This window comes from Veillonella parvula (assembly GCF_018378075.1).
GTDB lineage: Bacteria > Bacillota > Negativicutes > Veillonellales > Veillonellaceae > Veillonella > Veillonella parvula_K.
The window spans coordinates 57672-115342 of record NZ_JAGZYE010000005.1; the positions used below are offsets into that span (position 1 = coordinate 57672).

Below are 57671 nucleotides of genomic sequence, written 5' to 3' on the forward strand. Positions count from 1 at the left end.
AATTTGATGCGGATTTTAAGCCTTTGAAAATTATCTTCTATGAAAATTATCGTTCTAATTGGACGCTCTTTACGACGGCTTTCAAGACCTTGCAAAATATGTTCCCTGACCTAGTTGGGTCTATTTACACTGAATTGCCTCGTGCCAATAGTGAAAGCAAGGGCAAGCCAGTTCTGATTAAAGGCTGTAAAAATAGCTACCTTGAGGGCCGATATATCTACGAAGCTATCTGTGCCTTGCCAAAGGATGCTAATATCGGCGTTCTTGTGCGGGATAATAAAAAGGCACAGCGGCTAAGTGATTCTTTTGAACGTCTTAACGGCGAACGACCTGAAGAGGAACGCCGTCACTTCATGATTATCGACGAGTTCAAATTCTTTAGACGTCAAGAAATTAAAGATATTATGGCCTACTTCAAATTATTGATGAATCCTAATGACTCTGTCAGTGCGAAGCGTATTATTAAACGCTATGTTGCAGGGATTGGTGACGCTCGTATTGCAGCTATTGAAAGCCCAGAGACGCGGGAAGTGGGTTTAAAATTGACGGACTTTATGGATATGCCTATTTTTGAAGCGGAGCCTTATGCAAAGCTTGTCAGTGGATTAGAACAGCACGAAGTAGTTGTTTATGACGTGGAGAGCACCGGCACAGATACGTCTCAAGATCGCATTATTCAAATTGCAGCTATCCGCATCGATGAAAATGGACAGGTCTTAGAGACCTTTGAACGCTTTATAAACCATGGTGTACCTGTTGGTCAATCCGAAGAGGTACACGGCTTCTCCGATGCGTATTTACAAGAACACGGTGAAGAGCCAGCTATAGTGTTACAAGCCTTTAAGGAATTTTCCAAGAATGCTATTATTGTAGGTCACAATGTAAACTATGATGTGACCATCTTTACGAATGAATTGGCGCGTCATAACTTAGGCAATCCTGAGTTCAAGGCTATTTATGATACCCTCGATATCTACCGTCGTTTCTATCCTAATTTGCCAAATCATAAATTGGGTTTCCTTGCGTCTAAGTTTCCTATACACCATGAACCAACGCACAATGCGATGGACGATATATTAGCCACTGCACAGCTTTTAATTTATGCGGTGAAAGAAAAAATCGTACCGACCACAACGGGTCGCATGGTAGCTATAAATAAATATAAGGCAGCTTTTACGGATATCGCCTCTCAAATGGCGACCTTGCGTAGAAAAGCCTATACGGAGATGCCAACGAAATTATTGGCGTATATCATGAACCAAATGGGGGTTTTAGAATACTATAAATCTCATGGAGAAGCGGCTAAAGTAGAGCATATACGCGATTTGTATCGCATCATGGAAAAACTAGATGCGGCTTATGAAGGGCCTGTAGGTTTGGCTCGATTAAACCAAATCTTACAGATGGCGGCCCTTACGGCGGGCGAGCCTGCACAACAGGTGCGAAACGAAGACCGCATTCCTATCATTACCATTCACCAAGCAAAGGGCAGTGAGTTCGATTATGTATTTTTAGCAGGACTCAACGAAGGTACGTTCCCAAGTCCTTTTGCCCTTGCAGAAGGTCGTGATGATGAAGAAAAGCGCTTGTTCTATGTGGCCATCACTCGACCTAAACAAGAATTGACTATTACCTTTGAACAGACGAATATACGAGGTAGGGCAGTTCAACCAAGTTCGCTACTCAACTATATGCCACGAGATCCTGAACTCGTAGAAAGGAGATACTAATGGCGCGAAAAACACATCGCCCCGATGATATTCTGTGGACCGTGACAGCTGTAGATATAGAAACTGTACTTAGCAAGAAAAATGCAAGACAAAAGCTAATAGGTAATGGTCAAGATATATCAAGTAAAAATCGAGATATATCGAGTAGCAATCAAGACATATCAAGTCGCGATTCTGAGCATATTGGAGAAGTACGCGATATTTCACTTGGTGAAGTGTTAGATACTAGATATCCTCGAAAATCTTTAGTTAAACTTTTTGAAGAGAAATTAATTCATATTAATGGTCATAAGGCTACGCCAAAAGATGCAATCTCTGAAGGCGACGAGATTTGGATTGCTATGGCGAAGGAAAAAATAGATCATGACCCTATCGAAATGGACTTACGCATTCTGTATGAAGATGATGATCTCCTTATTGTGGATAAACCAAGTGGTGTGACTGTAAACTCTAAAGATCAAGTTTCTCTTGCCAATGGTGTGGCGCACTATTTTAAAGAACATGGTATCAAGCGAAAGGTACGTTTCTTGAACCGTCTCGACAGAGATACGACGGGCTGCATTGTGATTGCAAAAAGTGGTTTAGCACAAAGTATTTATCAACAGCAAATGGATGATAATACCTTTGAAAAGTGGTATATGGCGACTGTGGAAGGCATTGTAGAAGCCGATGAAGATTCTTTGGTATTTCCTATGGAACGCAGTGCTGATGGGATTCATTACGAAGTGAATCCTAAGGGAAAAGAGACTCGTACAGATTTTTCCGTCCTATGTAGACATTCTTCGCAGGCTGTGGATAACTCTGTGAATAAGTCTAAAAATTCTGTGGATATAGCAGCAAAAAATGTGGATATAAACTTAGGAGATGTTGATAAAAGTAATCAAAATGTGGACAAAACTGTGTATAAGTCCAATAAATGTGGATATTCTGAGGTTTTAGTTCGTTTGTACACAGGGAAAACACATCAAATTCGAGTAGCTTTCAGCCATATAGGGCACCCTCTTGTAGGAGATACCTTATACGGTGCACAACCTACGGAACAGCCATTTCAATTACGCGCTCAAAAGGTGGTATTTACACACATGCGCACAGGAGAGCGTATTACGGTTATGGCATAATCTGATCTGATTAACTTGTTACGTAATACAAAATACTAGTTTGTTAATAATAGGTTTGTACTATACATTGTGAAGTCACAATACATCAAATACTCTAATTGAGAAATGAGAATTATTGATAACTCAGTAAAATCAATAAGTTTAAAAATATTTTTCAAGAAAAATAATGACAAATGATAATCGATAAGCTATAATAGGATTATAAGTAAATCGATATAGTTCAATTTAAAAACTATAAATCAGAATGTAAGAGGTGTAGTATGATTTTACAAGATAATGGTGCAGCACGTAATCGGGGGATTACGCTTGCCAGTATAAAAGGCATTATAGGTAATGTCGTTCTCGTTATTTTTAAAATGATTGTGGGCTTTGCGTCTAATTCCATCGCCATCATCCTTGATGCGGTAAATAACTTAACAGATGTATTGTCCTCTGTATTAACTATTGTGGGTACGAAATTAGCCGCCAAAGGGGCTGATAAGGAGCATCCATTTGGCCACGGTCGTATAGAATATATGACTACCATGGCTATAGCTTTCATCATTCTCGGTGCAGGTATTGGATCCCTTAAGGAATCTGTGGATAAAATTATCCACCCTGAGGTATCTACATTTGATATTCCAGGTCTTGTTATCATCGCTGTTGCCATCGTTGTGAAAGTAGTGATGGGTCGTTATATCAAGGCACAAGGTGAAAAATATAAATCTGATGCGCTCGTAGCATCTGGTATAGATGCCCTTTTTGATGCGGTGATTACCTTTGCTACATTGGTATCTGCAGGCTTAGTATTTTTCTTTAACTTTGATATTCAAGGTTATGTGGGCGCTGTTATTTCTGTTTTGATTTTAAAAGCGGCGTATGATATTTTACGTGAAATGTATAACCATTTGCTCGGTGTTCGAGCAGATGATAATTTAATCCGTAATATTAAAGAAACTATCGCACAGCATCCGAATGTGGGTGGTGTATATGACTTGGTATTAAATAGCTATGGGCCAGGAGAAACAATTGGTTCCGTTCATATTTCTGTACCAGATACGATGACAATGGCAGAAGTTCACCCATTAACAAAGGGCATTGCGGTTCATCTTTATAAAAAGTTTGGTATCAATATGACTGTTGGTGTATATGCTGAAAACAAACCAAGTGTAGAAGTACTTGAAATTAGAAAAGCTCTTGATCAAGTTATTAGTTTATATACACATGTAGTACAAGTACATGCCTTCTACGTACAAGAAGAAAAGAAGGTTATCTACTACGATATTATCTTTGACTTTGACGAAGAAGATCCACATAGTACATTAGAAAAAATCAAGGCAGAAATGCAAAAACGTTACCCTGATTATACACAATTCGCTATTGTGGATACGGATTTTAGCAACTAATTTAGTAAATTATAATTTGTGTTGATAAATTCTCTAAGGAGAGATAGAATGAAAAAAATTGCTCTTATCGCATTAGCTGTAATGGCGGTTGTTGGTATGTTCGCGGTTCAGCCTGCAGATGCAAAAAAGGTAGAACAAGATCCAGTAGTGGCACCTATTGATATGCCTATGAATGATGAAATTCAACAGGTTAATGGTGTGTCTAAATCAACAAATAAAGAAACACGACGTTTGTCTAATAATTTAGCAGAAGCTACAAAAGTGATGATTAAAAAGAATTGGAAGACCATTTATATTAAAGCTGTTCCTACGGGAGATAAGGATGCTGTACGCTTTTATTACAAAGATAATAGAGGTCAAGTATACAATGGCCAAGTCATTAGAAATACAGGTCTATCCAAGGGTAAATATATGGCCGGTTCTTTACATCAAACAGAGGCCTTGCAAGAATTAGTTAATCACTTGCAACAGAATGGTCAAGAAGTACCATCCTCTATTGATATCATAATCACTCAAGAAGGCTATCGCATTAAGACTATCTTTAATTACAATGAAGATACAAGTAACTTACCAGCATATCTACAACAATATGAACAACAAAACTTCCCGTCAATGAAGTAAAAGAAAAGCTCGTGCATAGCACGAGCTTTTTTGTTAGATTACGTAATCATCGGAATCGTCTTTTTTAGGTTTTTTGTAAAGTTCTTTTACGCCTGCCATTTCGATGAGTTCTTCCCCAAGGGCATCTTCATCGTCCGTGTTAAGCATGGAGTAGAAGGCCCAAAGAATAATAAACCAAATTGGTGTGAACAAGAGGGCAATTCGCGTATCTTCGTTTAAGGCTAGAATGGCTAAAACGAAAACGAAGAACGCGAGGATAACGTAATTCATTACTGGGTATAGAGGCATTTTAAATTTAGACTGTGCCACTACATCAGGATTTTTTTTGCGATATTTGAGATGGCAAATAACCATCATGGCCCAAATAAAGATAAAGCAGAACGTAGAGATTGATGTAATCATAACGAATACTGCTTCAGGCATTACGTAGTTGAGTACAACCGTAATCAATAATACGGCTGCCGAGAAAATCGTTGCTTGGTATGGCACACTGCTGTGAGTCAAGCGGCGCATCGAACTCGGAGCGTGACCGCGTTTTGCCAAGGCATAAATCATACGGCCTGTACTGAAGATACCAGAGTTTGTAGCGGATGCTGCAGAAGTAAGAACAACGAAGTTTACGATTCCTGCAGCGGCTGTAATACCAACGGCGGTAAATACGGCTACAAATGGACTCGCAGCAGGGTTAACGGCAGTCCAAGGGTAAATACTCATGATGATAGCTAAAGAGCCTACATAGAATAAAATAATACGCAATGGGATATTGTTTATGGCCATTGGAATAACCTTTTCAGGATCTTCTGTTTCGCCAGCCGTTAAACCTACGAGTTCTATGCCTGTGAAAGCAAATACAACCATTTGGAATGATAGGATAAAGCCCATCGTTCCATTCGGGAACCATCCTCCGTAATTCCACATATTGCTAAATGCGGCGACACCGGCATCTGTAGTGAAACCAGTAACAATCATGATGATACCGATGATGATAAGAGAGATGATAGCGATCACCTTAATCAAGGCAAACCAGAATTCCATTTCGCCAAAATATTTTACAGCTGTCAAGTTCATTAACAGCAAGGCGACTAGAACAAGTAAGGCTGGTATCCATTGGGGCAGCCACGGTATCCAGTACTGCATGTAGAGGCCTACGGCCGTTAAGTCTGCCATGGCTAGTGAAAGCCAGCAGAACCAGTATGTCCATCCCGTGATAAATGCTGCTCGATCCCCTAAGTAATCTTCTACAAAGTCGATAAAAGAGTGGTGGTTTAGGTTAGATAACAGTAATTCGCCTAGTGCTCTCATAATAAAGAAGCACATAACACCTGTTATTAGGTAGGCGAATATGATGGATGGACCAGCCAAGTGAATGGCGCGACCGGAGCCTAAGAATAGGCCTGTACCAATAGCACCGCCGATGGCGAGCAGCTGTACATGCCGGTTCTTAAGACCCCGTTTTAACTGATGCGTATCAGACATAATAAAGACCTCTTTTCTACAAACTATCTATAAACATAAAAAGCCATGGATAACCATAACTTTCATAATCTATAGAATCTTTAAAACTATTTTTTTATAATACAGTATCTATTCTAAAAAGTCAAATGTATTTTTACAGTAGACAAAAGATGATATGATTTTCTGATAGAGTATATCCTTATATTGATAAAAGCAAAGAATATTCTTTTTTTATGAAGTTTATTGACGAATAATATAAAATAATTTATAATAAGTACACTTATAATAAAAGGAGGATATAAAATGGAATTTAGTTTTAGTTTGAAAATAAAAGCAACAAAAGAAGCTGTGTGGGCGTACTATGCGAATATCGAAAAATGGTATGACTGGGAAGAGGATCTAAAAAATATTACATTAAACGGTAAATTTGAGACCGGTTCATGTGGTACAATGGAGCTTGAAGGTATACCACCTATGGAATATCAACTTACTCTTGTAAAACCTTTTGAAGAGTTTTGGGATAAGACTGAAACTCCATTTGGTGCTATTCTTTTCGGACATCAAATAATTGATAATCATGACGGAAGTGTAAATGTAAAACATACTGTAAGTTTAGAAAGTGAAGATAAGCAACATTTGGAATTTTTAAGTCAAGTTTTTTCGGATGTTCCTCAATCTATATTTATTCTAAAAAATTGTTTAGAAAGATAAGGTGATTGCTGTTTGTTTACATCAAAATATAAAGACAATTCAGAAAAATCAACAGGATTATTGTTCATGAGGGTGTACAATAAATGGCATTTTACTATAAAACAAGCGTTAAAAGAGTTGAACTTAACACATCCTCAATTTGTTGTTTTAGCGTCTCTTTCTTATCTATCACAACATGATAACGAAGTTACACAAGTTATGATTTCAAAACTTTCAGGGATAGATGTTATGACGGTATCTCAAATATTGAGCTTATTGGAAAAACGTGGTTTTGTAGAGCGAAAAGAGCACTCTAGAGATACACGTGCGAAAGCTGTTCTTTTAAATGAAGAGGGCGGTGCAATATTACAAAAGGCAGTCCCATTAGTTGAAGAGATTGATGAAATCTTTTTCGGAAAGCTGAATAGTGATGAGGCTCAATTTAAACATCTTCTTGGCAGATTACATGAAGAGTAAGGTGTATTAATTTTCCGATTCTTGTGGAGGCTATTATGAGACGTCAAGATCGTATGGTTACAAATATAGATGAAATTAAGGGCATTTTAAGTAGCACTCGCATCATTCACTTAGGTATGATGGATGGTGATTATCCTTACGTGGTACCTTTACATTTCGGTTATGAAATTGTAGATGATATACTCTACATCTATGTACATGGCTATCATGAGGGGAAGAAGTTTAATTTGATTAAAGTGAACCCCCATGTATTTATCGAAATTGACGGTAATGATGAGGCCCTCGTATCAGGTGGAGATATTCCTTGTAAATATAGCTCAGTTTATTCTAGTGTGATGGGCCGAGGAGAGGCTACCTACTTAGAGCGTGTTGATGAAAAGGATCATGGTTTACAAGTATTAATGAAGCATCAGACTAGTCGAGAATTTACCTTTACCGATGCTATGGTAAACTCTGTGGGCGTCGTTCAAATTAAAGTTGTAGACTATACCGCAAAGAGACGAAGACAGCTTGAACAAGATATTATTATGCCTCCATTAACTAAATAATAACAAAACATCCTATTGAACTCTATTGTAATATAGCGTTTAGTAGGATGTTTTATTATGTATAACTAGTTAGAATTAAAGCAGCTAATGGCTCATAACTATACTTTCACAATAGGAAAGATAAAAGTTTTATGAAGTAGCTAGGGCAACAGAATCGGCAGCATGTTTTTGATATAAATAAGAAAATATATCATTATATGTGTAAAGTATATATCAATTTTTTATAAAAGGAGAGATCATGAAGAAGCTTCTATTTAAGTCCGTTTTGTCTGCTATGGCTGTAGGATTATTGTGTGCAGGATATGTTTCAGCTGATGTTGTTAATGATTCAATATCTACCGATAATGTTGGTGTTTCCGCTGCCGTTACATTTGATATGCCTAGAGTTCATCCTGATTCAGCAATCAAAGCATTACCAAGAAAGACTTTATTAGAGTGGCCTATGAAAACGCAAGAAGGGGCTCGTAATTGGAAAGGAATAGTAGAAACTGCACAGCAACTGCCGTATGAGGTCAAGGCGCCTAGCTATATACCTTATGGTTATCAGCTCTATACAGCGCGTCAAGATCGAAATGATGTATTAGAGGTTGTATATTACAAAAAAGGTGTGACTATCTATCGGGATGGGAAAAAATATATAGATAGTATTATGGCCTATAGAATGGGATATTCCTTGGATACTGTAAGAGATACACCATATGTTCCATCTGAATACGGCGATCTTGAATGGTCTAAATCAGGTGATTCTAGTGAGGTTTATTATACCGGTAATCCTGAAACGCATATGGTTCGCAGCATTACGTGGGCGAAGGATAATATGGCTTATTCCCTATTCTTCTTAGAACAGGTGAAAGAGGCTGATGCGGAATTCTATAAGGACCATGTGGTACCGTTGAAAAGTATTGATAGCTCTCGTTATGAACTAGTTGGTAACTATCCGATGAAACCGATTAAACCTAAAACTATTGAAGAAATAAAACAGGAACATGTAGTCCTATGAAAGCAAAGACTGGCGTGTTTTATTAAGATTACGTAGCACTATTAAAAGTCAGTGATCTGAGTTAAAAATGTAATAGATAAGTGATTACCTCGGTAATATATACTTATGAAATATCTAAATTTAGAGAGAAGAAATTATGAGATTGAAAATAACAAAATCATTATTAGCCATGGGAATACTAGCTGCTGTGGTAAGTAGCTTTGGAGTACAACCAGTTAGTGCGTTATCCCCTTTAGTGGATGAAAATGGAAATACTGTTACCATCGATACAGTGGAAAAGAATAAAGAGCTAATGAATCGTTATCGGTGGTATGATCAAGTTGATAATGGTGATATAGTACAGCTTAATGTTGACGCAAGTACAAATTATTTTGGATATGATTTACAAATTCCATCTTATATGCCTGAAGACTATGCAGTACGCGATGTAAAGTCAAGGGATCATGACGTATTAGAAATCGTATATACGGAAACGGGCCATGATGGAGAATATGGTCCGAAATTAACTTTCTCTAATACAGATATTGTGTATCGTATGGGGTGGGCTATCGATACCGTAGTAAAGCCTATTTTGGAAAAGACAAAATACAATGCTGATGATGCCGTTAGCTTTACTACCCCTAATGGAATCTCTGTACATACTTTAGGCTCTAGCAACGATTCTGTTCAAATTGCTTATTGGGAAAAAGATAACAAAGTTAATATGCTTTACTTTGCTTCCTCAAGAAACCAAAACTATGTAAGCAAAATTGTAGATTCAGTAGGGTCGTTAAGTAATGTGGCTTCTGATGATACTAGATTACGTGGTGACCGAAATGATAAGCAAAATGTTAAAGGCAATAATGCGCAAAGTGTTAAACAAAATGGAGAACAAGATAGACCTCATTTTGAATCTATTGGACTGCCATTGCGCACACATACGAATTCTGAGTGGCCTATACTTACGAATAAATCCATCGGCTTACCAAGCGGTGTAATGGATGCATCTCGTAAGATGCCGTATGACGTATTTGTACCAAGTTACTTGCCTCTTGGCTATACATACTATGCTACACATTTTTATGATAATGATGTATTAGAAACTGTATAATGGAAGCAAGATAAAGAGTACAAAGAACATAGCGGCCGTTGGGTAAATCATGTTATGGCCTTCCGCATGAGTTACTCTAAGGATACTGTATGGCCTAAAGAATATGTTCCAACGGAATACCATGACGTACAGTGGATTGACTCTACGCCAACAGGTGATGTGCAGTATACAGGTAATTTAGATAAGAGCTTAGTTCGCAGTATTACGTGGAGCAAGGATAACATGGCATATTTCTTGTTCTTTCAAGTGCCTGTGAAAGCATCTGAAGCAGAGTTTTATAAAGAACATGTAGTACCATTAAAAAATATTGATTCAAGTCGTACAGACTTAATCGGTGTAAAAACGATTCGTTAATACTAAACCCTAATAAGACTCTATAGTACGATTCGGTAATGCCATACGACGTTAGCATTTAGTAAAAGAGTACATAATAAAAAGAACCTATTTCCTAGATATTAGAGTAATATCTTTGGAGATAGGTTCTTTTAGTGTATGTAATTTATATATATTTTGCTTTTAGGTATTAGTGATTTTATAGCTATCGAATATAAAGTAGCTTTCACTAATAGCATCATTATGGGTATATGTTAATTAGAAGAATACGTAACGGATGATAACGAGTACCGCCAATACGTACATAATCCAGTTAACTTCTTTTGCACGGCCCGCAATAATTTTGAGTAGAGGGTATGCAATAAGACCTGCAGAGATACCGTTAGCGATGCTATATGTGAACGGCATTAATACGATAACGAGGAATGCAGGGAAGCCTTCTGTCCAATCATCGAAGTCAATATTGCGAATGGCACCTAACATGAGGGCACCTACGATGATAAGAACAGGAGATGTGGCTGCATTTGGAACCAAGGATACCAATGGAGCCAAGAATAAGCAAATTAAGAAAAGTACGCCTGTTGTGACAGCTGTTAAACCTGTACGGCCACCAGCCCCTACACCTGCCGCACTTTCAACGAAAGCCGTAATTGTAGAAGTACCGAGCAATGCACCGGCACTAACACCGATAGCATCTACGGTCATGGCTTTACCAAGACCCGGGAATTTACCAGATTTAGGATCTGCAATTTTCGCCTCTGTAGCAGTACCAATCAAAGTACCCATCGAGTCGAACAATTCTACGAAGGTGAAGGAGAAGATAATCGTAATTAAGCCCATGTGAAGCGCACCAGGAATATCTAATTGCAGGAATGCTGCTTTGGAGAAATCAGGAATAGCCAATACGGTGAAGTTCTCAGGCATTGTGGAAAGGCCTGTCGCATAGGAGATGATTGTTGTTACTAAAACGCCAATCAAGAGGGAACCTTGAATTTTGCGAGCCATCAATAAAGCTGTAAAGATGAGGCTGAATAGTGCTAACAATGTTTCACCACTGTGCAAATTACCAAGCGTTAAGAGTGCCTCAGATGCTGGAGGGACTAAATTACCATGTGTCTGTACAACCTGACCTAAGGAGTTTGGAGACAAACTAATGGAGATGGCCATCAAGCCGGATAACTTCAAACCGATGATAGAAATGAAAAGACCAATACCAACGGTAATGGCAATTTTCATGGAGGCTGGGATACCTTCAACGATCATTTGTCGTATTGATGTCAATGTTAATACGAGGAAAACGAGACCTGAAATGAATACCGCACCTAATGCTGTTTGCCAAGATACGCCCATACCGAGAACTACGGTAAAGGAGTAAAATGCCAAGAGGCCAACCCCTGGAGCGAGAGCAATTGGGTAGTTTACGAATAAACCCATAGCAATCGTCACAAGACCTCCACCTAAGGCTGTGGCAATGAGGACCGCATCCTTATCCATGCCTGCAAGACTAAGAATGTTTGGCGCCAAGAATAGGATGTACGCCATCGTGATAAACGTAGTGATACCTGCTAAAATTTCTGTTTTAACGGTTGTGCCACGCTCACTGAGTTGAAATAATTTATCTAACATTAGATAAAATCCTCCCTATATGAAATTAAAATCATACCTAAATAAAGATATTTCGATATATGTATAGTGTATCATATTTCCCACCATTTTTTGTATGAATTTGTGATATACTATTAATATATTATGAATGATATAGAGGTTAACTTATGAAAATATCTACAAAGGGGCGTTATGCCTTACGGATATTGGCGGATATTGCAGAACACGGGGTAGAAAAAAATGTACCGATTCGTGAGATTGCAGAACGCCAAGGATTTTCCGATAAATATTTAGAGGGGATTGTATCTCGTCTATCCTCTGCGGGCCTTGTTAAAAGTGGACGTGGTAAATATGGAGGATATCGTTTGGTGAAATCTCCGGCTGAATACAATGTATATGAAATTTTATATGCCGCAGAGGACTCCATTGCTCTCGTGTCTTGTTTAGAAGATGATGTAGAACCGTGTCCTATGTTTAATGACTGCTTGACAGCTCCATTGTGGCAGTATTTACAAGATGAGTTCCGACATGTTATGGAACATGTTTCCTTGCAAGATGTAATGGATCATAAATTTCCTACGGAATAATTGATAGTCCGAAAACTTTAGTTTGAATGATCTTTGAGGATTACTACATTGTATACCTATATTTTAGGTATTTTTTATGGAAAGAGTCGCGTTTCGTATGCGGCTCTTCTTTATATATGAAATTAAAATGTAATAACATCTTATGAATAGTAACATAGATTGAAATCTAAGTAGAATCGTAATTTAAATGGAACTGTAATTAAAAGTGATTTATGTGTATATTAGTTTATCTAAACGATTTTATGCGGAAGGGAGGGTACCATGAGTACAAGTGTATATGATGCTCGAGGTGGCATGCGCAACGTGTGGATTATCACAACTAGTATGACGGTGCTAGCCATATGTTATACAATGATAATTCCTTTTTTGCCAATATATTTATTGGAACTCGGTGTTCCAAAGGATGATGTGGCACTTTGGTCTGGTCTCGTCTTTGGTATTACATTCCTAATCGCTGGCATTATGGCGCCGATTTGGGGCAAAATTGCAGATAATAAAGGGAAAAAGCGGATGGCTTTGCGCGCTGGTTTTGCCATTGCTGTCAGTTATGTTCTCATCGGCATGGTAACGGATCAGTATCAATTGTTAATGGGGCGTGCTTTAGTTGGGTTCGCTAATGGTTTCTATCCTGCAGCGATGACCATGGTTTCCCTCAGTGTGGATGAGAAACAGGTGGGCCGTGCCCTCGGCATATTCCAAACAGGTCTAATTTTAGGTAATGTCGTCGGTCCATTTTTGGGCGGTGCCGTTGAAAGTGTTGTAGGTATGCGCCCTGTATTTTATATATCTGGTATAGCCGTATTCATTGCTACTTTAGCGGTATTGTTTCTTGTAAAAGAACCAAAACTAGAAGTTGAAAATACAACTTCTAAGGAGCAGTCCAAACAGCCGGTAAAAGCTACATCCTTGCGAGAAGATTTTAAGTCGGTTCAAGAACAACCTGTATTAGTAAGACTTTTATGGATTTACTTCTTTATGCAATGTGTCATCATGATGCTACAGCCTATTTTGGCGCTTTATGTAGGTGATATGCAAGGCACTATGGAAGGGGCAGCCATCATTTCAGGTACAATCCTCAGTATCGGTGGTTTAGCCGGTTCCTTAACGACCAATATATGGGTGCGCCTCGGTGAGCGTCGTGGGTACTTTAGAACCATTTCCTACTGTATGCTTGGTAGTGGTGTTGTTCTCTTACTTCAAAGCTTACCAGTAGGTATTTGGTGGTTTGGTGTACTACAAGTATTAATTGGTTCTTGTATTGTGGGCATCAACCCATCTTTGAGTGCAGCCGTAACTCTTAATACAGAACCAGGCTTTAGAGGTCGCATGTTTGGTATGACGACGACGGCCCAACAATTCGGTTCTATGGTAGGGCCTGTGTTCGCAAGTATTGTATCTACCTACATTGGGATATCCTATGTATTTAGTATTACAGGTTTGTTATTACTCTATATGGGATTCCAATCACGGAAACTATCCGTACAACATGATAAATATAGTGTGTGAATTAGAGTCTAACAAGCTCCTTACTAATATATATTGGTAAGGAGCTTTTACTTTTTTAGGCTATTTTTATAATACGAGGCTTTCAGATACAGACCGTTTATTGGTAAGAGGTCTTAATCTAGGGTATAAGAAAAAGTGATGTTAATCGTTAATCTAAGAATACTGTTTTAGTGCATAATAGTAGGCTTTCATACGTTTTTAGTGAATAGCAATCCAATATGGGCCGATTGATTGCTTTTACAAAAATATTGGTATATAGTTAGTTTAAGGTAAGTCACTAGTCTCACCGTGTGGGACAGAAAGGAGTTATTATGGTCCGTATCGGTCATACTGTACTCGGAGAAAAGGGTACAAAAATATGCGTGCCTATTGTGGGCACAACAATGAAAGAGATTCTGGATGCCACCGCAGTAGCATGTAATACACCGTGTCACATAGTAGAGCTACGCATTGACTATTTCGAGCGGGCCCACTCCATTGATGCTATTATTGAACTATTAATGCTCATCAAGCCACAACTGAAAGGTCGTGGATTGCTCTTTACATGGCGCACAAAAGGTGAAGGTGGGGAAAGAACGATTTCTACACAAGATTACTTTACAATGCTAGAACGTTTGATTCCTACAGGATTGGTGGATGCTATCGATATTGAGCTGTTTTTTGATCAAGATAGAATGCTTAAAACGATAGAGTTTGCTAAGATTCATGGAATCACTATTATCATGAGCAACCATGATTTCCACTGTACACCGAGTCGTGAAGTCATTGTAAATCGACTTATTCAAATGAAAGAGTTCTTGGCCGATGTGCCAAAGATTGCCGTTATGCCTCACACAACTGGTGATGTATTAACGCTACTTGAAGCAACGGCTGAAGTGAAAGCTTTATATCCTTCGGATCCAATTATTACGATGGCAATGGGAGAACTAGGTGCTGTTACACGCACTGCAGGAGCTCTATTTGGAAATGCCATGACCTTTGCCTCTGCTGGTAAAGCATCGGCACCAGGGCAAATCGATGTACATGCTTTAAAACGAATTCTAGATACCATCGATGTAGATGGCGTATTCGATGAACAACAGCATAAACGGGTAAAAGTGCATTAAAAAAGTCGGCGAGAGCCGACTTTTTTATATGTTTTGTATTTCTTGTAGTATATTCATTTTTGAAGGGCGGATATAAAAAATATATATGTTATTATTAATGACTTTATATAGAAATACAGATGTAAATGCTCTTACTTCTAAAGATGTAGAAGCCCTTACTTATATAGAGGAAACAATCTTATAAATACAGTTATATAAACTCTTACAATAAGTTTGATTCAAAGTCTTCGAGAATAGCCGCCACCGTTTCTGGTGCATTGCGATTATGTTCCACGATGCATTGTGCAAAGCTTTCATACATTGGAGTGCGAGTTTCTTCGAGTTCACGTAAACGTCCTATGCCGCCACTAGATAGAACACGACCTGAAGTAGATAGTTTTTCTACAGGTTGTGTTAATTGGTAAATACGGCCATTTTGGCGCAGGTGTGCATAGTTTTTAGGTACTGTTACGCAGCCGCCACCAGTGGAGATGACAAGGCCTGTTTGAGTGCCTAATTTTGCAATCATTTCTGCCTCTTTTTCACGGAACGTAGCCTCCCCTTGTTCTGTAATATAGGTAGAAACATTGCCAATTTCTTTTTCTAGCTCGTGATCCACATCAAGCCAAGTACGGCCCATCTCTTTACCGATTGCTCTGCCCACTGTTGTTTTCCCAACACCAGGCATACCGATGAGGATGATATTTTCCTTTTCACGGCGCATATCTCGCAAGATTTGTTCTATCTCTTTGGTACCAAAGCTTTCACCTTGAAAATGATTAGCCGCCTCAACACCTTGTGCCACGAGGAAAGGTAGACCATCACAGTACGGAATATCCATCATTTCTGCTTGTAAAAGCAAAACTGTACGGCGCGGATTGTAGATGAGATCTACAACGCCCTCTAATTTAGAAAATTGCATAATATCTATGAGGTTAGCTGGATTATGCGGATACATACCGATAGGCGTGCAGTTAATAATAATCTGTGCTGTTTCATAGTAATTAGGCGCATCAGTATAGAGCGGAGCCGTTTTACGGGATAGATGCGTGATGCTCTTAGCACCTAGGTCTTCAAGAGCTACGTGAACCGTAGCAGAGGAGGCACCATCGCCAAGGATAATACATTCTTTACCGGATACATTTATACCAGCGTGTTCTAGAGTAAATACGAAACCATCGTAATCTGTATTGTAACCATGCCATTTGCCGTCTTTACGAACCATCGTGTTTACACAGCCAATGCGTTCTGCGCGAGGGTCTACTACATCGCAAGCTTCAAGGGCGTTAACCTTGTAAGGGAAGGTAATATTAATACCTTGTAATTCTTGGTCTGCAAAGAACTCTTGCAGTTGGCTCGGTTCTCGTTCAAATAATTCATAATTAGTATTTCCCAAAGCATTGTGGATGCGTGGGGAAAAGCTATGGCCCAACGTACGGCCAAGTAAACCAAATTTCATAGGACCTCCTAGGTCAATATACACAAAATGGCTAATAGGCTGTCACCTATTAGCCATTGGAGTTTTAAAACTATATCCATTGTACTATATATGCCATTAATAAGCACTACCATAAAGGAAAATATCAATTTTCAGGATAATTGCCGAGCAAGCGGAATTTATCTTGCGATGCGTGGAGCTCTGCTAATACGGAAAGTACTTTTGGATCTGCCAAGGATGCTTCTAAATCGAGGTAGAACAAGAATTCAAAGTTATGTCCTACGATCGGACGGGACTCAAGTTTTGTAAGGTTCACACCGATATTAGCAAACTTGGTGAGCAATGTACCAAGCCCGCCTGGAGCATGACTTGCAGTCGTTACTACTGAGATTTTATTGGCTCCTGGGTATACGTGGAAATCCTTACTAATGCAGATAAAGCGCGTATAGTTGTTATCGCTATTTTGGATATTTCTCAACAATGGAGACAAATTATATAGGTCTGCACATTGAGGTGCTGCGATAGCCGCTACTCCAGGGTCATCACTAGCTGCTACGAGCTGTGCAGCTCGAGCCGTATTGTCATAGGAGCGTAATTCTACGCCTTCTAACTTATCTAGGAAGTGACTACATTGGCCCAACGCTTGAGGGTGGGAAATTATGGTATGAATATCTTCTAGTTTTGTGCCTTTTTTCACGAGCAAGTCGTGAGATATCCAGAGGCGCGTGCCGCGAACGATATAACATTTGCGCTCTTCTAAGAGGTCATATACTTCTTTTACGGAACCATTGGAGCTGTTTTCGATAGGCAATACACCGAATTGACATTCACCTGACTCGACGGCATCGAATACGGAACGGAAACCTGTTACATAATGGATTTGGCTAAGAGGTAATAATTTATCACACGCCATTTGAGCATTGCTACCAAATACGCCGGCGCAAGCTACACTGCCCCGTTGAGGTGGTAAAGTAGGGGATTGCTCAATGGCTTTTTTCATTTTTAAAGTAAATTCATTGTCTTGGAATAGTTGTTCGGATTGGTAGGTACGACTTAAGCTAAATAATGCCTCAAAAAAACGGCGTGCATATAGATCGAGGTCTGGACCTGCATCTTTTGTTACCTTGTCGAGGATGTCGCGCTCTCGTTTGGCATCGTAAATGGCCTTATTCATTTCCTTTTTTGCAGCCGCTACGTCCTTAGAGAGTTCCATACGTTCTTTGAAGAGGGCGAGCATTTGGTCGTTTATATCGTTAATCTTAACGCGTACTTCATCTAAGTTCATGGTCAATATCTCCTAAGAAATCAAGAATGACGAGGGCCGTGACGGCTTCGATAACAGGTACTGCACGAAGTGCTACACATGGGTCGTGACGACCTTTGATGGTGAGTAATATGTCCTCTTTTTGTGAAAGCGACACAGAATGTTGTTCCTTATAAATGGACGGAGTAGGCTTAATGCCCACTTGCATAATGAGGGGTAAGCCGTTGGTGATACCGCCTTGAATGCCACCGCTATTATTGGTAGTTGTTGTGATTGTATCGCCGTCCATGGTGAAAGCATCGTTCACCTCGGAGCCAAGGCGAGAACACATGTCGAAGCCACCTCCAAAGGACACACCTTTGATGGCAGGTACGCCAAAGATAACACGAGCTAATCGGTTCTCGATGCCGTCAAAGTTTGGATTGCCAAGACCGATTGGTAATCCCGTAGCCACAACCTCAACGATACCGCCTGTGGAGTCACCGTCCTTTTTGAGTTTCATGACTAAGTTTTCTACTTCAGAACGTTTGTCTGCATCGACCATAGCGATAGGTTCTGTAGCGATTTCAGAAAGTGCTTTCATATCTGGATGAACCATATCGATAGGGGCATCTTGGATTGTACCAACTTGTTTTAAATGACCGTGAATTTCGATACCTTTTTCACGTAGTAGTTGAAGGGCGATGCCACCAGCCACGCAAAGAGGTGCTGTTAGACGCGCTGAGAAGTGGCCGCCACCTCGCATATCTACCTTGTCACCGTAGCGCATGCGAGCCGTAAAGTCTGCGTGCGATGGACGAGGTATGTCGCGCAAATTATTGTAATCGCTAGAGTGCTGAGAGGTATTGCGAATCATAAATGCCAATGGAGATCCACTGAGCATGCCATCTACCATACCTGCTAAGAATTCAGGTATATCGGCTTCTTTACGTTGCGTCTGTAATTGGTTTTGACCTGGCGCACGGCGCTTTAAGAAGGCTTGTAGCTCGTCGATGTCGATGGTATGTCCACAAGGGAGGCCTTCCACGATACCACCGATGGCGTACCCATGAGACGCGCCAAATGTAGCTACTTGTATAGTTTTACCGAAATTAGATGCCATTATGTTTACTCCTACTTATAGTATGTATGACTAGTATTGTTATCTATTGAAACGCATTAGCTATGATTAGGCAGCTATACTGGTTGTGCATTGCCACCTAGCATGTTCCAGTCCTCAAAGAAGTCTGGATAGGATTTTGTGATAGCTTCGCTATCTTTTAATGTCACAGGATTTTCACTGATGAGGGCCATCAATGTGCCTGCCATAACAAGGCGATGGTCGTTAACACAATCACCTTGTCCTCCTTTTAGTATACCACTACCGATGATATAGAGGTCATCACCATCTTCGCGAACCGTACCGCCTAAGTCTCTAACGAGATTAGCAACGGCTTCGAGGCGATCGGATTCTTTCAAGCGTAGGCGCGCACCCTTAACAAAGGAGCTTTCACCATGGATAGAGCAAGCGAGGGCTGCCATAACTGGCAACATATCTGGCATTTGCTCGAGGTCAGCATAGATTGGTTTTTCTGCACGGCCTGTAACGGTTACGTTCATGCCATCCCATACTACATCACAACCGGCATCAATCATAACCTGCATGATGCGGCGGTCAGCTTGCACAGAATTCTTGTTCATACCTGTAATAGTAATAGGTTTGCCTGTCATGCCCGCTGCGACCATCCAAATAGCCGTATTGGACCAATCGCCTTCGATTTGGTAATTACTTTGACCTTTAAAAGTAGCATTAGCCGCTACTGTAAAGGATTCTTGGACGGTGTCAGCAGCAGGTGTATGGTCGACTGTTACGCCGAAGTCTGCCATCGTTGTAGTTGTTAATGTTACATAGTCGCTAGATTGAAGCGGCGTAGTAGATGTGATTGTAGCGCCTCCACATTGTGGCGCAGCTAATAATAATCCAGAGAAAAACTGGCTACTCACATCGCCAACCATACCGAACTCACCGCCTTGTAGACGACCTGTCATAGTGAATGGTGGTTTATCTTGGGAGAATGTTACGCCGTGAGCTTTCATTTCACCGAGCATGGGCTCTAAAGGACGATCTGGTAAACGCCCTTTCGCATCCACATCTACCTCATTACAAATGGACGCTGCCACTGGTAATAAGAGGCGCAATGTAGTACCGGATTCATGGGGAACTATATTGCCCTTTGTTGGCACAGGACCAGGTGTAACAGTGACAACTTTGTTTTCATACACAACGTGTGCGCCTAAGCCTCGCAAGGAGTCAATAGTTGCATTGATGTCTTTAGAGGTGCGGCTCAGTAGTATGGTAGATGGCGAGTTTGCGAGAGTTGCGCAAATCAGCGCACGGTGCGCATGAGCTTTTGCAGGAATGGACGCGATAGTCCCTGTAGGGATGGCGTTCGTTACGGAATGCATATAAATCTCCTTTATATCTCAGTCTAAATAGGTTGCAAGTTCCTCGTGTGTTACCACTTTGAGCTCGCTGTGACCATAGCTAGTAGGTACTACGATTTTAATGGTTGCTCCTTCGCTTTTTTTGTCGTGCTTAGCGGCAGCTAGAATTTCTTCTTTGCTTATCGTTGTTGCGGTTGGCAAATCGTGTGCTTTGATGAGGGCCTTTAATTTCTTTAAAGCTTCCGCATCTAATTCTCCATGTTTGACGGCACCTTGTGCCATGAGCACCATACCAATAGCAACGGCATAACCGTGATGTACCTTGAAATGACTCGCTTTTTCGATGCCGTGACCAAAGGTATGACCGAGGTTTAAGAGGGCACGAACGCCAGACTCGCGTTCGTCTTGTTCCACGATATCCGCTTTTGCTTGAACGCAACGAGCGATGACAGTACTAACACTATCGCGATGTTTAATTAATGGTTTATGTTCTAGTTGGGTTAATAAACCAGGTACGTCGAGGAAGCCGTATTTGATAATTTCGCCGCACCCATTAATCCATTCCATATCAGGTAATGTATTGAGTGTAGCTGGATCGCAGAGGACGAGGATAGGTTGTTTGAAAGCGCCCCATAGGTTTTTCCCGGCTTCGAGGTTAACTGCTGTTTTACCACCTACAGAGGAGTCTACTGCGGCTAATAGGGATGTAGGAACCTGAACATAGTCGATACCACGTAAATAGGTCGCTGCAGCAAATCCTGCCATATCGCCTACAACACCGCCACCAAGGGCGATGAGCAAGTCTTTGCGAGTCAATGATTGGGCCGCCATGTATTCTACTAAATCGATGAGTTGATGTGCATTTTTGGAGCTTTCACCAGCAGGGAAAACATAATCACAAACAGCATAACCCGCATGTTCCATATTAGCTTTCACAGAGTCCAAATAGTGAGGCGCCACGTTGCTATCGCTGACGATGATAACACGGCAATTTGGTTTTAATGGTTTAATATAATCGGTGATGCGTTGTAAAGCGCCTTCCTCGATGACAACATCATACGGTGTAGATGCATTAATATGGATGCGAGTCATAACGGTTCCTTTCTTAAAAGAATAAGCTAGTATCTATTATAACGGATACTAGCTTATTTGTGTGATATGTAAGATTATTTAGTGCATTCTACCAATGCTTGGCGTAACGCATTAATTTCTTTCATAAGGCTAGTGAATTGGTCTGGACGCAATGCTTGCGGACCGTCGCACAATGCTTTGGCTGGATCGTTGTGAACTTCAATCATAAGGCCGTCTGCACCGCCGCCTACGGATGCAAGTGAAAGCGGACGAACCATGCGGCTCATACCTGCTGCGTGGCTAGGGTCCATGATAATTGGCAAGTGAGATAATTCATGCATCATAGGAATTGCTGTTACATCTAAGGTATTGCGAGTCTTAGTTTCGAATGTGCGGATACCGCGCTCGCATAATACAATTTGTTCATTGCCTTCGGACATGATGTACTCAGCAGCCATCAACCATTCTTCGTATGTGGCAGATAAACCACGTTTTAAAAGAACTGGTTTATTTAATTTGCCCACTTCTTTTAAAAGCGTGAAGTTTTGCATGTTACGAGCACCGATTTGAAGCATATCTACATTATCAAAGTATTGTAATTGGGAGATATCCATAACCTCAGAAACGATAGGAAGACCTGTTTCTTTTTTAGCAAGCTCTAATAACTCTAAGCCTTCTGGGCCCATGCCTTGGAAGGAGTATGGGGATGTACGAGGTTTGAAAGCGCCGCCACGAAGGATTGTAGCACCAGCTTCTTTACATGCTTTAGCAGTGGCTAATACTTGTTCAGGTGTTTCCACAGAGCAAGGGCCAGCCATTACTGCGAAGTGGCCACCACCGATAAGTGCACCACCTACGTTGATTACAGAGTCATCTGGATGGAATTTGCGGTTTGCTTTTTTGTATGGCTCTTGAATGCGAGTTACTTTATCTACGAAATCTAGAGACTCGATTTGACGGGCATCAAGAGATGCAGTATCACCGATAAGTCCTAGAATATTGTATCGCGTTCCTTCTACTGGATGGATAACGAATCCTTGAGCCTCTAATTCACCGCGTAAACGGGATACTTCTTCCGCTGCTGCGTTTTGTTTCAATGTAATAATCATGATAATTCCTCCTTGTAACTACAGTGAATAGTAGGGCTGACCATACGGATAGCAAACAAAAAGGGCTACCCGTAATCTAATACGGGTAGCCCTTTTACTATTCTAAGCAACTAATGTTGAATAATCCTTAATTAGCGCATCACAAATAGTTCCTTACCCGTACGTTGGATAAAGAACCAATAAAAGTATTGCTTTGCTGTGAGGCTAATTTGGTTAGTCATCTTTGGTTGCTCCTTTCTAAAATATTGGGTATAGTATAAACCCAAATGATAAAATTATGCAATACCTAAAAATGAATTTCATGGAAGTTTTAAAATATTTTTGATGCGGGAATTAATAGGAACTGAGAAGTTTTGTGGAATTAAGCGTATTTTTGATATAATAAAAATAAGAAGCTTTTATTGCTTATAGGATATTTTGTAATACGCCTAAATCGATTCTTATAAATATGCTTATAATAAGAAAGGGCACCTATGATTATTCAAATCTTAGATTATATAACAGAGGAAATAAAACAAATTCGTGTCGATGTATTTATGAAAGAACAAGGGTTTGAAGACGAATTTGATGAAATCGATGAGACTGCAAAGTTTGTGCTCTTATCCATTGATGGTAAAGCGGCTGGTACGTGTCGGTATTTTCCCAGTGACGTAGTTGGAGATGCACATATTGGGCGCATGGCGGTACGTAAGTTGTATCGTGGACAACATTTAGGTACTAAGATCATGATGGCCGCCGAAAATGTTATTCGTCGTGACGGCTTTAAAACGTGCTCTTTGTCAGCGCAAGTACAGGCCAAACCATTCTATGAATCCCTTGGATATCGTGCTGAAGGGGACGAATACCTTGATGAAGGCTGTCCGCATGTGATGATGCGGAAAGTATTATAAGCCGTTCAATAGTGTTGTATAATAAGAATTGATGGATATATTATTATTGTACATAGTATTTTATAAGTAAATTGATATATCTTTTTGAGAGGTGAGCGTTTATGAAACTAGCAGAAGCATTACAAGAACGATCTGATTTAAATTATAAAATAAGCGATTTAGAGCTTCGCTTAACTCAAAATAGTTTAGTGCAAGAAGGGGAAGTACCGAATGAGAACCCTGAAGAACTTTTGAAAACATTAGAACAATGTGTAAATAGACTTCAAAAATTAATTGCAGATATTAATTTAACAAATTGCAAAACTATTATAGAAGGTCGATCTATTACTGAAATCATTGCCGAAAAAGATTGCGCTGCTTTGCGTCTAACTGCTTATCGAACATTGGCATCTAGCGCAGGTAGTATCAATTTCCGTGCGAGAGGGTCTGAGATTAAGCTAATGCCGACTGTGAATGTGGCAGACATCCAAAAAGAAGTTGATCATATCGCAAAACAAGTCCGTTTATTAGACAATCTATTGCAGTCTGCTAACTGGACAACTGAATTGATTGAAAGCTAATAATAGTTGGTAGTTTGAAACAGGGTGGACACAAAAACTTTTGCTTTTACCAAGCTTATTATGAATACATTCATGGGGCGAATGAAAATCTACGGTGTAGGCCTATTTGCGCACAAATGTATTGATACAATTTACAATGTATAACCATGTGTCAACTGTAAAAACGAGGGTGGCGTTTGGGGACTATATTTCTAGCAACATATACACTGATATGATAGTATTTTGTTTTTTTAGAGATAAATAGGAGAGAGCTGTTTAAACTTGCAGCAATTCCTCATAACTAAGGTTTAAATAATCATGAAAAAAGAGCTGATAGCGTTATAGCTATTAGCTCTTTTCTATTGGCCCGTACGTCCTTAGATATTGTATTTTATAACGTCTATTATTCTAAATCGTCAAAGTCAAATGCCGCTGCTTTTGTATAGTTTGTAACTTTAGCTTCGAAAAAGTCAGTTTTTGTGCTATTCAAGTTGGAGAAGCTTTCAATCCATTCCATTGGATTTTCCTTAATTTCAGGATACAAATGAGGCAAGCCGATTGCTTCTAAGCGGATATTTGCAAGGTATTTGATGTAGCGTTCGATAAGAACGTTGTTAAGACCGAGAATTTTATCGTCAGTGATGTATTGGCCCCAAGCGATTTCGTTCTCTGCACCTTGGCGAATCATGTCCGTAATTTTCGCTTCTAGTTCAGGTGTGAACAAGTCAGGACGTTCACGACGTAACTCGCGAATGATGTTTTGGAATAATACGAGGTGAGTTACTTCATCGCGGTTGATGTATTTGAAGATTGTGGATGTAGCTGTCATCTTACCTTGGCGTGCTAATGTGTAGAAGAAGCTGAAGCCAGAGTAGAAGTAGATGCCTTCTAAGATATAGTTAGCGATGATTGTATGAATAAGGTTTGCTTCGCTAGGATCATCGCTGAAACGTTGGTACGCATCGGCGATGAAGCGGTTACGTTCAAGCAATGTTTTGTCTGTACGCCATTCGTCATAGATTTTGTCACGTGTAATCGGATTTGTTACAGTGTCCAAAATGTAGGAATAACTTTGAGCGTGAATTTCTTCTTGGAATGCTTGGATATTCAATAAGGATGCCACTTCAGATGCTGTAATATAACGGCTCAAATTAGGCAAGTTTTCAGATTGAATGGAATCAAGGAAGTTCAAGAACGCAATGATTTTATCGAAGGCACGACGCTCGTAATCTGTTAAGTATGGGAATTGTTTAACATCTTCGTTCAAGGAAATCTCTTCTGGAATCCAGAAGTTGTTGAGCATTGTACGGTACATTTGATTTGCCCAGTCGTACTTGATACGGTTCCATTCGCGAAGGTTTGTGGTATTACCGCCAATCATGGATTGAGTGCCACGTTCGCCATGTTCGTTAAAGATCAGTTTTTTATCCATAGTAGGACTCCTTTATACAACGATGCGACCTATACGGCTATAGGTCGTCATCAGATTTATAGTGCTGGTGAAAGTATCCTTCTCGAAATCGGTACTCTCTATTTATAGTGAATAGGTTTTGCAAAATATAGCAATTATATTTTCAATATTAGGAGGAGCAGCTAGTGCATTCGTCCATTTCAAGGGATTGATTACGGATATAGTAGATTGTTTTAATCCCTTGTTTGTAGGCTTCTACGTAAAGGTCAAGAATTTCTTTCGCTTTCATTTGAGGCGTAATGTACAAGTTGAAAGATTGTGCTTGGTCAATATGACGTTGACGTACGCCACAAGCTTTGATGGACCATTGTTGGTCGATTGTATGCGCCTCTTTGTAGAGCCAGAATGTTTTGTCGTTCAAATCTGGTGCAGTTTTTGGTGTGAAAGAACCTTTCTTTTCTTCGATGAAGAATTTTTTGAAGATAGGGTCGATACCAGCTGTTGTATTTGCAATGTTAGATGTAGAACCTGTAGGAGCTACGGCCATTAAGTAACCATTGCGGATACCGTATTTTGCAACGTCTGCAGCCAGTTGTTTCCAACGATCAGATGTGTAGCCACGACGAGTGAAATATTCACCAGTTTCCCATTCGGAACCTTTGAACGCAGGGTACGCACCTTTTTCTTTAGCAAGCTCCATAGAAGCTTTAATCGCATAGAATGCGATATTTTCAAATAATTTGTCCGCTACTTCGATGTGCTCATCGGATTCCCATTGGATATCATGATTTACGAGGTAGTGGTGGTAACCAGATGTACCAAGACCGATAGCACGGTATTTATCAGAAGTCATGCGAGACTCTGGTACTGGTGCTTGGTTGATGGAAATAACATTGTCTAACATGCGAATTTGAAGGGCAATGTTTTCTTCCAACTCTTCGTCTGTAATGCGACCGAGGCTGATGGAGTTTAAGTTACATGTAACCATATCACCTGCGTTTGTTTTTGTAGTAATTGTACCGTCTTCGTTGATGATTTCTTCAGCAAGATTAGTGAAGCCAACGTTTTGTGCGATTTCATGACACAAGTTGGATGCGTAAATCATACCTGCATGTTTGTTAGGATTGGCAGCATTTACAGTATCGCGGAAGAAGATAAATGGTGTACCAGTTTCAACAGCGGAGCGCATGATTTTTTTCATCATATCTAATGCTGGTACTTCGATGCCGTGTAAGTTAGGATCTTGTTCACATTCGAGGTAACGTTTTGTGAATTCCTTATTGTCATCAGTATCGTAGTAGTCCTCTAAGGAATAGCCCTTTACAGCCAAGATTTCATGAGGATCGAAGAGGGTGAAGTTTTCACGAGCTAACATACGTTCCATGAAGATGTTTGGAACGGAGATAGCAGGGAAGATATCGTGCGCTTTACGGCGGTCATCACCATTATTTGTACGAAGCTCTACGAATTCGTAGAAGTCTTTATGCCAAATATCAAGTGTTACTGTAGCGCCGCCCTTACGTTTACCCAATTGGTCTACTGCAACTGCAGTATCATTGTACAAGCGGATCCAAGGAATAACGCCACCAGAGGAGTTTTTGAAGCCGCGAATATCGGAGTTCAATGCACGAACTTTACCAAGGTAGATACCAAGAGCACCACCGTGTTTAGATACGCGAGAGAACTTGCTATTTACATCGTAGATAGACCATAAGTTGTCATCTACACCAGAGATAAAGCAAGAGGACAGTTGATGGAATGGTGTGCCCGCATTTGCCAACGTAGGGGTAGCTGTCGTCATTTTTAGTTGGCTCATCAAATCGTAGAATTTCTTAGCATATTTTACTTTGTTTTTCCCTTCTACAAGAGCTAAGTGCATTGCGATAGCCATGAAACGTTCTTGCGGTAATTCAAAGATTTCTTTGTTGAAGCCTTTTACCAAGTAACGGTCAGCCAATAATTTGAGACCTTCATAGTTGAAGAGATAGTCGCGCTTAGGTTTGATATAATCGCCTAATTCTTGCAATTCGTCAGCTGTGTACTCTGTAACGAAGAAGTCTGCGTATTTTTTTTCTTCTACAAGCATGTTGACTAGATTTGGGAAGTTTCCGTAGCCAAATGCTTTGTAACGACGAGTAATAGCGGCTTCTTTATAGAGATCGAACAAGAATAGGCGGGCTGCTACGAACTGCCAATCTTGGTTCATTTTATTAACTTGGTTGCCAAAGCCGTCGTCTTTTTTAGATATAACTTTTTCGATGGCTGTTTGGACTAAAGTTTTTTGAATTTCTTTAGTGGTCATGCCATCAACGAATTGCAACTTCGCATCCATTTCTAATTCTAGTGGATCACAAGAATCTAACCCCAAACATGCGAAGGCTATCATTCGTTTCGTTTTTTCAACGGACAACGGCTCGAAATGGCCATCCCGTTTCTTGATCATAATCTCCATTACTGTTCCCCTTGAGAGCAAAAAGTCATAAAACTGTTAATATAGTCGTATAAGCATATATAAGATTAGAATGAATTATATAAAATATCTTTAAGTTGAGTCTAATCAGAAAAATAAGAAAACTACTATATATGGTAGTTTTCTTATTTGGCTTATACATTATGTTACGATTATAGCGAAAAAAATCTATATATTCAATATTGACATTTGGAAATTTTTTAATATAGTTTTACAAAAAATGTCGATATGGCTGAAGATGCCTTAAATTACTAGCTTTCATAATTAATTATATAATACGCTAAAAATAATTCTTCGTGCGCTGTCTTGATATGCATAGTAGGAGTGGATTAAGAGTTTGTATCCCGTACCTTCTATAATGACTGAATCTGAAGCCGTTTTAGGAACAGTGAGAAATTTTTCATATATATGATGAACCTCGGTCACGCCATTTGGTAGAGATACCTCTAAATCAAGGCCTTCATTGATGAATCTAAAGTTGATAGATTCATAGGATGCTGTTGGTATGTCAGCTGTACTATCAGCAGGCTCACGTACTTCTAATTCGATGTTAGAAATGAATTTATTATATCCTACAAGCGAAATAACATGAGGTTCTTCAACGGCCGTAAAACTGATAAACTGAATATTTCGTTCCTTATATATTTCCGTTGCTCCTGGTTTTGAAGAATCCCCCTGTATAATCGTCCTGCCATAATCTGTAAAATCAGGGTTAAATGTTTCTGTAATAGGCAAGTATACGTGCCATTGACTGTCAATTTTCGTATAGTTTGTAAACTCTCGATGGGATGTGTAACCGATAAAAGGCATTAAAAGGACTGCACCTAGGGCGAGCGCCATAATCGTTGTATGGATCGATGGAGTCAAACGCTTTACAAAGGAGTATACATTATGTGCTAAGAAGATTAGATTGAATGTGGCTACGTAAATCGTATTGAGCCAGAGTACGGGCTCATTTATTACGCGCTTGCCAATCAGGATTAAACACAATATTGTAATCGTAATAAATAAGAAACATAGGATCCTTTGTGTCTTGCTGCTTTCACTAGACCTGAAACTAGCCAAGTAAAATAGATAGAAAATGGCTACATACGGATAATATGTGTAAAGGAATCGCGCATCTTCGCGGAGGCCTAAGAGGATCAATACCAAGTAGATATTAGCTAGAACACCTGTAATGATGGAAGCCTTTGGTAGTATGATTCCAAAAACAACATTATAGAATGTATTTGGTTCTGGTGGTCCATCAGGCTCCTCTTTGTAAGTGCACAGCATGGACATACAGATAAATATATTAATAGCGGCTAATACTTTAAAGATTAAATCATCAAAGGTAAATGGTTTGTTCAGAATGATGAAGAAAAACCATAGAGTCATGATTATGACGACATTGTACAGTGTTGATGTAACAATGGTAATACCAATCCGTTTCAGGCGATTGATGATTTCGCCGATGTAGTATTCTCCAGGCGATGTAAAATACAGAGCAATCATAGAGTACAGCCATAGATATGATATGTTTTCTGTGGCTAGCTCTATGCCTCGTATGTGATGGTACGTTTCATGAATCGTATATAGACCAACGCTGATACCTATGCTTAATAATGTATATACTATGGAGAACTTTCGATCTCGTGTTATATATGATTGTAGTATGACGATGAAGAAATACAGCCCATAGAACCAAAGGTCTATATCGGCAAACCAATCTTGCTCTAGATAAAACGGTGTACATGAAAATACGGCAATTAATGCCAGTAATATAGGTGACTGCGTTGCTAGGTCACGCAGCGAAGACCATAAATGTGTAATTGCAGATTTCATAGATTCTCTCCCTTTATAAAAATAAATGCCCCCCTCTTATCTGTAGTATACATGTTTTCTAGTGAAAGTCCTATGAGGTTTTACAGGCGTCTGAATTTACATTACAATAACATTAAGAGCTAGTATTTATAGAAAAGAGGTCGTTCACATGGAGTTCTCTTATTTTTTACCAGTACATATCCAATTTGGTTGGGATAAGGTCGATAGTGTTGCTGATTTTGTTAAGCCTTATGGCAATAAAGCACTCATCATAACAGGGCGGACAAGTGCCAAAAAATCTGGACTATATGACCGTGTGACGGCTAAACTTGATGCGGCACATATCGAACATGTGTTGTTTGACCAAGTGGATGCAAACCCCTTAACGACGACTGCGTTGGACGGTGCTGCTTTAGCTAAATCTGAAAGCTGTGATATGGTCATTGCCATCGGTGGCGGCTCTATCATGGACTGTGCAAAAGGCATTGCATTTATGGCCGTTAACGATGGTGACATTAACGACTATATATTTAACCGTAAAACCAGTGATAAGGCGTTGCCTCTTATTGTAATTCCCACAACCTGTGGCACCGGCTCCGAAGGTAATGGCTTTGGTGTACTTACTAATCCCAAAACAGGAGACAAGAAATCCTTGCGATGTAACGCCATCGTACCAAAGGTATCCATTGTAGACCCTGCTGTAATGGGTACAATGCCTCCTTATGTATTGGCATCTGTGGGCTTTGATGCACTCTGTCATAATATCGAGGCGTATACCTCTAAAACGGCACAACCTTTTACCGATGCATTAGCTCATTATGCGGTAACCTTATTAGCACAATATCTTGTGCCACTATATAAACATGTGAAAGCAATGGCTGAAGGCAAATCAGCTGTTCTCAACGAAACTCAACTTACAAAAGCTTGGGAGTCCGTTACATTGGCTAGCACAATTGGAGGCATGGTTATTAATACCGCCGGTGTAACACTTGCTCATGGCATGGAACACCCTGCCAGTGGGCTTAAGGATATTACTCACGGTGTAGGCCTTGCCGTTATTGAACCTGTTGCGGTGGAATATACATGGAGTGCAAACCCCGATAAATTTGGTGCCTTAGCTCGTATATTCAACCACGGAGATGGATCCGAACTAGGTGAAGCATTACGCTTGATTGTACATGACCTAGACCTTACTACAAACCTTACAGAACTTGGTTTTACAAAAAAAGACATTCCTTGGCTTGTCGATAACGTGTATGTCGTAGCTACTGGCAATATTGCTAATACAGTGGCTGATGTGAGTCAGGAAGATATAGAAATGTTGTATAAGAAAATGTTCTAAGTATTGTCATGATAGGAGAGAGTTTTGTTTCAAGGATTTTATGGTTTATTAACGGTTATGCTATGCGTGTTGTTTGCAATCGTGGTAGCGCTATTTAACATAGCACCTATTACATACATGGTTTTTGGTATAGCCATAGTATTGAGTGTGTTACTGCAATATGGTCGCTTTAAGAAACAAACCATATCTGAAAGAGCCCATAGCCGACTAGCTTGTGGTTTATTTATTGTCATAACCCTTTGTATATCTTGGCTTGTAGCTGATTGGGTTCAATATGATACTCAAACGACTCGTGATCAAACTGATGGTTTTGAGTTTAGTACGATGGATTGGAAACGTGGTTGGCCTAATAGTGAAGAATTGCCGGAGGGGTTAAAACGACCAGAGAAACTTCCAGAAGGTATTTATAGAGCATCTGCTTTTCGTAGTGATTTAGTATGGGCTAATGCATATCGAGAAAGATATACAGTATTTGAAGGAGACCTTAAAGTAATCTCACAATATGAAGCGATAGCTAAGCAAAATGCAGCTTATACAGCGCAAATTGATGCGGATGGTGTATTGCGTGATTTAGATACTGGGGAGAAAAAGCGCTTTATATCTCACCCAAATAGCTATAACATTATAGAAAGTATAGGAGAAGAACCTTTAAATTTGCCGCAACGGAATTTTATAGAGTGGTTGCGCTTTGCACCTCGAAAAGAAACAAAAACAGTAGTCAAGGATACATATAATTCTACGCGGAATCATAGATTATATGTATTTGTTGATGATGGTAATACAAAGAGACCTCATTTTGTGGAACTTTTGATTAGTGATGATGGGACTCGAGCTGTGTTTTATCAATCTAAGTAACTTGAATAGGTGTTGTTGTGGAGAGTGTATATGCGACAGTGTTTAATGTATTTAAAGAATTTGTTTACTGAGCCTCCATATAGAAAAAGTATATGGTTCTTTATAATTCTTTGGATACTAACATTTTTGTTTTCGGATGAGATATCATATTCTGGGTTATACTATCTGATTTTGTTAGTAGCTACGATTGTGTTATTGCTTGAAAAATGTGGAGTAATCGATAGTGAGAAAGCTATACGAAAAAGATTTTTAACATATTTTTATGTAATCTTTTTCCTGTGTATGCTTCCTACATTAGCTGTTAATTTAGCATTTTCTGCTATAGGGGTATCTCATTATGATACAAAACAGTGGCACTCTACATGGCCCTCATCTAAAGCGGGGTATATTCCGGCTCCATTACAAACACCTAAGTCTTTACCAGAGAGCTTGAAAGTGGTTTCTTCTGCTGAGGTAATTGGATTGGGTGGGAGTTATAGTTGCTTGGTATTAGATGGTGATAAAACTACTATTTCACAGTATGAGGAAACTGTTAAATCCCATGCTTGGTATTCGTTTGTAAATGGTAGGAAAAATGATAGTACCTTTAAAGCACTTAATTCATTTACATATCCAAAGGATAGAAATTTATTAGTTAGTGACGTGAATGAATATTATGAGATTATTACCGTTCAACGACAAAACTGGAAATTATTTCCCTGGGTAATTGATGGTACACAGAGTGTCGGTGATGATCCTAAGGAAGATTATTATTATAGTACTCGGATATCAGCTGAGAAATATATAGTATATGTTGTTTACCATAACTTTGATCATGACCAGCCTAGAGTCATTTACTTTATGTTTAATCCAGAGCAAACGCGAATGATTACTGTAGATATAGATATGTATCATTAGTTTTTATTAGAATGTCTATAAAAATTGAAATAATACTTGAATATATTATAATGTGTTCAAATATTGGAATTGACAATTTTAAATCATATCTCTATAATGTGAATTAAAGAGAGACTCGGATATTCATTATCCCAGCCCTAGGGCTGGGATTTCTTTTTTTAGTCTCTAGTAGTTTAGTTTGTAGAGAGGTGTTATTATGGCAGATCAAAACGACAAGAATGTGGATGCCTTAGCGCAAGAGATTACCTTAAAAAGTCGTGGTCAAGGTAAATTGCGTCAGTTCATTTTATGGATGGGGGCACTCATCATTGGTGCTATCTTAGGATGGCAACATATTCCGGCTTTAAATGAGCTCTTTAACTTTATTGCAGCGGTCTTTACCCGTTTGTTCCAATTTATCGCAATTCCAACCGTATCCTTAGCGGTAATTACAACATTATCCATGCTAGGAGCTAAAAAGGATACAGGCCGTATCTTTGGACACGCCGTAGTATACACATTGCTTACTACAGTTTGTGCAGCAGCTGTAGGACTTGGCTTATTCCTATGGATTGCACCAGGTAATTTACCACTTGATGTAATCGGTGCCGGTGCAGCTCAAGTGCCTGAAAAACTTGGCAATGTTACGTATTATGATCATTTCTTATCTGTTATTCCAAACAATATTTTGCAACCATACTTACAAGCCAATGTATTGTCTGTAATGTTTATTTCTGCTTCCGTTGGTTTAGCCTTTGCGTTCATGCCACGCACAGAAAATCGTGAAGCGGTGTTGAAAGTGTTATTTGGTTTACAAGAGTTATTGTTCACGTTGATTAAAGCATTGCTTTATGTATTGCCAATCGGCATCTTTGCTTTTGCAGGTCAATTATCTGCACAAATCGAAGCAGGCGTCATTGTTGGTGCCTTAGGTAAATATACGGCTGTTGTTATTGGCGGTAACTTGATTCAATTCTTTATCGTAATTCCATTGTTCTTGTTATTCCGCGGTTTGAACCCTGTGGATGTATTCCGCAAAATGTCTCCAGCTGTAGCCGTTGCGTTGTTCACAAAATCTTCTGCAGCAACATTGCCTGTTACATTGGCATCTGCTGAGGATAATTTGAAAGCTCATCCTGCAGTAGCTCGTTTCGTATTGCCAATTTGTACAACTATTAATATGAATGGTTGCGCAGCTTTCATTCTTGTTACATCCTTATTCGTAATGCAAAATGCAGGAATGGAATTAACTATGGGCACAATGGTGGCTTGGTTATTTATTGCTGTTCTCGCTGCGATTGGTAATGCAGGCGTTCCAATGGGTTGTTATTTCTTAACCTTGTCCTTGATGAGTTCCATCGGTGCACCAATTGGTTTGCTTGGTATCATCTTGCCAATCTATACGATTATCGATATGATTGAAACCGCTGAAAACGTATGGTCTGATGCATCTGTATGTGCCATGGTTGACCATGACCTTCAAGGTAAATTGGACGACTTTAGTGGCGACGATATGCCTCAATTCCAAGGTGCTTAATTTCGTAGGTTAGATAAGCTTAAGAAAATACTTAATTATATAACTCAAATAAAAGGTTATCCTGTGAGGGGATAACCTTTTTTATCTGCTAGATTGATTGTAATTATATAATGATAATTTCAACTAAAAATATAGATGCTAAAAGACTAAAATTCAAAACTAAATTATATTTTTAAAAACTAACAATAGTCACATTACTAGATATATAATTTATGCTATACTTTCATATAGAATAATATCGAATTAATAGAAGGCTAGTTGGCACATTAGGTGCGGATTAGAGAATAAAATGAAAGATAAGTCAGTATTACCGATAGAGAAACAATTAAATAAATTTCTCCAACCAAAATGCCTTATCCCAGGTGGTCTTGGTTTATGGGAAATATATTTCCGTAAGATTTGCGCGGCTTGGGGCGAGATTAATGGTGAAATCCGACCACAGCATATCATATTTTCTGCTGATAATGGTTGTAATATGGAAGGTTATGTAGGCTATAACTACGAGGTGACACAAAAGCAATCTCGTAATATGTTACTCGGTGGTTCATCGGCGACACAATTTTGTAACTTTAACAATATTCCTTATGAGGTTGTAGATGTAGGAATTGCCTCAGATGATGGTATTGGTGTGAATCGCAAAGTAGCGAAGGGTACAAAGAATATTTTGAACCATCCTGCCATGGCTGAGGATGAATTTAATAGCGCCTTTCAAGCTGGATATGAACGGATTCAACATTATGTAGAACAAGGAATCAATCTGTTCTCCTTTGGTGAAATGGGGTTAGGGAATACGACAACCTCTGCGTGTGTGCTGTCTGCATTGACGGGGGCTGATCCGACGGAAACCGTGGGCCCTGGTTCCTGGCCAGATAAACCAGATTTGATGAAACGAAAAATTGACTTTGTACGTTCTGTATTAGACAAGCACAAGGCTAGTATTGATTCTGAAAGTGAACCAGACCGAGTTCGTGAAATCGTAGCTCATGTAGGTGGTTTTGATATTGCGGCTATTCTTGGAGCCATGCTAGCTTGTGTAGATTTTGAAAAGCCTTTTGTTATTGACGGCTTTATAACATCTGTGGCAGCTGCTTGTGCAACGCACATAAACGCTCGTATTAAGGACTATGCATTGCCATCGCATTATTCTAAAGAAAAAGGTACGGAAATCGCTTTGGCTGAGGTGGGGATCACTCAAGACATGGTTCCTATTCAAGCACAAATGTCGATGGGAGAAGGCACGGGGGCCATCTTGATGGTTCAAATGCTAAAAACAACGCAGCATATGTTTGTAAATGTGGGCACCTTTGCAGAGCTAATGAAATTATAAGGAAGAAGAATGGAAATAAATAAATACTTTGATATACATTTTGAGCGAGCCGATGATGCAACCATTGCTAAAAGGTTGATAGGTGGGGCTAAGATTAAGGGACCTGCTTTGGTTATCCTGATCCTCTCCATGTTTATTGCCTCTATTGGGTTGAATATGAATAGTACGGCAGTTATTATTGGTGCTATGCTTATATCGCCGTTGATGGGACCTATTCTAGCAACTGGTTTTGGCTTCGCTACGCTTAATTTTACAGTTGTGAAAAGCGCTATTTTAAGATTATCCTTACAGATTACGATTGCTGTTTTGGCATCTACTTTATATTTTTATATTTCCCCCGTTCAGACGGCTACATCTGAACTATTAGCGCGTACAGAACCGAGTATTTTTGATGTATTTATTGCTATATTTGGTGGGTTAGCTGGGATTATTGGGCAAACGCGTAAGACCTTAGATAATGTTATACCAGGGGTTGCGATTGCAACTGCACTTATGCCACCACTATGTACGGCAGGGTATGGCCTTGCTAATGGAAATTGGAACTATTTCTTTGGGGCTGGCTATCTATTCTTTATAAATGCATTCTTTATCTTCTTTGTATCTTTTATTGTTTTAAAGGGTGTATATAGTTTGCCATTCCATAAACAAGCAGAAGAGCTTATTCGTCGTAATCAGCTAATATTTCTTGTGATTGGTCTTATTATGGCTATACCAAGTATTTATGCAGGCTATGATATGACCATCAAGTATTCTGAGTCAAATCATATAGAGCAGTTTATTAAGAATGATATTAATCAAGATGGACGTCGACAAGTGATTGATTATTCATTGGATCGAACGAATAAGCTAGTAGACTTAGTAGTTATAGGAGCTCCTGTGAATTTAGAGGAGCAAGCCCAGTTGGATGACAAGTTACAGAAGGATGAGTACTTGCAGCCTTATACATTACGATTTGTTAATAGCGTAGATGAGAAAAAATCTACTATGGATAAGACGAACTTGAATAAATCTTCAGAGAATCTTGAAACATATAAAAACTTGAGTAATCTGTACCAGCCGACTTATCAACTAGTAAGTGAAACTATAAACACTATGAAAACGACAGAAGCTGAAGCAAAGGCGTTGTTCCCATTTGTAAGTAAAGTGGAAGGCATGCCTTTGATAGATAATTTAGAACAGCCTAAAGCGAGTCGCTATATGGTGATTATCTATACCACGTCCACTGTATCTGATGCAGATTTGGAACGAATAAAAGCTTGGCTAGAGGCTAAATTATCAGCACCTGTAACTATTTCTATCGAGCAAACAACGTCAACTCTATAAGTTGATTTTTTGATTTTGATTAGATTGTTTATTATATAGAGCGACATTTATAACGGTACTAAGTTTGATTTTAGCTATTAGGTATATTACCTAGTAGTACGGGGAATCATCTTAGTACCATTTTTATTTGCTTGGTATAGTTAAACGTTATTATTTTATCCTTGCTATAGATTTTAGTTATAAAGATTAATATATAAAATCTATTATGCAAGTAGGATTTAAATTGCTATACTTACAACATCGAAATTATTAAATAATTAAATGTAGATACATGAATAAGAAAATATAAATTTATTACAATATCTACGTGTGTTGTATACGCGTGAGTCCTCGTCAATAGATGTAGGTGTTCATCGTAGATAGGAGGATTACATGAAAAAATGGTTAGCATTAGCAGCGACGGCCGTATTAGGCGCGTCCTTATTGATTAGTGGTTGTGGCTCTTCCACAAATGACGCAAGTTCCAGTAGTGCTGGTGGTTCTAAAGCAGAGGTGTTAAAGGTAGCAGCGAACCCTGTACCTCATGCTGAAATCTTAAATCAAATTAAGCCTTTATTGGCTAAGGAAGGTGTAGATCTTCAAATCATTGAATTTACGGACTACATCCAACCAAATATGGCGTTGTCCAGTAAAGAAGTAGATGCAAATTTCTTTGCTAACGTGCCTTACCAAAATAACTTCAATAAAGATCATGGTACAAACTTCGTAAGCTTTGCCCCAGTTCACATCGAACCATTGGCCATTTACTCTCAAAAAATCAAAGATTTAAAAGATTTGCCTAATGGAGCAAAAGTAGCGATTCCATCTGATCCAACAAACAGTGCTCGTGCACTTCTCTTGTTACAAAGTGCAGGTCTTGTAACTTTGAAAGACCCAACTGGTTTGACTAACACACCATTTGATGTGACTAGCAACCCTAAAAACATCCAAATTACAGAGTTAGAGGCAGCTCAAATTCCTCGTTCCATTCAAGACTTAGACGCAGCTGTAATTAATGCTAACTATGCATTGCCAGCAGGTCTTAATCCTACAAAAGATGGTTTATTCGTAGAAAAAGCGGATTCTCCATATGCAAATCTTCTTTCCGTAAATCCTGGTGATGAAAACAAACCAGCTATCCAAAAATTAGCTAAAGCATTACAATCTCCAGAAGTTAAGAAGTTCATTGAAGAACATTATAAAGGGGCTATCATCCCAGCGTTCTAATCAATGATTGGAATAACATATATGTATTAAATTTAATACTCTCTTATGACATAACTTTATAGATATGAATAAGACGTACTGTCTTATGAACTAACCCCGAAATTGGAATCAATTTTGGGGTTAGTTTCTTATATATTACATATTGTCTGATGCAATTAATATATTTGATTTGACCTGTTATGTTACAAAAGATACGTTATTTTTCATTGTAAAATGGTATAATATTTTTTACATCCTATTATATATATGACTTTGTAATTCAAATCTTAATATATTTTCTATAACATTTTAGATATAGAAATAACTTAGATTTTAACTGCTGTTGTTGTATAATAAAGATAGGATATTTAAAAATTTAGATATTTTGGTGAAAGTATTATATCCTTATCTATTTTAATTTTTTATTTTAGATGCTTAGTACAGTATATATGTTGTACATATTACATGTGAGACTTTCACAAAAATAAGTATGGTCACTTAGGTGGTCATACAGTCGTTAAAAAGAGAGGTATTTATGCAGCACATGCTACGCATGGGGATTGACGTGGGGTCTACAACGGTTAAAGTTGTATTATTGGACGAACACGATAATTATTTGTATAAAAAGTACATACGCCATTATGCAAACATATTGGACACAGTATATACCTTGTTACAAGAGGCTCAAGTTGGTCATGAAGACGCTTTTGTTCATGTATGTATTACTGGTTCTGGTGGGATGGCTATGGCCGAAAAGGTGCGCATCCCATTCGTACAAGAGGTTATTGCTGAAACGCGAGCTGTGAAAGCCCTCTATCCAGAGACAGACGTTATCATCGAACTTGGTGGTGAAGATGCGAAGGTTACGTATTTAGGTCAAACTGCAGAACATCGTATGAATGGCTCCTGTGCTGGTGGTACGGGCGCTTTTATTGACCAAATGGCGACTTTATTGCAGACAGATGCATCTGGCCTTAACCAATTAGCCATGAATGCTGATACGATTTATCCAATTGCGGCACGCTGTGGCGTATTTGCTAAAACAGACGTACAAGCTTTGTTAAACCAAGGTGCATCTCATGAAAATATTGCAAAATCTGTATTCCAAGCAATTGTAAATCAAACGATTGCTGGCCTTGCATGCGGTCATAAAATCGAAGGTAATGTAGCGTTCCTTGGCGGTCCGTTGACATTCTTGTCTGAATTACGCCAATGCTTCTGTGATACCTTAGAGCTAGATGAAGCGCATCGCATTATCCCTGAAAATGGTGAATTATTCATCGCTTTAGGGGCGGCATTGATGAAAGATGAGTGCCGTGAGATTACGGTTGGTCAATTGACAAAGGAAATCGGTGCACTTATTGGTATTCCTATGGAAGCTACAGACCGTGTGGATCCGCTGTTTAAAAATGAACAAGAATTAGAAGAGTTCCGAGCTCGTCACGCTAAGGCGGTAACGCCAAAGGCGAATATCGAGGATGCTCAAGGTCCTTGTTACCTTGGTATTGATGCTGGCTCTACTACTCTTAAGGTAGTTCTTATCAATAGCAACAAGGAAATTATCTTCTCTCACTATGGTCCTAACCATGGTAAACCGTTAGAAAAATCTCGTGAAATCATCGAGAAAATATATGAATTATTGCCAAAAGGCGCCTATATTGCACACTCTGGCGTAACTGGCTACGGTGAGGCCTTTCTTAAACGCGCCCTCGGCATCGATATTGGTGAAGTAGAAACGATGGCTCACTATCGTGCGGCCCGATTCTTCTGCCCTGATGTATCCTTTATTTTGGATATTGGCGGTCAAGATATGAAATGCTGTAAGGTTCGTGATGGGTACATCGAAGATATCGTGTTGAACGAAGCTTGCTCCTCTGGTTGCGGCTCTTTTATTGATACATTTGCATCTGGTCTACGCATTCCTATCGATCAATTCGCAAAAGAAGGATTATTGGCACCTATGCCAATCGACTTAGGATCTCGTTGTACTGTATTTATGAACTCTAAGGTTAAGCAGGCTCAAAAAGAAGGTGCTACGGTACAAGATATCGCAGCAGGTCTTGCTTATTCTGTAATTAAAAATGCCCTTTATAAGGTTCTTAAGGTGAAAGACCCTAAAGAATTAGGCGATCATATCGTTGTTCAAGGTGGTACGTTCTATAATGAATCTGTTTTGCGTGCCTTTGAGAAATTGATGGGCGTAGAGGTGATTCGCCCTGATGTATCTGGCTTGATGGGTGCATACGGTATGGCTCTTCTTGCAGCGGAAACGGCGGAAGAGTTACAAAAGGGTGAAAGTACATTGCTAGATAGTGAAGGCCTTAATTCTTTACAAGTATCTACGACAATGCGCAATTGTGGTCTTTGCCCAAATAACTGCATGCTTACTATCAATGCTTTCTCCGATGGTCGTACATACGTAACGGGCAACCGTTGTGACCGTGGCGCTGGCGATATGATTCAAGAGAAACGTAAGCCAGTTCCTAACTTGGTAGATGTAAAATTACGTCGTTACTTTGATTACTACTTGAAGAAAAATATTCCCGAGTTTGAAGGTAAAATGCGCGTAGGTATTCCTCGCGTTCTCAACATGTATGAGGATTTTCCATTCTGGTTCACATTCTTCAATAGCTTGGGTTATGAAGTAATCCTTTCAGATTATACGACTAAGGAGCAATACAATAAGGCTATCGATACAATTCCATCCGATACAGCTTGCTATCCTGCAAAAGCTGTACATGGTCATATTCGAGATTTAGCGAATGCACAGGTAGACTTTATTTGGTACCCTTGTATTCAACATGGCCCTAAGGAATTTAGTCGCGACAATAATTACCATTGTCCAATGGTTATTTCCTATCCAGAACTTATCAAAAATAATATGCAAGAGGTATTGGGCGATACTCCATTCCACGCACCATTCTTGCCGTTAGCTGATAAAAAATCCCTTGTTCCGGCCCTTGTGAAAGCATTGGATTTTTTAAACTTAAAGAAGAAGGATATTGCTAAGGCTGTAGACCTCGCTTGGGAAGAGCAGGAAAACTGTAAAGCGTCTTACCGTGAAACGACAAAGAAAACTGTATCTCGCCTCGTAGCAGAACAAATTCCAACAATCGTTTTAGCTGGTCGTCCATACCATTTGGACTCCGGTATCAACCACGGTATTCCAGAATTAATCACATCCCTTGGGATGGCTGTTCTTACGGAAGATGGCGTTGCGCCACTCGGTAATGATATCAAGCATTTACGCGTTGTAGACCAATGGTCGTATCATAGCCGTCTATATCGTGCCGCTGAATTTGTAAGTAGAACTGAAGGATTCCAAATTGTAGAGCTTAACTCCTTTGGTTGTGGCCTTGATTCTATCGTAGCAGATCAGGTAAAAGATATACTTTCAGCAAATCATAAAATCCATACCTTGCTCAAAATCGATGAAGGTACAAACCTTGGAGCCGTGACAATCCGTTTGCGTTCATTGCAATCTGTAATGGAACGTAGCTTGCGTCGTCATCATAATCCTGAGGCGCCGGAAGAGGTAGTGGTAGAGAAATTACCAACTTACGATTACAATCGCGTTGTCTTCACAGAAGAAATGCGTAAGACTTATAAAATTTTGGTGCCACAAATGTCACCATTGCATTTTAGCCTTTTAGAGCCAGTACTCAAAAATGAAGGATATGACTTTGAAATGTTGCCAGCGCCTACGCGTGACGATATCGAAGTGGGTTTAAAATACATTAATAACGATGCATGTTACCCAGCGATTATCGTTGTAGGGCAGCTCATGTCCGCACTATTATCCGGTAAATATGATGTAGATAAGACGGCTGTTATCATCTCTCAAACTGGTGGTGGTTGTCGTGCTACAAACTACATCGGTTACTTACGTAAAGCATTGATTGATGCTGGTATGAAACAAGTACCTATTCTATCTCTTAATGCGAGTGATATGGAACGCCAACCAGGCTTTAAGTTGACAAAAGGTTTCTTACATCGCATGATTCAAGCTGTTGTATACGGTGATGCGCTCATGCAATGTGTTCTTGCCACACGGCCATACGAGACAAATCATGGTTCTACCGATGCATTATGTGATTATTGGATTAAAAAATTACGTGATAATATTACATCTGCCAGTCTTCGACAATATAATAAGTACATCAAAGAAATCATCCATGATTTTGATAACTTACCAATTAATAAAGATGTACAAAAACCTCGTGTTGGTGTCGTAGGGGAAATTTATGTTAAATTCCATCCAAGTGCTAACAATCATATTAATGAGCTTATCGAAAAGGAAGGCGGCGAAGTCGTTACATCTGGCTTGCTAGATTTCTTCTTGTATTGTGCAATGGATAGCACATACCGTGCTAAGCACCTTGATGGTACATGGCTATCTGGCTTCTTTGGTACATTGGCTCGTGAAGCCCTTGAGCTCTACCGCTTGCCATATGCAAAAGCCGTAGCAGCGTCAAAACACTTTGACCCGCTACAACGTATGACAGAAGTAGCAAAAGAAGCAGCCCAATTCATCGGACTTGGTAACCAATGTGGTGAAGGCTGGTTCCTCACAGGAGATATGATTGACCTTATCGAAAAAGGAGCTAAGCAAATTGTATGCTTACAACCATTTGGCTGCTTACCAAACCACGTAACAGGTAAAGGCATGGTGAAAACACTATCCGCTGCCTACCCAGACGTGCGAATCGCAGCTATCGACTACGATCCAGGATCCAGTGCGGTTAACCAAGCAAACCGATTGAAACTACTACTATCGACAATGTTTGAATAAGGGTGCTCTGTTATATTTTCAATGGGGCCCCGTGACAACTACATAACACTAGTATAGAAAAAACACAGCCCTCTCTTGGCTCAGTACGGCGCTACGCTTCGTAAAATCGCTGCAGAGAGGGCTGTGTTCTTTTCTATATACACCTGTATGAAGCGGTCCCATTGAAAATATAACTAGTGCAGTGGGGAGAAGTTGGGATGGAATTTAGTGAATAAGCGATAAGGTCCCTTACATTTTATAATGGGGCCCGAATACAACTGCATATTACTAGTATAGAAAAAATACAGCCCTCTCTTGGCTCAGTACGTCACTACGTTCCGTAAAATCGCTGCAGAGAGGGCTGTATTCTTTTCTATATACGCTAATTATGAAGATGTCCCATTGAAAATATAACTGGATAGAGGAGGGGGAAGAAATGTGGAGATGTGCCTATGGCACATCTCCTTTCTCCTACAATCAGTTGTGTAGGTGGTTTTCGTTATTATGCCTAGGTGTTTGTAGAGTTAAAGAATTAATCTATTTTGAAATATGCTTGTAAAGCCCAACAATGGGACGCCTCTATAGATAATGTTAATATAAATACGATACCCCTTTCCGAAGCGATTTTACGAAGTACTGAGCAAGGAAAGGGGTATCGTATTTATATACTAATATTATTTTGTTGTAGTCGGGCCCCATTGTGGGGCTTATACAAATGTGTAAAAGAGATTAATCTTTTTCTACCAAACCATATAGGCACAATAAGGAAAGCACTGCACATACTAGCATTGTAATCCCCATGGGAATCCCCGTATATTCCCCACCAATACCAACTAATGGAGATACGATTCCTGCAGAGAACATGCTAGCAAAGCCAAGTACTGCAGAGGCACTTCCAGCCATTTTACCGTATTTAGCCATTGCCATAGAGAAAGAGGCAGAGCCAAATAGGGATACTGTACATACGGTAAAGAATAGAATGGCCGTTACAGGAATAAGTGGCCATTCGAAAAGCATAGCTATTAAGAATAGCAAGGAGCCGATTGTTAGTTGCCAGAGGGCAAATGTTAGTAATTGTCGAACTGTGATTACATTACTTAATCTAGCGCTTATGGCACTAGCTAAGATAATACCACAGCTATTGATACCAAAGAGATAGCTAAATTCTTGTGCAGATAGTTGGAAGATGTTTTGGTATACAAAGGATGAACCTGAGATATACGCAAAGAATCCACCAAAAGCAAAGAATTGGATTAGTGTTTGCCCAAGGAATCGCTTATCTTTAATAAGCGTAATGTAGTTCTTTGTAGCAGTTGCAACGCCACCTGTAACGCGTTTTTCTTTAGGTAAGCTTTCACGGAAGAGAAGAGATCCCACTAATAGAATAGCAGAAAATATTGCTAAAATAACGAAGATAACGCGCCATGTAGTGAATAGTAATAATTGACCTCCGATGAGCGGAGCGATTACTGGCGCCAAACCGTTAACCATCATGAGCAATGCAAAGAGTTTAGTCAATTCTTGACCAAATGCAAAATCTCGAGCGATGGCCTTAGCAATTACAACGCCCACAGATCCTGTTAAACCTTGTAGAAAGCGTCCTAGTAAAAGTATTTCAATGCTTGGTGCATAAGCACAGATTATGCTAGAGATAACGCAAAGTAAGTTGCCTGTTATAAGAGGCAACTTGCGGCCCATAGTATCACTAATAGGACCTCCAAATAATTGACCTAATGCAACACCAAAAGTCATCACACCAATGGTCATTTGAATATTTGATGCAGATGTATTTAGTTCACTAGGCATAATTGGTAATGCTGGTAAATATAAATCTGTTGCAAGTGGTGTGATGGCTGTCAACAGACCAAGGAATACTACTAAGATGAAAGAGACCTTAGCAGAATTTTCTTGAGTCATAAAACCCTCCTATACTAAAGTGAGAAAAATAAAAGTCTGCGAATCGCACTTCGCAGACTGCATTTAATTTTTTCTATTTGATACGATGTATTTTACCATGATTGAGAAAAAATATCTATATGAAATATTGAGTTTGCTATATCTCTATTTATAGATTACAATTAGTATATTAATTATATCTAAAAATATCAATGTGTTTATTGGCGATGGGAGAATTATATGAAATATTAACTAAAAGGTTTTGTGTTAGCTGCAATAGTAGTAATCGGGACAGCTACGGTTTCATCTGTAGAAGCAATATCATTAAACCATGTTATATGTAGTATTCTCATATGTGGCAACAAAAAAGAACAGCTCGTGAAGAGCTGTTCTTTTTTTGTTACCAGTTCTTAGAAGAAGAAGTGGTGAATTTCATGGATGAAATGTTGACCGAAGAAGGAGATACAACCATGCATAACGATGAAGATCAAGAAGTATTTGAATGCGCTGTTCATGATAACGCTTGCTTCGATTTCATGTTCTAGTTTATGAGCTTCTTCAGCACTGATTTCTTTGTGGTTTTCTAGGTATGCTTTTAAAGCAGGTCCTACGGCACCAATAGAAATCGCGATGGATTGTGGGGACAACATTTTGCCGATACCAGCTGCACCGGAGTTAACTGCTGCCAACCAGAAGCCAAGGTCTTCGAAGTTTGTAGGATCTAAACCTTGAGCTGCAGCGATTTGAAGTGGACCAAACAATACGTTGGAGTTTGTACCAGAACCAGTTAAGAATGCACCCAACGCACCCACGATAGGAGCGAATAGAGGATACAATGTACCTGTACCAGCAACCATTGCTTTTGCAATGTCTGCAGTCATACCAGAGTAAGTCATCAATTTAGCTGTCATAACAACTGTGATGATTGTAAGGTATGTGAATTTCAAGTTTTTAACTGTGCTACCCAATGTACCGAAGATTTCGCCAGCTTTTGCTTTTTGGATGAAACCACCAACAATACCAGCGATAAAAATCATAATACCAGGAGTTGCAATCCATACGAATGTGTAAGGTTTTGCACCAGCACCTTGATAAATAGGTACAGATGTTTTAATGGACGCAAGAGGACCATTAATTGCAGGGAACAATTTAGAAGTTAATAACAATAATACGAAGATTAAGATGAATGGCATTGCAGCTACAAGGCCTTCGCCACCAGAAACTTTAGGGACTTCGCCAGTTTGTTTAACTGCGTATTTAGGATCATTAGGAGGCATGATTTTTGCACAACCAATGATAACTGCCATGATAACGATGGATGCAGAAATTACGGATAATTCTGGACCCATTACAGCGTTGATTACAGTTTCAGGAACTGCTAATGCTAAACCAGAAAGCAATGTTACAAGGAATACGCCTTTTAACGCTTTAATACCGCCACCAATAATCATAACAACAAAGAATGGAGCGATAAGGTTAAGCAAGAACAATTGTACGGAAATGAATGTACCTAAATGGCTTGGATCAAGGTTTGTTAAGGATGCCAATGTAGTTGTTGGAATCCCGATAGAACCAAATGTTGTTGGTACGGAGTTTGCAACGAGACATGCGATGATAGATTTAAGTGGGTCAAAACCTACGGCAACCATCATAGCTGCAGGAATTGCAACGGCAGTACCGAAGCCAGCCATACCTTCCATGAAGGCACCAAAGCCCCATGCAAGTAGTAATGCAAGTACACGAGTATCAGATGTTACAGAAGAAAGCATGGTTTTAATAGTTTCCATTGCTTTCGTATGTACTACCAAGTTATAAACGAAGATAGCAGCTGTAATAACTAATAGGATTGGCCAGATTGCCAATGCGGCACCTTCAAGGGCACCAGTGACCATAATAAATGGGTCAGCTTGGAATGCTGTAATAGCGATAATGAAAGAACCAATCGCAGCAACACTTGTTGCTTGCCATGCAGGTAATTTCAAGATGGATAACGCTACAATCAACCAAATGATTGGAGATAGCGCTAATAGAACGGTGATAGCACTCATTTCTAAGATCATCCTTTCAAGTAAAACAAAAATATATGCTCAACAGGACGACGTAGTTTAATCAATTTAATTGATGAATAAATCGCTATGATGTTAATTTGTAAAAGTTCAGTTAAAATAAAAGCTTACAATAAAATAACAGATATACTTATCATAAAAATTGATATAGTACATAAAATTTTTTAACCTCATAGCCTATGAGGTTAAAAACATAAGAGAGGGGACATAAACAGTGTTTATGTCCCCTTCTGTACTAACTACAAGTCCTTGTTAGGGCCATTACTAAGTTTAGGTATTAGTAGTTACCTTTGAACATTGTAGCAGGAGCTTCTGGTACATAATCGCCGAAGTAGGATTTGAAGTCTAGACCTAATTCATTGCAAAGGTCTTGAACTTCAAGCATTGTACCGTTAAGTACAGGGATGCCTTCAGCTTTAACTTTTTCAACGGATTCATGTTCTTTTTCGCCATGAGTATAGATACGATCTTGACCTTGAGCTTTAGGTGCTTCACGTAATTCTTGTAAGAATTGGGAGAAGTGTTTTTTGATTTCCGCAGGGTCACCGAAGAATTCAGGGTTGATAGCCATGAAGCCATGACAGATGTTGGATTTACCACCAACCATACATTTGTTGGAAGTACCACCTTGGGACAAGATAGAGGAGAACAACTCAGCAATCATGCCGTTACCATAACCTTTGTGACCGCCAAGAACTTCTGTAGCACCACCTAAAGGAAGGATACCGCCACCTTCATGACGGGAGATGTTGCCCAATACTTCAGCTGCATCAGTGGAAGGAACGCCGTCTTTATTAACAGCCCAGCCATCTGGAGTAGCTTTGCCCATTTTGTTGTACATTTCAAGTTTACCACGAGTTACTACTGTAGTGGAGCAATCGAAGAAGAAGTCAACTGGATCAGCTGGTACAGTCCAAGCGATAGGGTTAGAACCAAGCATAGCTTTACGAGCATATGTAGGAACCATGATTGCTTCGGAGTTTGTACAAGAGAAACCGATTAAGCCTTGGTCGGATGCCATTTTAGCATAGTAACCAGCGATACCGTAGTGGTTGGAGTTACGTACAGATACGATACCAACACCGGATTTTTTAGCTTTTTCGATAGCCATTTCCATAGCTTTATGACCCAATAATTGACCCATGCCGTCATGACCGTCGATAACTGCAGAAATTGGAGTTTCTTTTACGATTTCAGGTTTAGCGTCGATTTTAATCAAGCCATTAGTGATACCTTTATGGTAACGAACCATACGTTGCATACCATGGCTTTGAATACCGAACAAGTCAGAAGTCAAAAGTACGTCTTGGATGATGTCAGCTTCTTTTTCGGAGAAACCAAATTTTTGGAAAGCGTCCATGCTCAATTTTTTTAGTGTTTCATAAGGGAATAACACAGTGTTTTTTGCGTCTGCCATCGTTAAAACCTCTTTTCAGAAAATATGTACCTGATATAGCTACTTCACATTAGATAACCATGAATTCAAAATGATTTCTTGTGAGTTCTATATCCTCTCAAATGACACTGTCAGTATAGCACAGAAACAAGTGAGATTGAATAGTCTTACAGTCTGAACGACATTACTAAATACGCATACGTACCGGTGATTTTTGTCACATAATCTATACGACACTATTAAAATGTCTGATTATACCTAAAACTATATGGTTATGACTTTTAGTAATGATTACATGATTTTTTTGAAGAATTTTGGTATTTTTATAGAACTTATTAGTATATCTGTTTAGGCATTGGACAAGAATGATAATGGATAGATATCGATAAAACTTGAAATGTTTAACTACATATATCAAAATAAATGATGAGGTCATAAATGTAATGTGATAATTGAATGCATTGATATACATAAAATAATCATTTCTAAAACCTTTTTAATTCAGAATATGTGCAAAAGGTTATACTTATACGAGTCATACTATAATATAATATAAATATACATCCTATAGTTTATACAATTTATAAGCGAGGTGCTTATCATGAAAGAATATAAATCTGTATGCCCTTACGATTGTCCTGATGCATGCGGACTCATTGTATCAGTCGATAATAATAAAGTAATATCTGTTCGAGGGGATAGAGCACATGCTTTCACAAGAGGTACACTATGCCCTAAGATGGCACATTATGAAAAAGTAATCCATTCTCCGTTGCGCTTGAAGTACCCTATGAAGCGTGTCGGTAAAAAGGGAATTGGTGAAGCTCAGTACACTCGTATTAGTTGGGATGAAGCCCTTGATGCAATTGTCAATAATTTCAAAGAAACTATTGATACTTATGGCAGTGAAAGTATTTTGCGTTACTCTTATGCAGGAACAATGGGGGTTATTCAGAGTCCTGCAGCAGATTATTTTTTTCGCCGTATTGGTGCTACAGACCAAGATCGAGGTATTTGCTCTCCTGCTAAACAAGCGGGGTTCCGGTCCGTTTATGGTGAAACATTAGGTATTAAACCACAAGAGGCGCAACATAGCGACTGTATCGTCTTGTGGGGGATAAATGCGACAGCTACAGATGTTCATATTTTACACGATGTGAACATAGCAAAAAAGAATGGTGCCCGCGTTTGGATTATCGATACTCATAAAACCTATACTTTTAGCCAAGCTCATGAGCATATTTACGTTAAACCAGGTAGTGATGGAGCGCTAGCATTAGGTATGCTCCATATCATTCATCGTGACGGTTTGGCGGATACAGATTTTATTAAGGAACATGTCCAAGGCTACGATGAGCTGGTAAAAGAGGTGTTGCTTAATTTTACGCCGGAGAAAGCATCTGATATTTGTGGTGTTTCCGTGGATCGTATGACTGAGTTCGCTCATGCATACGCTACATCAAAAGCGCCGTTTATCCGTCTCGGCAGTGGTTTGTCTCGATATGGTAATGGTGCTATGACATGCCGTGCTATTAATGCCTTGCCTGCTGTGGTTGGAGCATGGCAATATCCTGGGGGGGGATTGTTGTCGAGTGCTAGTGGTAGTAAATTTATTGGCAAAGATATGATGCAACAGGCTCATGTTCATGCGCCAGCTAAACGATTGATGCCTATGATTAAACTTGGGGAGATGCTTACAAATCCCGAAAGAGTTGGGGTCCATAGCTTATATGTGTTTTCCTCAAATCCTGCTATTACAGCACCTAATCAAAATGTGGTTCGTAAAGGTTTGATGCGTAATGACTTATTCACAATTGTGCATGAGCGTTTTTTTACGGATACCTGTAAATATGCGGATATTATTTTGCCGGCCACAACATCTGTAGAGCATGATGATATTTATAATTCTTATGGTCATTACACAATTGGTACGGGTTACAAATTGATTGATCCAGTTGGGGAGTCTCGTTCCAATTGGCAAGTTATCGCCGAGTTAGCAAAACGTATGGGGTTGGAGGATGCATTTTTTAACCTTAGTGAAAGAGAGCTTATTGAACAAATTGTGCACACTTCGAGTCGTATATCCAAGAGGGACCAAGAGTTGATTTTAAACGGTGAGCCTGTGGAGATGACGGTACCTGAAAATTATAAGATGGATTTCAAAACACCGTCTGGAAAAATTGAATTATATAATCCGCAAGATGTAGAACCATTAATTCGGTATATGCCTCCATATGGTGACAATGCACCGTTTTGGCTCATAATCGGTAATGATATTCGAATTTTGGACTCTAGTTTCTGCGAACTAGAATTTAATGATCCTGAGTTGATGAAACTTCGTATCCATCCAGAAGATGCCAAAATGTATAACATAAACGATGGGGATGAAGTAGAAATCTATAACGATCGTGGCAGCGTAAAAATTAAAGCATACTACGACGATGAGGTACAGCGAGGTACATTGGTAACACTAGGTGTATGGTGGCAATCTCAATCTAGTGATCCTCACGTGGCAATCAATGCGCTTACCGCAGCTCGTCCTACAGATCAGGGATGGGGTAGCACCTTTTATGATGTACAAGTTCATATAAGAAGTCTTTCGTAGTGAATGAGCAATTAATAGTCTGTAATGATTACTGTAAAATAGGGAACTATCTACTTATTCCTATAGGTAAAAGTTAAAGTTTGTTACTTATGGGAATAACTCTATACGGATATAGAATAGTGAGGATATTTTTCTTGTATACCCGAGTTCCTTTAGATTATAATAGTAATATTATTTTATATGACCTAAAGGGGGTTACATTTATGAATGGTAACGACAATTTGTCGACCCGTGCCTATCTGGCTATAGGTATGATGTTATTTGCTCTATTCTTTGGAGCAGGGAATTTGATTTTTCCAGCGGCTTTAGGGCAACATGCTGGTGATAATGTAGGCTGGGCTTTGCTTGGCTTTGTGTTAACTGGTGTAGGACTTCCACTCTTAGGTGTTGTAGCAATGGGCTATTCTTCCTGTAAAGATGTTGAAGAACTAGCAAGCCGAGTTCATCCAATTTATGGCTTGTTGTATACGATTTCTCTTTACTTGAGCATTGGACCTATGTTTGCTACGCCACGTACTGGTACTGTAGCTTATGAAATTGCCATTAAACCTTTTGCTGATGGCTTGCATATGAATATGGAACCAATTTTCTTGGCCTTATTCTTTGGAATTTCTTTGTGGTTATCTATTAGTCCGCAAAAGCTTGTTAACCGTATTGGCAACATTTTGACACCAGCATTGCTTCTTGTAATTTTATTGCTAATTGTTAAATCCTTTATTACTCCGCTCGGTGGCTATGCGGTGCCACAGCCGTCATATGGTGATGCACCAACGGCTGTATTGCAAGGCTTCTTGGATGGCTACAATACAATGGATGCCTTGGCTTCCGTAGTTTTTGCTATTCTTGTAATCGATTTTGTACGCCTTAGTGGTGCTACATCTCGTGCTGTGATTACAAAAACAGTAATGGAGGTAGGTGCTATTGCGGTAGGCCTTCTTGGGATTGTTTACGTATTTATTGCTAACATTGGTGCCACAAGTGTTGAACGCTTTGGTTTATTCGAAACAGGTGCTCCTGTATTATCCGTAAGTGCTAACTATTTGTTTGGTGAGTTTGGTCAAATCATCTTGGCTATCATCGTTCTGCTAGCTTGTTTGTCTACAAGCATTGGTCTTATCACTTCTTGCGGTACGTATTTCCACAAGCTGACTCCAAAGATTAGCTACAAATTATATGTAGTAATTTTCTCTCTAGCGGCCTTTGGTCTTAGTATGTTTGGTTTGAAAACAATCATCAGTGCAGCTATTCCTGTGTTGATGCTCTTGTATCCGTTGACTATCGTAATCATCTTGTTGGCGCTTCTCCATAATGTGTTCGGGGGCCGTCGCTGCGTATATGTATGGACTGTGGCATTCACAATGATCTCTGCCCTCATGACTGGTCTTGAAACTGCAGGTATTGCACCTACAGCTTTGGAACAGCTCTTTGCTCAATATATTCCATTCCAAAGTGCTGGTATGGGCTGGGTAAGCTTTGCGGTATTAGGCTTTGTTGTGGGTCTTATCCATAAAGGTCTTGCTTCCGATAATAAGTAATAAAGATAAAGGCTCTATGCTTTCATTTTGTGAGAGTATAGAGCCTTTTTATGTTTTGATTGTTGTCATATAAAATTGATTTTGTGTGTAGAAGTTTCTATAATAAGGATAAATAAGGATATAAATGATAAAAGAAGGAAGGAAATTTTATGCGTAGTACTCATTGTTTACCTAGTTATAGTTTTGGAGGTCATGATGTATTTGACGCTATTCCAAAGTTTACAAAATTATATGGCAAGTCTGTAGCTATCATCGGTGGCGAAACAGCTCTTTCTAAAGCTTTGCCACACATTCGTCCAGTGCTTGATAAAGCGGGGATTAAGGTGCTAGATATTATCCACTTTGGTGGAGAGTGTACTTTTGCTCGAGGCAAGGAAATTGCACAAATGGCATCTGTAAAAGATGCGGACTTTTTGTTTGCTGTTGGTGGTGGTAAGGCCATGGATACGGTAAAAGTAGTAGCTATAGAGTTAGATGATAAACCATTCTTTACAATTCCAACCATTGCGTCTACTTGTGCGGCAACGTCAGAAGTGGCAGCTGTATACACGGCAGATCATACTTTTGATGACGTAGCTTTTGTAAATCATCCTCCTGTGCACTGCTTTATTGATGCTGATATTCTCGTAGAAGCACCAAGCCGTTACTTGTGGGCAGGAATGGGAGATACTATTGCAAAACACTATGAAACTCATCTTTCTGCTCGCAGTCGCGAGCAAGACTATAATACTCAGTTAGGCCTTACTCTAGCTTCTATGTGTAGTGAACCAATTTTAGCACATGGTATACAAGCCTATAAAGATAGTCAAGCTAATAAACGTAGTGATGCCTTTGATACCATTGCTATGACTGTTATCTTTACTACCGGTGTTGTATCAGGTTGTGTTCCTATGGCATATAATAGCAACATGGCTCATGCTGTATGTTATGGCTGTGTTACTAATAAAGAAACAGAAGAAAATCATTTGCATGGTGAAATAGTAGCTTATGGCTTACTTATTTTGTTAACCGTTGACCAACAAATGGATGAGTTACAACGGTGGTTGCCAGTATATCGCGAATTAGGTTGGCCTACTAAACTTTCACAATTAGATCTTACTGCATCGCATATTCCTCAAATTGTTGAAAAGGCTACATCTGTTCATGATATTGATGTATCTCCATATAAAATTACAGCAGATATGTTGACTAAGGCTATTCAATATATGGAATCTCTTGATTAATATGGTTTGTAACTATTTGTGTATGTTATGTGATGAGGTTATAAATGCAAGAAATTGTAAAGGGTGGCTTATATCGTCATTTTAAAGGCATGTACTATTATGTGTTAGATGTTGCAACTCATTCGGAAACGAGTGAACAGTTCGTGGTATATCAAAAATTATATGATCAACATGACTTATATGTACGACCACTAGATATGTTTTTGAGTGATGTGGACCATGAAAAATATCCAGATGTAAAACAAAAAGAGCGGTTTAAGCTGATGAGTGGACGCGATTAGGAGGGCCTGTGGAACAGAAGTTTTTCTTTTTCGATATCGATAATACCTTAGCTGTATGGCCTGAAGGTAAAATCCCTGAAAGTGCTCAATACAGTTTAGATGAGTTAAAGCGTCGTGGTCATCGTGTAGCCTTAGCAACTGGTCGTATTCAAGTGGATGCTAAGCGTTTCGCAGAGCAAGCGGGCCTTACTGATTTTGTAGCAGATGGTGGTCACAGTATCACTGTTAATAATGAATTGGTATCTATGATAGGTATGGATCGTGATGCATGTATTAAATATTTAGAGTATTTAGAATCACATAATATTCCTTGGGCCGTAACTGATCGCAATAAACTCGGTCGTATTACGCCATATAAGGAAATTCTAGAGTGGCATCCTAATTGGGATGTATTTAAAACAACTGTAGATCCTAATTTTGATTTTCATAGTGTTGAAGAATTTTATAAGATTTATGTGTTTTTCAAGGAAGGAGAGGAAGAGGAGAAGGATATCGAGCATATGACACATAAGCTCATTCGTTATGGTGATGGCTGTGTTCTATATGAGCCTATGGAAAAGGCGTTGGGTATTCGTAATATGCTTGAACACTTTGGAATGAAGCCAAATCAAGCCGTTGTATTTGGTGATGGGTATAATGATTTGTCTATGTTTAGACCTGAGTGGCTAAATATTGCTATGGGTAATGCGCGCCCTGAATTAAAAGCAAAGGCTGATTATATTACTACAGACTGTGATAAAGATGGCATTTATAATGCGTGTAAGCATTTTAAATGGATCGATTAATTATTGATAATTCCTCTAAGTTAGGTGAAGCTTATATGAAGATTTATTTTTGTAGCTGTGGCTACAGAATTGGTGTAGTATAGTTAGTATAATGCGCTTAGTTCAATATTCATGTGTTAAAAGGAGAAGAGAAGATATGAACAATAAACGCAGATTATTTTCAACTTTACTTTGTGTAGCAGCATTGACAGCAGGTTTATTTGTTTCTGGTTGCGGCAGTGATAAAGCGGGTGGCATTGGCTCCGTAGTATCCTCCGTAGTTGATGGCGGTAGCGATGAGAAAGCAGCTGCTAAGCTTAATACCCTTATTGATGCAACAAATCGCTTCAATGGTGACAATGCTACTTGGGGTCAAAACTATGCAGACAGTTTGGCTAAATTAAAAGGTGGTTTCCAAGAAGGTGCTATTGGTCGTCAACCTCACTATGATACTTTAAAAGAAGCTTTGGAACAATCTAAAAAAGAGGGTTCTACGTTCAAAGAAGTTGATACAGAACGCGATAATGTATTAAATGTTCTTAATGAATTAGTACCAACATTCAAAGATTTGAAAGCTTATGATGATTCTAAAGCCTACATGAACGATGGTGGCGCTAAAGGTAAAGAACTAGCAGCTAAATACGTAGCACAAGTAGAAAAATTTGATGCAGCTTATGCGAAGTTCAATGATGCTCTTAACAAAGCTAATACCGAACAAACTAAGAAACAAATCGAAAAATTGAAAAAAGACGGTAAAAAAGGCTATGCTGCAGCAATGGAATCTACGCTTCGCTTGACTACTCTTGTAGAAAACGTAGAAAAAGCTCCTAGAAATGCAGACAAACAAGCTGTAGAAAAAGAACTTAATGAAATTCAAACATTGCTTAAGAGCATAAATAATGATCGTGGAGAAGTGCTTGTTAACTCTTATAACTCTGTAGTTGGTTCTGTTCGTCAAGTACTTAACGATGCAAATGAAAACAACCTTAACGACATGATTGAGAATTTCAATAATTATATTGAGTCTTATAACAATACAACTCCAGATCAATTTGATTCTAAATAATCGAATTAACTACGTGATTATTTGAGGATTACAAAAACAGAGCTCCTTTGAAGCTCTGTTTTTTATTGTTATTTATTGTTATATTATTTTTTTATATTTTTAATCTCAATAGTGCCATAATATGATATACTAAAAAAGAGCCGCTCATGGGTTGAGCGGTTTTTCTATGTAAATTTTAAATCTACATTTTAGTTAAATATAATATTAGTATTTTGGGGGACATATGAACTGGAAACGCTTGGCTTTATGCGCAATGTTGGGGATTACAGTGCTTGGTACAACTGCATGCGGTACAAACAGTGGTGAACAACCACAAGGTAACACCGTGAAAGCAGAAACTGTAGCTATGCCCAATTTTACAAACGCACCAATTGCTGATGAATATGCTATCTTTGATACAAACTATGGTCAATTTAAGGTTCGTTTGTTAGGGTCTAAAGCACCGATTACGGTCAAAAATTTTGATTATCTCGTGAAAAAAGGCTTCTATAATGGTGTGACATTTCACCGTGTTATCGAAGGCTTTATGATTCAAGGTGGAGATCCTGATGGCACAGGTGCCGGTGGACCGGGCTATACAATTCCTGATGAATTCTCCAATGATTTACATTTCAATAAAATGGGCGTTCTTGCCATGGCAAACCGTGGCCCTAATACAGGAGGCTCTCAATTTTTCATTACCTTGGGACCTACGGATTGGTTAGATAATAAACACACCATCTTTGGTACTGTAGTACAAGGTATGGATGTAGTTGAAAAAATTGGCAAGGTTAAGACTGGTCGCAATGATAAACCAGTTGAACCAGTAATTATCAATTCTATCACATTGGAACCAATCACTGATGATGCGAAAAATGGCAAATAAGGATGCTAAGTCTGAAGAACGGCACTATGTGTACTTGGTGCGATGTGCAGATGATTCTTTGTATTGTGGATGGACTACAGATCTCAAACGTCGAATAGATGCTCACAATGGAGATATCCCAGGTGGTGCAAAATATACGCGAGGACGTCGTCCTGTGACCTTGGTATATTCTGAAAGCTTTCATCAAAAACAAGAAGCACAACGCAGAGAATATGCTATTAAACGGATGACGAAGACTAAGAAATTGGGACTCATTAAGGGTGCAAAATAGTCCTTGATTATGGTATAATATGATGATTAATTACTACCATGGAGGTTGAAAATGAAGCGGGTTCTAGTGTCCGTAAAGAGTGTACAACGAGATATGGATGGCAAGGATACCGTAGTGGAACTGATTTCCCCAGGTACGTCACATGAAAAAGGTAATGCTCAATATGTGCGTTATGAAGAATCTAGTGTGACTGGATTGGATGGGGTTAAGACGACCATTAAAATTCATGATGATTCTATCGTGTTGCTCCGAACAGGGGCTGTCAATATGCGTCATCAATACGTCCGTGGTGAAGAACGTGAAGCCGTATATGAAACACCATATGGTGATTTACATATGGCTGTAAATACTCATGAATTAACAGTAGACTTTCATGATGGCGTAGGTCATGTTCATTTAGGATATGATATTTCCGTTGAAGGTGAATGGCAATTTTATAATCAGTTAGATATAGACGTGCGGGAGGATATAGAGCATGGACATGAAGGAAATCCTGAAATCGGGGATTGAACAGGCATTACAAGATACGATTAACAGCGGTGATTTGCCGGCTGGGGAATATCCAGAAATCGTTCTCGAAGTGCCACCTCAAAAGGAATTCGGTGATTTTTCTACAAACATCGCTATGCAATCCGCTCGTGTAGCTCGTCAAAATCCTCGAGCCATTGCTGAAGCTTTGATTAGTCATATGAATTTTGATTGGCTTGAACGTGCTGAGGTTGCCGGCGCAGGTTTTATTAATTTCTTTTTGAAATCTGATATGGTGTACGATACGTTAAAAGCCATTTTGAATGCTGGTACTGAGTATGGTGTTCAACCATTGCGTGCGCGCGATACA

The 57671-nt window shown here is 39.2% G+C and carries 45 protein-coding genes and 1 pseudogene (2 of these 46 cut by a window edge); 32 read left to right on the forward strand and 14 right to left on the reverse strand.

The genetic code is table 11. The features are described 5' to 3' along the window. The 4 genes from KH286_RS05810 to KH286_RS05825 form a co-directional block, all read left to right on the forward strand. Nucleotides 1–1730, forward strand: partial view of a 3'-5' exonuclease gene (locus KH286_RS05810; RefSeq protein ID WP_278617744.1) — the 3' portion only. Its footprint begins 859 nt before the window's first position; 1730 of the gene's 2589 nt are visible here — the last part of the coding sequence; its start codon lies off the left edge, out of view; it ends in the stop codon at nt 1728–1730. Further along, nucleotides 1730–2848: an RluA family pseudouridine synthase gene (locus KH286_RS05815; RefSeq protein WP_156697294.1), complete on the forward strand. Its 1119-nt coding sequence runs from the start codon at nt 1730–1732 to the stop codon at nt 2846–2848. The genes KH286_RS05810 and KH286_RS05815 overlap by 1 nt, the downstream gene beginning before the upstream one ends. Nucleotides 2849–3108: 260 nt before the next feature. Next, entirely contained in the window at nt 3109–4233 is a 1125-nt protein-coding gene (locus KH286_RS05820; protein ID WP_278457296.1) for a cation diffusion facilitator family transporter, read from the forward strand. A gap of 48 nt (nt 4234–4281) precedes the next feature. Next, entirely contained in the window at nt 4282–4854 is a 573-nt protein-coding gene (locus KH286_RS05825; RefSeq protein ID WP_278457294.1) for an immunity protein YezG family protein, read from the forward strand. Between the two features lie 33 nt (nt 4855–4887). Here the strand turns inward: KH286_RS05825 and KH286_RS05830 are convergent, their stop codons facing one another. Then, a complete protein-coding gene (locus tag KH286_RS05830; protein ID WP_008602276.1) occupies nt 4888–6330 on the reverse strand; it encodes an amino acid permease in 1443 nt (480 codons plus the stop codon). 282 nt (nt 6331–6612) lie between these two features. On the opposite strand from KH286_RS05830, the gene KH286_RS05835 reads away from it, so the two are divergent. The 5 genes and pseudogenes from KH286_RS05835 to KH286_RS05855 all read left to right on the forward strand — a co-directional run bounded on the left by KH286_RS05835 (nt 6613) and on the right by KH286_RS05855 (nt 10468). Beyond that, a complete protein-coding gene (locus KH286_RS05835; RefSeq protein ID WP_004694930.1) occupies nt 6613–7020 on the forward strand; it encodes a polyketide cyclase in 408 nt (135 codons plus the stop codon). Nucleotides 7021–7086: 66 nt separating this feature from the next. Continuing rightward, nucleotides 7087–7476, forward strand: coding sequence for a MarR family winged helix-turn-helix transcriptional regulator (locus KH286_RS05840; protein ID WP_229039606.1), 390 nt, complete (start codon nt 7087–7089; stop codon nt 7474–7476). A gap of 35 nt (nt 7477–7511) precedes the next feature. After that, nucleotides 7512–8024 carry a pyridoxamine 5'-phosphate oxidase family protein gene (locus KH286_RS05845; RefSeq protein WP_278617745.1) on the forward strand — a complete coding sequence of 171 codons (513 nt, stop codon included), beginning with the start codon at nt 7512–7514 and terminating at the stop codon, nt 8022–8024. A gap of 238 nt (nt 8025–8262) precedes the next feature. After that, nucleotides 8263–9024, forward strand: a complete 762-nt coding sequence (locus tag KH286_RS05850; RefSeq protein ID WP_004694936.1) for a hypothetical protein — start codon at nt 8263–8265, stop codon at nt 9022–9024. A gap of 136 nt (nt 9025–9160) precedes the next feature. Next, nucleotides 9161–10468: pseudogene (locus tag KH286_RS05855) on the forward strand (hypothetical protein). 237 nt (nt 10469–10705) lie between these two features. Here the strand turns inward: KH286_RS05855 and KH286_RS05865 are convergent. Continuing rightward, entirely contained in the window at nt 10706–12073 is a 1368-nt protein-coding gene (locus tag KH286_RS05865) for an NCS2 family permease (protein WP_021148589.1), read from the reverse strand. A 146-nt stretch (nt 12074–12219) separates the two neighbouring features. On the opposite strand from KH286_RS05865, the gene KH286_RS05870 reads away from it, so the two are divergent. The 3 genes from KH286_RS05870 to aroD all read left to right on the forward strand — a co-directional run bounded on the left by KH286_RS05870 (nt 12220) and on the right by aroD (nt 15251). Continuing rightward, nucleotides 12220–12639: an RrF2 family transcriptional regulator gene (locus KH286_RS05870; protein WP_004694942.1), complete on the forward strand. Its 420-nt coding sequence runs from the start codon at nt 12220–12222 to the stop codon at nt 12637–12639. 261 nt (nt 12640–12900) lie between these two features. After that, nucleotides 12901–14145: an MFS transporter gene (locus tag KH286_RS05875; RefSeq protein WP_038125678.1), complete on the forward strand. Its 1245-nt coding sequence runs from the start codon at nt 12901–12903 to the stop codon at nt 14143–14145. Nucleotides 14146–14456: 311 nt separating this feature from the next. Beyond that, nucleotides 14457–15251, forward strand: a complete 795-nt coding sequence (gene aroD, locus KH286_RS05880) for a type I 3-dehydroquinate dehydratase (RefSeq protein ID WP_008714845.1) — start codon at nt 14457–14459, stop codon at nt 15249–15251. A gap of 202 nt (nt 15252–15453) precedes the next feature. On the opposite strand, the gene KH286_RS05885 is transcribed toward aroD, so the two are convergent. From KH286_RS05885 to aroF, 6 genes are all read right to left on the reverse strand, one after another. Further along, the gene (locus KH286_RS05885; protein WP_008714852.1) at nt 15454–16689 is read right to left on the reverse strand and encodes a shikimate kinase; all 1236 of its coding nucleotides are present in this window, start codon (nt 16687–16689) and stop codon (nt 15454–15456) included. Nucleotides 16690–16813: 124 nt separating this feature from the next. After that, nucleotides 16814–17953 carry a bifunctional chorismate mutase/prephenate dehydratase gene (locus tag KH286_RS05890; RefSeq protein WP_004698197.1) on the reverse strand — a complete coding sequence of 380 codons (1140 nt, stop codon included), beginning with the start codon at nt 17951–17953 and terminating at the stop codon, nt 16814–16816. Continuing rightward, complete coding sequence (aroC, locus tag KH286_RS05895; protein ID WP_278457282.1) at nt 17940–19034, reverse strand: chorismate synthase; 1095 nt, start codon at nt 19032–19034, stop codon at nt 17940–17942. Before aroC ends, KH286_RS05890 begins: the two co-directional genes overlap by 14 nt. Nucleotides 19035–19108: 74 nt before the next feature. After that, a complete protein-coding gene (gene aroA / locus KH286_RS05900) occupies nt 19109–20377 on the reverse strand; it encodes a 3-phosphoshikimate 1-carboxyvinyltransferase (RefSeq protein ID WP_278457280.1) in 1269 nt (422 codons plus the stop codon). 18 nt (nt 20378–20395) lie between these two features. After that, the gene (aroB, locus tag KH286_RS05905) at nt 20396–21448 is read right to left on the reverse strand and encodes a 3-dehydroquinate synthase (RefSeq protein WP_123138123.1); all 1053 of its coding nucleotides are present in this window, start codon (nt 21446–21448) and stop codon (nt 20396–20398) included. 74 nt (nt 21449–21522) lie between these two features. Further along, nucleotides 21523–22536: a 3-deoxy-7-phosphoheptulonate synthase gene (gene aroF / locus KH286_RS05910; protein ID WP_278457276.1), complete on the reverse strand. Its 1014-nt coding sequence runs from the start codon at nt 22534–22536 to the stop codon at nt 21523–21525. Between the two features lie 473 nt (nt 22537–23009). On the opposite strand from aroF, the gene KH286_RS05915 reads away from it, so the two are divergent. Together KH286_RS05915 and KH286_RS05920 are read left to right on the forward strand one after the other, a co-directional pair. Beyond that, on the forward strand, nt 23010–23426 hold the full coding sequence (locus tag KH286_RS05915; protein ID WP_278457274.1) for a GNAT family N-acetyltransferase: 417 nt from the start codon (nt 23010–23012) through the stop codon (nt 23424–23426). A gap of 101 nt (nt 23427–23527) precedes the next feature. Next, a complete protein-coding gene (locus KH286_RS05920; RefSeq protein ID WP_278457272.1) occupies nt 23528–23986 on the forward strand; it encodes a DIP1984 family protein in 459 nt (152 codons plus the stop codon). A gap of 382 nt (nt 23987–24368) precedes the next feature. On the opposite strand, the gene KH286_RS05925 is transcribed toward KH286_RS05920, so the two are convergent. The 3 genes from KH286_RS05925 to KH286_RS05935 all read right to left on the reverse strand — a co-directional run bounded on the left by KH286_RS05925 (nt 24369) and on the right by KH286_RS05935 (nt 29670). Then, on the reverse strand, nt 24369–25397 hold the full coding sequence (locus KH286_RS05925) for a ribonucleotide-diphosphate reductase subunit beta (protein WP_038123980.1): 1029 nt from the start codon (nt 25395–25397) through the stop codon (nt 24369–24371). A 148-nt stretch (nt 25398–25545) separates the two neighbouring features. Then, nucleotides 25546–27828, reverse strand: a complete 2283-nt coding sequence (locus KH286_RS05930) for a ribonucleoside-diphosphate reductase subunit alpha (RefSeq protein ID WP_278617747.1) — start codon at nt 27826–27828, stop codon at nt 25546–25548. Between the two features lie 282 nt (nt 27829–28110). Continuing rightward, complete coding sequence (locus tag KH286_RS05935; RefSeq protein ID WP_278604708.1) at nt 28111–29670, reverse strand: hypothetical protein; 1560 nt, start codon at nt 29668–29670, stop codon at nt 28111–28113. A gap of 148 nt (nt 29671–29818) precedes the next feature. Here KH286_RS05935 and KH286_RS05940 point away from each other — a divergent pair, with 148 nt between their 5' ends. The 8 genes from KH286_RS05940 to KH286_RS05975 all read left to right on the forward strand — a co-directional run bounded on the left by KH286_RS05940 (nt 29819) and on the right by KH286_RS05975 (nt 42886). Next, nucleotides 29819–30991 carry an iron-containing alcohol dehydrogenase gene (locus KH286_RS05940; protein ID WP_278604709.1) on the forward strand — a complete coding sequence of 391 codons (1173 nt, stop codon included), beginning with the start codon at nt 29819–29821 and terminating at the stop codon, nt 30989–30991. A 24-nt stretch (nt 30992–31015) separates the two neighbouring features. Further along, nucleotides 31016–31846: a hypothetical protein gene (locus KH286_RS05945; protein ID WP_278604710.1), complete on the forward strand. Its 831-nt coding sequence runs from the start codon at nt 31016–31018 to the stop codon at nt 31844–31846. 30 nt (nt 31847–31876) lie between these two features. Then, nucleotides 31877–32743 carry a hypothetical protein gene (locus tag KH286_RS05950; protein WP_278604711.1) on the forward strand — a complete coding sequence of 289 codons (867 nt, stop codon included), beginning with the start codon at nt 31877–31879 and terminating at the stop codon, nt 32741–32743. Between the two features lie 196 nt (nt 32744–32939). After that, on the forward strand, nt 32940–34259 hold the full coding sequence (locus KH286_RS05955; RefSeq protein WP_278604712.1) for a dicarboxylate/amino acid:cation symporter: 1320 nt from the start codon (nt 32940–32942) through the stop codon (nt 34257–34259). 289 nt (nt 34260–34548) lie between these two features. Then, nucleotides 34549–35586 (forward strand): nicotinate-nucleotide--dimethylbenzimidazole phosphoribosyltransferase, encoded by a 1038-nt coding sequence (locus tag KH286_RS05960; RefSeq protein ID WP_278617748.1) that lies wholly within the window; start codon nt 34549–34551, stop codon nt 35584–35586. 9 nt (nt 35587–35595) lie between these two features. Next, nucleotides 35596–36909, forward strand: coding sequence for a DUF389 domain-containing protein (locus KH286_RS05965; protein WP_278617749.1), 1314 nt, complete (start codon nt 35596–35598; stop codon nt 36907–36909). A 372-nt stretch (nt 36910–37281) separates the two neighbouring features. Beyond that, nucleotides 37282–38115: a MetQ/NlpA family ABC transporter substrate-binding protein gene (locus KH286_RS05970; RefSeq protein ID WP_004694974.1), complete on the forward strand. Its 834-nt coding sequence runs from the start codon at nt 37282–37284 to the stop codon at nt 38113–38115. A 514-nt stretch (nt 38116–38629) separates the two neighbouring features. Continuing rightward, the gene (locus tag KH286_RS05975; protein WP_278617750.1) at nt 38630–42886 is read left to right on the forward strand and encodes an acyl-CoA dehydratase activase-related protein; all 4257 of its coding nucleotides are present in this window, start codon (nt 38630–38632) and stop codon (nt 42884–42886) included. Nucleotides 42887–43594: 708 nt separating this feature from the next. Here KH286_RS05975 and KH286_RS05980 read toward each other — a convergent pair. The 3 genes from KH286_RS05980 to KH286_RS05990 all read right to left on the reverse strand — a co-directional run bounded on the left by KH286_RS05980 (nt 43595) and on the right by KH286_RS05990 (nt 48244). Next, a complete protein-coding gene (locus KH286_RS05980) occupies nt 43595–44782 on the reverse strand; it encodes a multidrug effflux MFS transporter (protein WP_004698123.1) in 1188 nt (395 codons plus the stop codon). Between the two features lie 389 nt (nt 44783–45171). Next, nucleotides 45172–46809 (reverse strand): L-lactate permease, encoded by a 1638-nt coding sequence (locus tag KH286_RS05985; protein WP_004694986.1) that lies wholly within the window; start codon nt 46807–46809, stop codon nt 45172–45174. A gap of 295 nt (nt 46810–47104) precedes the next feature. Further along, nucleotides 47105–48244 (reverse strand): Ldh family oxidoreductase, encoded by a 1140-nt coding sequence (locus KH286_RS05990; protein WP_004698291.1) that lies wholly within the window; start codon nt 48242–48244, stop codon nt 47105–47107. Nucleotides 48245–48824: 580 nt separating this feature from the next. Between KH286_RS05990 and KH286_RS05995 the strand changes: the two genes are divergently transcribed. The 10 genes from KH286_RS05995 to argS form a co-directional block, all read left to right on the forward strand. Beyond that, nucleotides 48825–50828, forward strand: a complete 2004-nt coding sequence (locus tag KH286_RS05995; RefSeq protein WP_278617751.1) for a molybdopterin-containing oxidoreductase family protein — start codon at nt 48825–48827, stop codon at nt 50826–50828. A 203-nt stretch (nt 50829–51031) separates the two neighbouring features. Continuing rightward, entirely contained in the window at nt 51032–52363 is a 1332-nt protein-coding gene (gene brnQ / locus KH286_RS06000) for a branched-chain amino acid transport system II carrier protein (protein WP_278617752.1), read from the forward strand. 149 nt (nt 52364–52512) lie between these two features. Then, nucleotides 52513–53586, forward strand: coding sequence for an iron-containing alcohol dehydrogenase family protein (locus KH286_RS06005; RefSeq protein WP_004698178.1), 1074 nt, complete (start codon nt 52513–52515; stop codon nt 53584–53586). Nucleotides 53587–53630: 44 nt separating this feature from the next. Further along, the gene (locus KH286_RS06010) at nt 53631–53867 is read left to right on the forward strand and encodes a DUF1653 domain-containing protein (protein WP_278617753.1); all 237 of its coding nucleotides are present in this window, start codon (nt 53631–53633) and stop codon (nt 53865–53867) included. A gap of 8 nt (nt 53868–53875) precedes the next feature. Further along, nucleotides 53876–54652 carry an HAD family hydrolase gene (locus KH286_RS06015; RefSeq protein ID WP_004695003.1) on the forward strand — a complete coding sequence of 259 codons (777 nt, stop codon included), beginning with the start codon at nt 53876–53878 and terminating at the stop codon, nt 54650–54652. 136 nt (nt 54653–54788) lie between these two features. Then, nucleotides 54789–55697: a DUF3829 domain-containing protein gene (locus KH286_RS06020; protein ID WP_278617754.1), complete on the forward strand. Its 909-nt coding sequence runs from the start codon at nt 54789–54791 to the stop codon at nt 55695–55697. Between the two features lie 223 nt (nt 55698–55920). Then, entirely contained in the window at nt 55921–56562 is a 642-nt protein-coding gene (locus KH286_RS06025; protein ID WP_024061365.1) for a peptidylprolyl isomerase, read from the forward strand. Then, nucleotides 56552–56833 carry a GIY-YIG nuclease family protein gene (locus KH286_RS06030; RefSeq protein ID WP_105087148.1) on the forward strand — a complete coding sequence of 94 codons (282 nt, stop codon included), beginning with the start codon at nt 56552–56554 and terminating at the stop codon, nt 56831–56833. Before KH286_RS06025 ends, KH286_RS06030 begins: the two co-directional genes overlap by 11 nt. A 51-nt stretch (nt 56834–56884) precedes the next feature. Beyond that, a complete protein-coding gene (locus tag KH286_RS06035) occupies nt 56885–57343 on the forward strand; it encodes a DUF1934 domain-containing protein (protein WP_004695011.1) in 459 nt (152 codons plus the stop codon). Further along, nucleotides 57309–57671, forward strand: partial view of an arginine--tRNA ligase gene (gene argS, locus KH286_RS06040; protein WP_278617755.1) — the 5' portion only. Its footprint extends 1371 nt past the window's final position; 363 of the gene's 1734 nt are visible here — the first part of the coding sequence; the start codon lies at nt 57309–57311; its stop codon lies off the right edge, out of view. The genes KH286_RS06035 and argS overlap by 35 nt, the downstream gene beginning before the upstream one ends.

Excerpts from the sequence above, each read along its gene's own strand:
- KH286_RS05815 (WP_156697294.1), top strand. The coding sequence starts at position 1,730 with ATGGCGCGAAAAACACATCGCCCCGATGATATTCTGTGGACCGTGACA.
- KH286_RS05820 (WP_278457296.1), top strand. The coding sequence starts at position 3,109 with ATGATTTTACAAGATAATGGTGCAGCACGTAATCGGGGGATTACGCTT.
- KH286_RS05825 (WP_278457294.1), top strand. The coding sequence starts at position 4,282 with ATGAAAAAAATTGCTCTTATCGCATTAGCTGTAATGGCGGTTGTTGGT.
- KH286_RS05830 (WP_008602276.1), bottom strand. The coding sequence starts at position 6,330 with ATGTCTGATACGCATCAGTTAAAACGGGGTCTTAAGAACCGGCATGTA.
- KH286_RS05835 (WP_004694930.1), top strand. The coding sequence starts at position 6,613 with ATGGAATTTAGTTTTAGTTTGAAAATAAAAGCAACAAAAGAAGCTGTG.
- KH286_RS05840 (WP_229039606.1), top strand. The coding sequence starts at position 7,087 with ATGAGGGTGTACAATAAATGGCATTTTACTATAAAACAAGCGTTAAAA.
- KH286_RS05845 (WP_278617745.1), top strand. The coding sequence starts at position 7,512 with ATGAGACGTCAAGATCGTATGGTTACAAATATAGATGAAATTAAGGGC.
- KH286_RS05850 (WP_004694936.1), top strand. The coding sequence starts at position 8,263 with ATGAAGAAGCTTCTATTTAAGTCCGTTTTGTCTGCTATGGCTGTAGGA.
- KH286_RS05865 (WP_021148589.1), bottom strand. The coding sequence starts at position 12,073 with ATGTTAGATAAATTATTTCAACTCAGTGAGCGTGGCACAACCGTTAAA.
- KH286_RS05870 (WP_004694942.1), top strand. The coding sequence starts at position 12,220 with ATGAAAATATCTACAAAGGGGCGTTATGCCTTACGGATATTGGCGGAT.
- KH286_RS05875 (WP_038125678.1), top strand. The coding sequence starts at position 12,901 with ATGAGTACAAGTGTATATGATGCTCGAGGTGGCATGCGCAACGTGTGG.
- aroD (WP_008714845.1), top strand. The coding sequence starts at position 14,457 with ATGGTCCGTATCGGTCATACTGTACTCGGAGAAAAGGGTACAAAAATA.
- KH286_RS05885 (WP_008714852.1), bottom strand. The coding sequence starts at position 16,689 with ATGAAATTTGGTTTACTTGGCCGTACGTTGGGCCATAGCTTTTCCCCA.
- KH286_RS05890 (WP_004698197.1), bottom strand. The coding sequence starts at position 17,953 with ATGAACTTAGATGAAGTACGCGTTAAGATTAACGATATAAACGACCAA.
- aroC (WP_278457282.1), bottom strand. The coding sequence starts at position 19,034 with ATGGCATCTAATTTCGGTAAAACTATACAAGTAGCTACATTTGGCGCG.
- aroA (WP_278457280.1), bottom strand. The coding sequence starts at position 20,377 with ATGCATTCCGTAACGAACGCCATCCCTACAGGGACTATCGCGTCCATT.
- aroB (WP_123138123.1), bottom strand. The coding sequence starts at position 21,448 with ATGACTCGCATCCATATTAATGCATCTACACCGTATGATGTTGTCATC.
- aroF (WP_278457276.1), bottom strand. The coding sequence starts at position 22,536 with ATGATTATTACATTGAAACAAAACGCAGCAGCGGAAGAAGTATCCCGT.
- KH286_RS05915 (WP_278457274.1), top strand. The coding sequence starts at position 23,010 with ATGATTATTCAAATCTTAGATTATATAACAGAGGAAATAAAACAAATT.
- KH286_RS05920 (WP_278457272.1), top strand. The coding sequence starts at position 23,528 with ATGAAACTAGCAGAAGCATTACAAGAACGATCTGATTTAAATTATAAA.
- KH286_RS05925 (WP_038123980.1), bottom strand. The coding sequence starts at position 25,397 with ATGGATAAAAAACTGATCTTTAACGAACATGGCGAACGTGGCACTCAA.
- KH286_RS05930 (WP_278617747.1), bottom strand. The coding sequence starts at position 27,828 with ATGGAGATTATGATCAAGAAACGGGATGGCCATTTCGAGCCGTTGTCC.
- KH286_RS05935 (WP_278604708.1), bottom strand. The coding sequence starts at position 29,670 with ATGAAATCTGCAATTACACATTTATGGTCTTCGCTGCGTGACCTAGCA.
- KH286_RS05940 (WP_278604709.1), top strand. The coding sequence starts at position 29,819 with ATGGAGTTCTCTTATTTTTTACCAGTACATATCCAATTTGGTTGGGAT.
- KH286_RS05950 (WP_278604711.1), top strand. The coding sequence starts at position 31,877 with ATGCGACAGTGTTTAATGTATTTAAAGAATTTGTTTACTGAGCCTCCA.
- KH286_RS05955 (WP_278604712.1), top strand. The coding sequence starts at position 32,940 with ATGGCAGATCAAAACGACAAGAATGTGGATGCCTTAGCGCAAGAGATT.
- KH286_RS05960 (WP_278617748.1), top strand. The coding sequence starts at position 34,549 with ATGAAAGATAAGTCAGTATTACCGATAGAGAAACAATTAAATAAATTT.
- KH286_RS05965 (WP_278617749.1), top strand. The coding sequence starts at position 35,596 with ATGGAAATAAATAAATACTTTGATATACATTTTGAGCGAGCCGATGAT.
- KH286_RS05970 (WP_004694974.1), top strand. The coding sequence starts at position 37,282 with ATGAAAAAATGGTTAGCATTAGCAGCGACGGCCGTATTAGGCGCGTCC.
- KH286_RS05975 (WP_278617750.1), top strand. The coding sequence starts at position 38,630 with ATGCAGCACATGCTACGCATGGGGATTGACGTGGGGTCTACAACGGTT.
- KH286_RS05980 (WP_004698123.1), bottom strand. The coding sequence starts at position 44,782 with ATGACTCAAGAAAATTCTGCTAAGGTCTCTTTCATCTTAGTAGTATTC.
- KH286_RS05985 (WP_004694986.1), bottom strand. The coding sequence starts at position 46,809 with ATGAGTGCTATCACCGTTCTATTAGCGCTATCTCCAATCATTTGGTTG.
- KH286_RS05990 (WP_004698291.1), bottom strand. The coding sequence starts at position 48,244 with ATGGCAGACGCAAAAAACACTGTGTTATTCCCTTATGAAACACTAAAA.
- KH286_RS05995 (WP_278617751.1), top strand. The coding sequence starts at position 48,825 with ATGAAAGAATATAAATCTGTATGCCCTTACGATTGTCCTGATGCATGC.
- brnQ (WP_278617752.1), top strand. The coding sequence starts at position 51,032 with ATGAATGGTAACGACAATTTGTCGACCCGTGCCTATCTGGCTATAGGT.
- KH286_RS06005 (WP_004698178.1), top strand. The coding sequence starts at position 52,513 with ATGCGTAGTACTCATTGTTTACCTAGTTATAGTTTTGGAGGTCATGAT.
- KH286_RS06010 (WP_278617753.1), top strand. The coding sequence starts at position 53,631 with ATGCAAGAAATTGTAAAGGGTGGCTTATATCGTCATTTTAAAGGCATG.
- KH286_RS06020 (WP_278617754.1), top strand. The coding sequence starts at position 54,789 with ATGAACAATAAACGCAGATTATTTTCAACTTTACTTTGTGTAGCAGCA.
- KH286_RS06025 (WP_024061365.1), top strand. The coding sequence starts at position 55,921 with ATGAACTGGAAACGCTTGGCTTTATGCGCAATGTTGGGGATTACAGTG.
- KH286_RS06030 (WP_105087148.1), top strand. The coding sequence starts at position 56,552 with ATGGCAAATAAGGATGCTAAGTCTGAAGAACGGCACTATGTGTACTTG.
- KH286_RS06035 (WP_004695011.1), top strand. The coding sequence starts at position 56,885 with ATGAAGCGGGTTCTAGTGTCCGTAAAGAGTGTACAACGAGATATGGAT.